The 57671-nt window shown below is 61.2% G+C and carries 41 protein-coding genes and 5 pseudogenes; 19 read left to right on the top strand and 27 right to left on the bottom strand.

Translation table 11 applies throughout. The features are described 5' to 3' along the window. The first annotated feature begins 218 nt into the window (after window positions 1–218). Together ABIB91_RS36160 and ABIB91_RS36155 are read left to right on the top strand one after the other, a co-directional pair. A complete protein-coding gene (locus ABIB91_RS36160; protein ID WP_007601843.1) occupies window positions 219–2978 on the top strand; it encodes a S8 family serine peptidase in 2760 nt (919 codons plus the stop codon). 1647 nt (window positions 2979–4625) lie between these two features. Further along, window positions 4626–6131 (top strand): adenylate/guanylate cyclase domain-containing protein, encoded by a 1506-nt coding sequence (locus ABIB91_RS36155; RefSeq protein WP_354171567.1) that lies wholly within the window; start codon window positions 4626–4628, stop codon window positions 6129–6131. A gap of 233 nt (window positions 6132–6364) precedes the next feature. Here the strand turns inward: ABIB91_RS36155 and ABIB91_RS36150 are convergent, their stop codons facing one another. Both ABIB91_RS36150 and ABIB91_RS36145 read right to left on the bottom strand, forming a co-directional pair. Further along, a complete protein-coding gene (locus tag ABIB91_RS36150; RefSeq protein ID WP_354171565.1) occupies window positions 6365–6955 on the bottom strand; it encodes a VapC50 family PIN domain-containing toxin in 591 nt (196 codons plus the stop codon). A gap of 2 nt (window positions 6956–6957) precedes the next feature. Next, window positions 6958–7416 (bottom strand): helix-turn-helix domain-containing protein, encoded by a 459-nt coding sequence (locus ABIB91_RS36145; protein WP_085402128.1) that lies wholly within the window; start codon window positions 7414–7416, stop codon window positions 6958–6960. 767 nt (window positions 7417–8183) lie between these two features. On the opposite strand from ABIB91_RS36145, the gene ABIB91_RS36140 reads away from it, so the two are divergent. The 3 genes from ABIB91_RS36140 (at window position 8184) to ABIB91_RS36130 (ending at window position 13241) form a co-directional block, all read left to right on the top strand. Next, window positions 8184–9818, top strand: coding sequence for a flavin-containing monooxygenase (locus ABIB91_RS36140; protein ID WP_007601818.1), 1635 nt, complete (start codon window positions 8184–8186; stop codon window positions 9816–9818). A gap of 76 nt (window positions 9819–9894) precedes the next feature. Beyond that, a complete protein-coding gene (acmB, locus tag ABIB91_RS36135) occupies window positions 9895–11088 on the top strand; it encodes a methyl acetate hydrolase AcmB (protein ID WP_007601813.1) in 1194 nt (397 codons plus the stop codon). A 191-nt stretch (window positions 11089–11279) separates the two neighbouring features. Continuing rightward, a complete protein-coding gene (locus tag ABIB91_RS36130; RefSeq protein WP_502917066.1) occupies window positions 11280–13241 on the top strand; it encodes a sigma-54-dependent Fis family transcriptional regulator in 1962 nt (653 codons plus the stop codon). 693 nt (window positions 13242–13934) lie between these two features. On the opposite strand, the gene ABIB91_RS36125 is transcribed toward ABIB91_RS36130, so the two are convergent. Then, window positions 13935–14609, bottom strand: coding sequence for a hypothetical protein (locus ABIB91_RS36125; protein ID WP_035994494.1), 675 nt, complete (start codon window positions 14607–14609; stop codon window positions 13935–13937). 163 nt (window positions 14610–14772) lie between these two features. Here ABIB91_RS36125 and ABIB91_RS36120 point away from each other — a divergent pair. The 3 genes and pseudogenes from ABIB91_RS36120 to ftsZ form a co-directional block, all read left to right on the top strand. Then, window positions 14773–14904, top strand: a pseudogene (locus ABIB91_RS36120) (phospholipase effector Tle1 domain-containing protein); the annotation flags it as partial. Window positions 14905–15041: 137 nt separating this feature from the next. After that, the gene (locus ABIB91_RS36115; protein WP_354171560.1) at window positions 15042–15554 is read left to right on the top strand and encodes a hypothetical protein; all 513 of its coding nucleotides are present in this window, start codon (window positions 15042–15044) and stop codon (window positions 15552–15554) included. Between the two features lie 46 nt (window positions 15555–15600). Then, window positions 15601–16848 carry a cell division protein FtsZ gene (gene ftsZ, locus ABIB91_RS36110; protein WP_354129546.1) on the top strand — a complete coding sequence of 416 codons (1248 nt, stop codon included), beginning with the start codon at window positions 15601–15603 and terminating at the stop codon, window positions 16846–16848. 124 nt (window positions 16849–16972) lie between these two features. On the opposite strand, the gene ABIB91_RS36105 is transcribed toward ftsZ, so the two are convergent. The 6 genes and pseudogenes from ABIB91_RS36105 to ABIB91_RS36080 form a co-directional block, all read right to left on the bottom strand. Further along, a complete protein-coding gene (locus tag ABIB91_RS36105; protein WP_354129547.1) occupies window positions 16973–17272 on the bottom strand; it encodes an NrsF family protein in 300 nt (99 codons plus the stop codon). Between the two features lie 55 nt (window positions 17273–17327). Further along, window positions 17328–17492 (bottom strand): annotated as a pseudogene (locus ABIB91_RS36100) (sigma-70 family RNA polymerase sigma factor); the annotation flags it as partial. Between the two features lie 216 nt (window positions 17493–17708). Continuing rightward, window positions 17709–17828, bottom strand: a pseudogene (locus ABIB91_RS36095) (LabA-like NYN domain-containing protein); the annotation flags it as partial. After that, the gene (locus ABIB91_RS36090) at window positions 17828–18064 is read right to left on the bottom strand and encodes a hypothetical protein (protein WP_007601788.1); all 237 of its coding nucleotides are present in this window, start codon (window positions 18062–18064) and stop codon (window positions 17828–17830) included. The gene ABIB91_RS36090 and the pseudogene ABIB91_RS36095, both read right to left, overlap by 1 nt. 480 nt (window positions 18065–18544) lie before the next feature. After that, window positions 18545–18769: a hypothetical protein gene (locus tag ABIB91_RS36085; RefSeq protein WP_354171557.1), complete on the bottom strand. Its 225-nt coding sequence runs from the start codon at window positions 18767–18769 to the stop codon at window positions 18545–18547. A gap of 478 nt (window positions 18770–19247) precedes the next feature. Continuing rightward, entirely contained in the window at window positions 19248–19382 is a 135-nt protein-coding gene (locus ABIB91_RS36080) for a hypothetical protein (RefSeq protein ID WP_007601784.1), read from the bottom strand. A gap of 261 nt (window positions 19383–19643) precedes the next feature. On the opposite strand from ABIB91_RS36080, the gene ABIB91_RS36075 reads away from it, so the two are divergent. Beyond that, a complete protein-coding gene (locus ABIB91_RS36075; protein ID WP_354171555.1) occupies window positions 19644–19856 on the top strand; it encodes a hypothetical protein in 213 nt (70 codons plus the stop codon). Between the two features lie 666 nt (window positions 19857–20522). Here the strand turns inward: ABIB91_RS36075 and ABIB91_RS36070 are convergent. From ABIB91_RS36070 to ABIB91_RS36050, 5 genes are all read right to left on the bottom strand, one after another. Next, window positions 20523–21887: an HlyD family type I secretion periplasmic adaptor subunit gene (locus ABIB91_RS36070; protein ID WP_354171553.1), complete on the bottom strand. Its 1365-nt coding sequence runs from the start codon at window positions 21885–21887 to the stop codon at window positions 20523–20525. An 18-nt stretch (window positions 21888–21905) separates the two neighbouring features. Beyond that, window positions 21906–23726 carry a type I secretion system permease/ATPase gene (locus ABIB91_RS36065; protein ID WP_007601780.1) on the bottom strand — a complete coding sequence of 607 codons (1821 nt, stop codon included), beginning with the start codon at window positions 23724–23726 and terminating at the stop codon, window positions 21906–21908. A gap of 12 nt (window positions 23727–23738) precedes the next feature. Next, a complete protein-coding gene (locus ABIB91_RS36060) occupies window positions 23739–26945 on the bottom strand; it encodes a hypothetical protein (protein ID WP_354171550.1) in 3207 nt (1068 codons plus the stop codon). 73 nt (window positions 26946–27018) lie between these two features. After that, window positions 27019–27579, bottom strand: coding sequence for a hypothetical protein (locus tag ABIB91_RS36055; protein WP_219681368.1), 561 nt, complete (start codon window positions 27577–27579; stop codon window positions 27019–27021). A 143-nt stretch (window positions 27580–27722) separates the two neighbouring features. Continuing rightward, complete coding sequence (locus ABIB91_RS36050; protein WP_354129575.1) at window positions 27723–28340, bottom strand: sigma-70 family RNA polymerase sigma factor; 618 nt, start codon at window positions 28338–28340, stop codon at window positions 27723–27725. A gap of 752 nt (window positions 28341–29092) precedes the next feature. Between ABIB91_RS36050 and ABIB91_RS36045 the strand changes: the two genes are divergently transcribed. The 4 genes from ABIB91_RS36045 (at window position 29093) to ABIB91_RS36030 (ending at window position 34448) form a co-directional block, all read left to right on the top strand. Continuing rightward, window positions 29093–29293, top strand: a complete 201-nt coding sequence (locus ABIB91_RS36045; protein WP_007601774.1) for a hypothetical protein — start codon at window positions 29093–29095, stop codon at window positions 29291–29293. 118 nt (window positions 29294–29411) lie between these two features. After that, window positions 29412–30662 carry a beta-barrel domain-containing protein gene (locus ABIB91_RS36040; protein ID WP_007601773.1) on the top strand — a complete coding sequence of 417 codons (1251 nt, stop codon included), beginning with the start codon at window positions 29412–29414 and terminating at the stop codon, window positions 30660–30662. Between the two features lie 15 nt (window positions 30663–30677). Then, window positions 30678–33059: a peptidase domain-containing ABC transporter gene (locus ABIB91_RS36035; RefSeq protein WP_354171547.1), complete on the top strand. Its 2382-nt coding sequence runs from the start codon at window positions 30678–30680 to the stop codon at window positions 33057–33059. Window positions 33060–34028: 969 nt separating this feature from the next. Next, a complete protein-coding gene (locus tag ABIB91_RS36030; RefSeq protein ID WP_035994466.1) occupies window positions 34029–34448 on the top strand; it encodes a hypothetical protein in 420 nt (139 codons plus the stop codon). A gap of 59 nt (window positions 34449–34507) precedes the next feature. On the opposite strand, the pseudogene ABIB91_RS41810 reads toward ABIB91_RS36030, so the two are convergent. Next, window positions 34508–34706, bottom strand: a pseudogene (locus ABIB91_RS41810) (transposase); the annotation flags it as partial. Window positions 34707–35076: 370 nt separating this feature from the next. Between ABIB91_RS41810 and ABIB91_RS36025 the strand changes: the two are divergent. The 3 genes from ABIB91_RS36025 (at window position 35077) to ABIB91_RS36015 (ending at window position 37913) form a co-directional block, all read left to right on the top strand. Continuing rightward, window positions 35077–35298, top strand: coding sequence for a GcrA family cell cycle regulator (locus tag ABIB91_RS36025; protein WP_354171544.1), 222 nt, complete (start codon window positions 35077–35079; stop codon window positions 35296–35298). Window positions 35299–35552: 254 nt separating this feature from the next. After that, the gene (locus ABIB91_RS36020; RefSeq protein WP_157158666.1) at window positions 35553–35726 is read left to right on the top strand and encodes a hypothetical protein; all 174 of its coding nucleotides are present in this window, start codon (window positions 35553–35555) and stop codon (window positions 35724–35726) included. A 1977-nt stretch (window positions 35727–37703) separates the two neighbouring features. Further along, complete coding sequence (locus tag ABIB91_RS36015) at window positions 37704–37913, top strand: hypothetical protein (RefSeq protein WP_354167015.1); 210 nt, start codon at window positions 37704–37706, stop codon at window positions 37911–37913. A gap of 975 nt (window positions 37914–38888) precedes the next feature. Here the strand turns inward: ABIB91_RS36015 and ABIB91_RS36005 are convergent. The 10 genes from ABIB91_RS36005 to ABIB91_RS35960 form a co-directional block, all read right to left on the bottom strand. Then, on the bottom strand, window positions 38889–40415 hold the full coding sequence (locus ABIB91_RS36005) for a glycerol-3-phosphate dehydrogenase (RefSeq protein ID WP_007601763.1): 1527 nt from the start codon (window positions 40413–40415) through the stop codon (window positions 38889–38891). After that, a complete protein-coding gene (locus tag ABIB91_RS36000) occupies window positions 40415–41152 on the bottom strand; it encodes a class II aldolase/adducin family protein (RefSeq protein WP_354171576.1) in 738 nt (245 codons plus the stop codon). Before ABIB91_RS36000 ends, ABIB91_RS36005 begins: the two co-directional genes overlap by 1 nt. Before the next feature lie 19 nt (window positions 41153–41171). Then, window positions 41172–42212 carry a 2-hydroxyacid dehydrogenase gene (locus tag ABIB91_RS35995; RefSeq protein WP_007601760.1) on the bottom strand — a complete coding sequence of 347 codons (1041 nt, stop codon included), beginning with the start codon at window positions 42210–42212 and terminating at the stop codon, window positions 41172–41174. Further along, complete coding sequence (locus ABIB91_RS35990; RefSeq protein WP_007601759.1) at window positions 42205–43785, bottom strand: FGGY-family carbohydrate kinase; 1581 nt, start codon at window positions 43783–43785, stop codon at window positions 42205–42207. Before ABIB91_RS35990 ends, ABIB91_RS35995 begins: the two co-directional genes overlap by 8 nt. Before the next feature lie 2 nt (window positions 43786–43787). Beyond that, window positions 43788–44897 (bottom strand): ABC transporter ATP-binding protein, encoded by a 1110-nt coding sequence (locus tag ABIB91_RS35985; protein ID WP_354171541.1) that lies wholly within the window; start codon window positions 44895–44897, stop codon window positions 43788–43790. Between the two features lie 14 nt (window positions 44898–44911). Beyond that, complete coding sequence (locus tag ABIB91_RS35980; RefSeq protein ID WP_007601757.1) at window positions 44912–46012, bottom strand: ABC transporter ATP-binding protein; 1101 nt, start codon at window positions 46010–46012, stop codon at window positions 44912–44914. A gap of 3 nt (window positions 46013–46015) precedes the next feature. Continuing rightward, window positions 46016–46873, bottom strand: coding sequence for a carbohydrate ABC transporter permease (locus tag ABIB91_RS35975; RefSeq protein ID WP_007601756.1), 858 nt, complete (start codon window positions 46871–46873; stop codon window positions 46016–46018). 17 nt (window positions 46874–46890) lie between these two features. Continuing rightward, a complete protein-coding gene (locus tag ABIB91_RS35970) occupies window positions 46891–47817 on the bottom strand; it encodes a carbohydrate ABC transporter permease (RefSeq protein ID WP_354171574.1) in 927 nt (308 codons plus the stop codon). 112 nt (window positions 47818–47929) lie between these two features. Continuing rightward, window positions 47930–49369, bottom strand: coding sequence for an extracellular solute-binding protein (locus ABIB91_RS35965; RefSeq protein WP_354171539.1), 1440 nt, complete (start codon window positions 49367–49369; stop codon window positions 47930–47932). A 15-nt stretch (window positions 49370–49384) separates the two neighbouring features. After that, window positions 49385–50380: a sugar-binding transcriptional regulator gene (locus tag ABIB91_RS35960; protein ID WP_035995620.1), complete on the bottom strand. Its 996-nt coding sequence runs from the start codon at window positions 50378–50380 to the stop codon at window positions 49385–49387. 196 nt (window positions 50381–50576) lie between these two features. Here ABIB91_RS35960 and ABIB91_RS35955 point away from each other — a divergent pair, with 196 nt between their 5' ends. From ABIB91_RS35955 to ABIB91_RS35945, 3 genes are read left to right on the top strand one after another with little or no spacing between them, the layout of a single operon-like run. Further along, on the top strand, window positions 50577–51857 hold the full coding sequence (locus ABIB91_RS35955; protein WP_007601751.1) for an FGGY-family carbohydrate kinase: 1281 nt from the start codon (window positions 50577–50579) through the stop codon (window positions 51855–51857). Then, window positions 51854–52720 carry a TIGR01459 family HAD-type hydrolase gene (locus ABIB91_RS35950; protein ID WP_007601750.1) on the top strand — a complete coding sequence of 289 codons (867 nt, stop codon included), beginning with the start codon at window positions 51854–51856 and terminating at the stop codon, window positions 52718–52720. Before ABIB91_RS35955 ends, ABIB91_RS35950 begins: the two co-directional genes overlap by 4 nt. Window positions 52721–52730: 10 nt before the next feature. Then, the gene (locus ABIB91_RS35945; protein WP_354171536.1) at window positions 52731–53759 is read left to right on the top strand and encodes a class II aldolase/adducin family protein; all 1029 of its coding nucleotides are present in this window, start codon (window positions 52731–52733) and stop codon (window positions 53757–53759) included. Window positions 53760–54710: 951 nt separating this feature from the next. Here the strand turns inward: ABIB91_RS35945 and ABIB91_RS35940 are convergent. Then, window positions 54711–56147, bottom strand: a complete 1437-nt coding sequence (locus tag ABIB91_RS35940; protein ID WP_354171534.1) for an alpha/beta fold hydrolase — start codon at window positions 56145–56147, stop codon at window positions 54711–54713. A gap of 1131 nt (window positions 56148–57278) precedes the next feature. After that, a pseudogene (locus ABIB91_RS35935) lies at window positions 57279–57671 on the bottom strand (integrase core domain-containing protein); the annotation flags it as partial.

Genomic DNA, 57671 nt, shown 5'->3' with positions numbered 1-57671 from the left:
TTAGCAATCTTGTGAACTAAATCACTGCATAATCTTCCGTTGTGCTGTTAGGATTCATTTATTGATTTGCCAGGATGCTCAACGCAAAAGATCGAGCGCGACCGCGTCGTGATGTTCGCGCGAAGCAGATTTGATTCTGCCGGCTTGTGTGTGCCATTCCGACGATTCAGGTGTCGGATCAAAGTCGCCGCGTAAGAATGTTCATTTGGAGGAAGCCAATGAACGAAACCTTCTTACCCAAGCGTTTAACCTATTGCTGTCGTTCAGTGCCGTTGAGAACACTCGTTGCGACCTTACTGGTTGCTGCGCCTGTCGCGCTTGCGTCTGCGCAGACCGTTGCTCCCGCGGAAGGCGCGTCGAGCGGCCAAAATAGCACTATGCGCATCAATCGAGACGACGAGGGCGCCCCCCTTTCGCTCGAGGCCGTCCAGGACGGGGTCAAAAACTTCGGATTGCGCCGGGCGGGCGTTGGGCTACCTAGTGCGACGAGCGCGGATGACACCAAACGCCGCGACTTCGGGCCGACCAAGTCTGACGAATCAGTGGCGGATCGGTTGGTTCCCCCTGTCGATCGCAAGCCGCCGCGCGATGCACTTCCGCATCGGGGCACTGAGGCGACAACAGTCCAAACGGAGGCGCCCAACAGGCCGCTCTCTGCGCCAAAGGATCGCCCGAAGCCTCCGGCCAATTATCCTTCGCGCGGCGCGTCGGATGTCCGATCGTTTGAGGCCTATCGGCTTGGGTTCTCGGGAGGGACGACGACACCGGCCACCGGGATCGACCCGCGCATACGATCGGATTTAGCCGCAGGGGAGCGGACTGAGACCTATGCCTTTCTGCTGATGGATTTCCTGCCGGACGCGGCCACGGAGCGCACGCTGATGAGCGAGTTCGGGGTCGCATCGCTCGGGCTGCATGGGACAGCACTCAAGGTCCGCGTCCCCCTGCAAGCCCAGGCGTTGGAGGGTATTGCCAGATTGCCCGGGTTTAGATCACTGGCTTACCCCTTGCCCGACCAAAAATTAGCGCCGGAGCTGAGATCTGCCATCGAGCGTTTCGGGGCCGAGGTGGTTCGATTTCCAATTGTCATCAGCCTGTTTGAAACTGATCCCAAAACTTCGTTCGCCGAACGGGTCCAAGCTACGGGTGCGGAGGTCGGTCGCTACGACCCGGTGTTGCGGAGCTATGAGGCTCTCGCAACACCCGAACAGATCCGCATTCTTTCCGGTTTGGATTTCATCCTGTTCATCGAAATCGAGCGTCGCAGCGGCGGCGGACACGATCAGAGCATGGCTACGAATGGCGTCGATTACATCCGAGCGTCCGGCTTCCTGGGTGCGGGAACTGTGTTGGGCTTACTCGACACCGGCGCCATGTTGGGAAGCGCGGCGGCAACCATGCACCAAGACCTCAACAAGAACGGTTGCGGGATTAATTTCACGAGCGACGCTGCGGGCGTTTGGAATGATCAGAATGGCCATGGCACTCACGTCCTCGCAACCATCTCCGGAACTGGGGCTGCGAAAGCGCGGTTCCGGGGCGTCGCAACTGCGGTCGGTTCGCGTGAGCGCATCCGGGTTGGAAAGATCTGGAAATCGACCAACACTGGACAAAACTCTTGGTTGCGGGACGCAATCGACTACATGGCGGACCCGACCAGCTGCGACGCGCCACGCCCCTCTGTCATCAATCTGAGCGGTGGGGCGAGCGGATCGGGACAGACTGGAACCGATTCCGAATCGCGCAAGCTCGACGCCCGCGTCTGGGAAACACGCCAGGCCTACATCGTGTGCTCCGGCAATAACGGCCCGGGCGCACAATCGATCTGGTCTCCCGGCGTGGCCAAGAATGCTCTTACGGTCGGAAACGTGCAGGACGCGGGATCGAGCTTGGTTGGCGAACTGTCCGGCAGCAGCAGCCGCGGTCCGACCGGCGATAATCGGATGAAGCCAGACCTCGTTGCAACAGGTGCTGTCGTGACCTCCGCGCAGGCGGGAACGACGGATGGTTATGTGGATAAGAGCGGATGCAGCATGGCAACGCCACATGTCAGTGGCATCGCGACGACGTTGCTGGAGCACTATCCTGATTTCCGAGATCGACCGCACTTGCTGCGTGCCCATCTCATGGCTTCCGCTACGCTGCATTCGGACGAGGTCAGTCCGGCGAACAACACCGGTGGCGGACGCAATGATTTTGGGCTCGGACGCGTCTCCGATTATCAATCGCATTGGGCGCGCCTCGACCCCAACGGCTGGAGCGGCCATTGGGCGTGGATGACAATCACCGACAAGTCTTGGGGCTTCTTCGACATCGACGTGCCTCGGGGTACCAAGCGGGTCGTCGCTGTGCTTACTTGGGACGAGCCCGAAGCGAGCGCAGGAGCATCACAGGCGGTGACATACGATGTTGACCTGTGGGCCGATCCCGGCGCCAGTTGCACGCCGGACGCAGTTGGACAATGTGGTGGCTGGGCCTCGCAGTCTAATATCGACAACGTCGAATATCTCATCATCGACAATCCGCCTCCTGGCGTTCTCCGGCTCAAAGCAATCAACTGGAGAGCTCCCTCATTTGGCTTGCCGGTGGCAATCGCAGCTAAAATCATTCGCGGCGATCCAACGCCTGCGATTTCGATGACGGCTACGCCGAGCACAACGTCTCCCGCGATCGGTTCGACCTTCACAATCAAGACAACCATTTTCAACCCGAGTTACGAGGCATATGGGGTTCAGGTGTCAGCGGCGGCGGGGTCTAGCGGTCTAAGCCTGCTCGGGGTCTCGACCACCCGCGAGGATGGCGTGGCGATGGATTTTTCAAATGCGGCCAGCCTCACACTTGGCACTGTAACGGAGGCCGATACGCGCTCCGCCATCTGGAAATTCAGTGCCACCTCGCGAGGCCCGCAGACCGTCCGCTTCAGCGGCCGGTCCAACAATGGCGGCACCGTCTTCAAGAGCGTGACTGTTACACCTTGAGCACCCAGGACTGAGTTTGACCAAGTCGCCTGAGACATTCACGCTTTGCTCTCAGCTCAGAGTTCACGGTCGGCCGACTCACGAATGAATAGTTGTTGACTCCAGGGGAGAGCACGCGAGGGTTCGAGACGATAGCCCGAATAGCGGACCTCTCCGAGATCAGCAGCTTCGGACCAGAGGCCGACCTTCCGCAGAGATTTTCGGATCCGTCAGTTAACGGATTAGTAACGGCTTCTTGCCAGCCTGAATCATTGCAGATCGTCGCAACTGCGACTTCAGAAGCATATCGTCTCTCTCAGTTCTCGGTTGGCAGTCTCATCAAGGGACAAGTCCGCTATGTGCAAGGGAATTCTGATTTCGCTTAGTGCGCTGTTCTTTTTGCTGGTTTGCGATCAGTTCTGGTCGAACGGCCGCTATACGGACGTTGCTATCGTGATGGCGAAACACATCAGTCGCTCTTTCGGTGTCTGATGCAGCCAGTTTCACGAGCTCGAAATGACTGTCGCAGATGCTCTTGACGCATTGAACCAGAGAGAATGCCCGGATTGCTGGTCAAAAAAGATGTTATCTGGATTGCGGGTTGACATTGCGGAGCACTTGGAATGCCTCGCCTGTGAGGCACGCTTTTACGTTGCTCCGCGACCTCCACATGCCATAGTTTTCATCCGACAATAGGTCCATGCGAGAATCAACAAGCGCTTGCATTGGTCAACAGCGCCTGCCGTCATTGCCGACCACCTACCTGCAGCCGCGGCAGATCGTAAGCTTGCGCTGCAATACCTCATCTACTTGCTCAACCAGGTGCTGTGCCGCGATGTTGTCTGCCCCCGAATTGGGCTAGGAAGGTCTTGCTGCGCGGGACTTCATGGTTCGCGCCGCGTAACCTGACGTTTTACTATCGTCAACCGTGCCGACGCTAAAGCCATCGTAGTCCCCGGCTGGGCTGAGGACCGACGCAGGCGCGCCGATCAATGGTGTAGACAAAACCTTGTCCGACGCTGCCGGCCGGAGAGCGTCGGTCCGCGATGACGGCCCGCCATTGGTCTTCGCCGAAGGCCTTGGATTCTTGGCCGGCGCCGGTGGCGACGATACTTTGGCCGCCGCCGTTGTCGGCCAGGCATTCTTAGGGGTGGCCGGAGTGCCGGCTCCCGTTCGCTCGACGGCGGAGCGAGCGGAAGCGGCGGAGCGACTAAGGTCTGACTTTGGCGGCGCCCTGCTACCAAACGCCAGCAGACACGAAGCCAACGACCAACAGCGTCGCGCTTTTCATCCGCGTCATTCAAACGGCTTTGGTTGACCATTGACGCATGATCCTTCGAAGTATCCAGCTCATATGGCGATCAACGTTGACGGAAATGGGAGGGAGGGGCGTCTGCACGAATCCGGGGCTTATTTCATAACGTGGCGCGCACGGCCCGCTCTCGAGTCAACGCACCGCTCTCATGGACATGATGGACGAGACCAGACACTGCCTATCGATCAAAGTGTCGCATTGCCGACTGATACAGGCCAATAGAGCTGACTTTTCTTATCCGGCTCGGTTCGACTAAAACCAGTTGGACACAAAGGAACCGCGTCGATTGTCGCGTGGCTAGTCGAATGGCCGACCAACCAGTATTGCCGGCATGAGCGAGGTATCATACTGATATGCAAGGGTCATCCCCAGTCAACGAAGGCCTCCTGAATCAGCGCCTCATAGAGCTCGGGTCAATAGCGAGCTGGGCGCCGCAGACCCTTTCGGACCTCGAAGGTTTTATTCGCGCCTCCGGCGACTATGATCTCTTTCGAGTCAATCCTATCCAATATGCGACTGCCAACGGCCTAAGTGACGCCGAAGGAATCGAGCTGTTCGTGCACGCCGCTAAGGTTGGCCTATTCGAGATGCAGTGGCTGCTCATCTGCGCCTATTGCCCGCAGGTCGCCGGCACTTTTCGTGAGCTAGACCAGGTTCATCCACGTTTCCAATGCGAATTCTGCAACGCCCTCAATGAGGCGGCGCTTGACGACTACATCCAAGTCACCTTTACGGTCTCGAGTTCGGTTCGCGACATCCTATATCGTCATCCGGACATGCTGTCCGTCCAGGACTACTATCTCCGTTACAACTTCTCCAAGGACTTCAAGCCCCCGCACGGAATGACACACGAGCAACTCGTTGCGGCACTCTCGCGGGGATTTGCCGATATCGAGGCGGGTCAGCGGTTGAACTTTGAATTCGCCGTAACGGCCGGCCGATTCGAGGTGCTCGATCTTAGCCATAAGCTTCTTCTGGTTTTCTTCGCGAACGGTGAACCGGCGGAACGCCAAGAAACGCTGGTCCAGCTCGAATCGGGCCGGTTCGTAGTTGCTGATCGGCCCACTGGACCGAGAAATATGATCCTTGGCGACGGACGCTTTGCGTTTCGACAGACGGCCGATCTTAGCCCAGGCAAACACATCATCCACATTGAGAACCGCACCAAGGATCGAGGCCGCTTCTGGTTTCTCCAGTATCCTTCCCAGTTCCAGCCCCATCTGGTCGAGTATGAGGCTTTTCTTTCCGGTAAGCGATTATTGCTCACCCCCTGCTTCGCCGAACTCTATAAGACTCAATTGGTGGACGAGCGCGATAGTCTAGCCGTTTCCGACATCACTTATCTGTTCACTGATCTAAAGGATTCGACTCCGCTGTACGAAAGCATCGGCGATGTGAATGCCTACTTTCTCGTCCGTCAGCACTTCGACATTTTGAATAAGATCATTAGGAATCGATCTGGCACGATCGTGAAGACGATCGGCGATGCAGTCATGGCTGGCTTCGAGCGTCCACAGGATGCCGTTGTTGCATCCGTCGAGATGATCGAAGAGCTGTCGCGATTCAACAAAACCGCTTCGCGGCCGCTCGGCCTCAAAATCGGCGTGCACAGAGGCAGGGCCATCGCCGTAAGGCTCAACGATCGGATCGACTACTTCGGACAGGACGTGAATATCGCCGCCCGTGTGCAAGGTCTAGCCGGTGTCAACGAAATATGCCTGACAGAGATGGTGATGGAGGCTCCCGGAGTCAGTGACATCGTCAAAGGATGCCCGGCGTCGCGCGACTACCAAAACTTGAAGGGCATCGGTCAGAAAATGGAAATACATCGGTTCAAAATTTCTCCCACGCAGAGATGAACGACCGCGCCCGTCCTGCGCAGCGGCAGACCGATTCTCGGCTGCGGTTTACCGCCAATTTTCGGCGCTGCTGCGTTGGTCTCCTGTATATTCCTGGCGGACGACGCCAGCAGGCATCAGCGTGTCTGCGTTCCCAAGCCGCGCGATCGTTCGGGTATCCTTCATTATGGAATATCGAAGTCGAGTTTACATCAAGATCGTGTTGCGGAAAGCCCGCCTGGTTAGTTACTGAGCTAGAGGGATTCCACGTGTGGCCTTAGCACGTCAACCGTCTCAATCAGCCCCGCAGCTTCCATCACGAGCAAGAGCTCCGCCGGCGTCATTTCCGGTTTCTTGAAGCGTTCGCGCATACACCGAATGGCTGCAACAGCGCGAGCTTCGTCGAGTGCGATAGTATCCGCAATGAAAGCGTCGGCCGATTTCGCCTCCATGTTCAGGTCGGAAAGAACTGCCGCGGGAAGGTCCTTAAGGTTTTCGGTTACGATCATTGCGGCCTGCGTCTTGGCCGCCGCAGCAACAACGTGATGATCGCCAGGATCGGGGAGCCCAGCCGCAACGGACAAGAAGTTGTCAAAATCCGTAACCATGGCATCTTCAAAGGCAGCTTCCATGCTGGCGCGCGCCCGCTCTGCACGCGCCGCGGCATCGGCAAAGCCTTTGGCGTTCAGGATCTCCTCGATAGCTGTTTCGGTCTCATCCAGAACGCGGCTTGACCAGCGGAGACGAAAAAATTCCGCCTCCGCCAATGAGAGAAGCAGGTTCCTTTTGAGCGCGCTTGCAAGCGAGCACGCATCGACGAATGCGGTGAAGCGGTTTGCAAACAAGCTTACAGGTGCTCCGCGTCCTGCTCAGCGAGATTCGCAAGCGCTTTGCCCCGCTTCTCATCACGCGTGCGCTTATATGCGAATAGGTCCTCTGCCCTAATCCTGCGATGACGCCCCACTGTCACGTGCTGAATTTCGTTCTTTTCGAGCAGCGAGACCAGAAACGGACGCGAGACATTCAGAATGTCGGCAGCTTGCTGCGTGGTCAACATCTCATGCACAGGCACAAGCGTCACCGCATCGCCGCGACCGATATGCCGCAGCAATTCCATCAAAAGACTCGATAGCGCCGGCGACAAGGTTATCTCAGCAGCCTGCTGTGCATCGTCGAGCACTCGCAGTTTGGCATCTCCCGTCGCATGCGAAGCGAGTATCTGACGAAGCTGGTTGGCTGCCGCCTTCTCGCTCGCGGAAGGCAGGCGAGTACCTCCCAGCTCTTCAGCGTAGGCTGGCATCGTCATCGTATCTTCTCCCCTGTACGGCCTTTTGTATAGGCCATACTCGAAATAAACGCAACAAGCGAAATAAACGAAATGGCCCAAAGTTCCTGACCAGCTGGGCCCCCTGCCCTTTGTCCCAAGCCGATCCTAGGGAACTTTTGGCGTTTGCCGTGCCTCATGAGCTGGTCGGCTAGGAATAAATTCCAAAATCTATGTTCTGCGAACAAATAAAATTTAGCTATATCAATGGCTTTAGCCAGCTCGCCCGACATTTGAACAGAGAGATTCTTAGACCGTCATCGATTGCTCCGCATTGGCGAAGTGATCTCGCGCACGAGCGCGCACGCATCGACGCCCGAGTGTCTCCTCGCCATATGGACTGGGCATTGGGGCGAGTCTGAAGCAGCAAAGGGTTTCTTGGTCCCGAATACAGGGCCTTCCTAGGAGGCGTTCGCCCGAGAGCATTCGCGAGCCGCACGGCGGCGCTACCGGCGTTCGTGCCGGCGCAGCCTTGGTAGGCTGGCGCCGAGTTCGAACGGCTGAAGGATCCAAGATATCCTAGCGCCCTCGGCGCCGGAATGCAGAGGAACTTCGATCGAAATTCGGTCGATCAGGCTTGCCGGGTTTGAATTTCGAACAGTTTCGGCATGCCCCCGCAACCAACAATCCAGTCCCAGCAACCGCTTAAGCCCAGAACTCTGCTTTGGCACGCAATCTGCGTAGCTCCCCTTGCGTCCCTCGCCTCGTAGCGGAGGACAGAACAAAGCTTTCACAACGGGAGGGAATGCATGAGTGAGCACAAGACCAACGGCGCGCGTAAACATGAAAGCCTGGACGCCATCGTGATCGGCACTGGGGTTGCCGGCCTTTACCAGCTCTACAAGCTGCGCGACGAGCAAGGCCTCAAGGTCAAGGCCGTCGATACCGCCACGGGCGTAGGCGGCACCTGGTACTGGAATCGCTATCCGGGCGCACGGTTCGACTCCGAGGCCTATATCTACCAGTACCTGTTCTCCGAGGAGCTCTACAAAGGCTGGAGCTGGAGCGAGCGCTTCCCCGGTCAGCCTGAGATCGAAAAATGGCTCAACTACGTCGCCGACAAGCTCGACCTGCGCAAGGACATCCGCTTCAGCACGACGGTCGCTAGCGCCGTCTTCAACGAGGCGACCCAGCGCTGGACCATCACGACCGACGCGGGCGACACCATCGACGCGCAGTTCCTGATCACCTGCTGCGGCATGCTGTCGGCGCCGCTGACGTCGATGTTTCCCGGACAGGACACCTTCAAGGGCACGCTGGTCCACACCGGGCGCTATCCGAAGGAGAAGCTCGATCTCGCCGGCAAGCGCGTTGGTGTCGTCGGCAATGGCGCCACCGGCATCCAGGTGATCCAGACCATCGCCGGCGAAGTCGGCAGCATGAAGGTGTTCGTGCGCACGCCGCAATACATCATCCCGATGAAGAACCCGAAATACGGGCCGAAGGAGGTCGAGGCTTACAAGGCGCGGTTCGACGAATTCCGCAAAACCCTGCCCCACTCGTTCACCGGCTTCGAATACGACTTCACCAACGGCAAGTGGAAGGATCTCAGCCCGGAACAGCGTCATGCCGTTCTGGAGAAGATCTGGGATGAAGGCTCGCTTCGGCTGTGGCTCGCCTCCTTCGTGGAGATGTTCTTCGAGGAGGATGTCAGCGAGGAGATCTCCGAGTTCGTCCGCAAGAAGATGCGCGAGCGCCTCAAAGATCCCAAGCTGTGCGATACGCTGATCCCGACGGACTATGGCTTCGGCACGCATCGCGTCCCGCTCGAGAGCAACTATCTGGAGGCTTACCACCAGGCGAACGTCGAGCTGATCAGCGTCAAGAACAACCCGATCAAGCGGATCACGCCTCAAGGCATCGAGCTCGCGGACGGAACGTCGTATGAGCTGGACGTGATCATCCTGGCCACCGGCTTTGACGCCGGCTCCGGTGCCTTGACGCGCATCGACATTCGTGGCCGCGGCGGTCGCTCGCTGAAGGAGGAGTGGAGCCGCGACATCAGGACCACGATGGGGCTTCAGGTTCACGGCTACCCGAACCTCTTCACGACAGGCGCGCCGCTGGCGCCGTCGACAGCGCTCTGCAACATGACGACATGCCTTCAGCAGCAGGTCGAGTGGATCAGCGATTGCATCGCCTATCTCAAGAAGAACCACCTGAGCGTCATCGAGCCGAGCAAGGATGCGCAGGATGCCTGGGTCGCGCATCACGATGAGGTCGCGAACACGACCCTCGTGACCAAGACGAACTCCTGGTACATGGGCTCCAACGTCGAGGGCAAGCCGCGCCGTCTGCTCTCCTATATCGGCGGCGTCGGAACCTATCGCCAGAAGTGCGATGAGGTCGCCTCCTCGGCCTATCCCGGCTTTGCCAAGCAGTAACGACACAAGGGGCCGCGCAACCATTTTTGGTGGCGCGGCCCTGCACCCGCATCATCACAACAATTCGGAGCAACACATGACCAAGGAATTCAAGTCGGCGGCTGACGCCATTCTCAAAGAGACGGTCACGACGGGCCAAGGCGTCCCGGGCGTGGTGGCGATGGTGACCGATCGTACCGGCAACATCTACGAGGGCGCCGCCGGCAAGCGGCGCATCGACCAACCGGCCCCGATGACGGCCGACAGCAGTTTTGCCATTTTTTCGACCACCAAGGCAATCACCGGCACGGCCGCGCTGCAACTGATCGAGGAAGGCAAGCTCGACCTCGATGCCCCGGCACGAACCTACGCCCCCGACATCGGCAAGCTGCAGGTGATCGAGGGCTTCGATGCCGAGGGCCAGCCCCGGCTTCGTGCCCCGAAGGGTGAGGTGACCACGCGCATGCTGCTGCTGCACACCGGCGGATTCGGCTATGATTTCTTCAACGAGAACTATCTGCGGCTGGCGACCGACCACGGACAGCCGAGCGTGATCACTTCGTCGAAGGCCGCCCTCATGACGCCGCTGCTGTTCGATCCCGGCTCGAAATGGGAGTATGGCACGAACGTCGACTGGGCCGGGCAAGTGGTCGAGGGCATCACCGGCAAGCGGCTTGGCGAAGTTTTCGCCGAGCGCATCTTCAAGCCGCTCGGCATGAGCGACACGACGTTCGAGATCAACGATGCGGTGCGCGGCAAACTTGCCGGCGTGCACGCGCGCAACGCCGACGGCTCGCTGACCCCGATGGACTTCGAATTGCCTGCCAATCCCGAGGTCCATATGGGAGGCCACGGCCTCTACAGCACGGTCGGCGACTACATGCGCTTCATCCGCATGTGGCTGAACGACGGTGCCGGCCCGCACGGCCGGGTGCTGAAGCCGGAGACCGTTACGATGGCCGAGAAGAACCAGCTCGGTGATCTCAAGGTGACGGCGCTGCCCGGCGTCATCAAATCGCTGTCGAACGACGCGGAGTTCTTCCCGGGTCTGTCGAAATCCTGGGCGTTCACCTTCATGGTCAATGACGAGAAGGCGCCGACCGGCCGCCCGGCGGGCGCGCTCGGCTGGGCTGGTCTGGCGAACCTGTTCTACTGGATCGACCGTCAGAATGGCTTCGGAGGCTACTGGGCCACCCAGATCCTGCCCTTTGCCGACGTCGCTTCGTTCACCGGCTATATGCGTTTCGAAACCGCCTTCTACGACAGCCTGAGCCAGCGCAGGGTCGCCTAGCTTCTGCCGGCTCGATGCCTTCATTCCGCCTCCGATCTCACTCTTTTTGCGGTGCGGTCGGAGGCGAGCCAAATGGCACCAAGGTCGGGATACGCGATTGCGCGTTTCCATGGATGGCCTCACAATCAGGAGATAAAAGCTCGGGGTCCGGCAGATCATTTCGGACTACTCAGCGCGTCGAAGGAGGGAACGTGTTGGGTCAGGCGCCAGAGGATGCTTTCGCAAATCCATCTATCGAACGCGACGTCCTGACGAGCTGGGAACGCTTCCTATCCGGAAGCAACAGCACGCGTCAGCAGATCGTGCGGTCGGCTATTACCGATTCGTGGCAGCGCTGCCAGAAATCGGACGTCGACTACCGGCGTGGCCAGGCTCCGATGCCGATCAGGGACGACAAGCTGCAGCGCCTGCTCGACAAGCGCAACCGCCTGGTTCAGGCGGGTGCTTCGACGATGTCCCTGGCGCGCGACTACCTGCTGGAAACCGGCACCGTGATGGTGCTGACCGACGCCGACGGCATTGTTTTGCGCTTGGAGGGCGACACCAAGCTGGCGCTGCGCGATGCCGTTGAAAAAACCCACCTGCTGCCCGGCAGCAACTGGAGCGAGACGACCTGCGGGACAAATGCGATCGGCACTGCATTGCAAACCGGGCAGCCCATCCAAGTGCATGCCACGGAGCATTTCTGTTCCGGCATCCACCGTTGGACTTGCTCGGCCTGCGTGATCCGCGATCCCATCGACGGCGCTGTGATCGGCGTGATCGACATCTCCGGACTATCCTCGTCTTATGGGCGGCCGGCCCTCGCATTGGCGATTTCGGCGGCCGCGCGCATCGAGGCTCAGCTACTGCAGATGGAGCTGGACGCCCGCTACCGGCTGCTCGACCAATGCTTCTGGATGCTGCCGCCTTCGGATCGGCATCATGCCGTACTGTTCGACAGCGCCGGACGTCCATTCAAGGCCAGTGGAGAGATGTCGCAGATCATGCGCGACCTAGGCGCGCCGGGATGTCAGTCCGGCTTTCCCCATCTCGGCAGCCGCGACGATCAGCTCTTTGGCGCCTCGCGTCCGGCATGGATCAAGGAGGAATGGCTGAAGCCGGTGGTGCAAGGGGGTGAACACCTCGGCACCGTGATGGTGGCGCCGAAGCCGGCCCCTTCGGGCAAACTGTTGTCAGCTGCGCGAGGCGAGTCCCAGGCCTTTGCCAATACCGTCTACAGCAGCCCGAAGATGCACAACGTGGTCGAGACGTGCCGTCGCGTCGGCATATCAGCTGCTCCGGTCCTGCTGCTTGGCGAGACCGGCGTCGGCAAGGAGGTGTTCGCGCACGGACTCCATGCCGTGTCGCCGCGCCGGAGCGGCCCGTTCATTGCCGTCAATTGCGGCTGCGCCTCGCGCGAACTGCTTGCCAGCGAGCTTTTCGGCTATGTCGACGGCGCATTCACCGGCGCCCGGCGCGGCGGCGTGGCGGGGAAGATCGAAGCCGCGGCGCGGGGCACCCTGTTCCTTGACGAGATCGGCGAATTGCCGCTCGACCTCCAGCCCATGTTGCTGCGGGCGCTCGAGAACGGCGAGATCAGCAGGATCGGCGAGACCGCAGTGCGCAAGGTGGACTTCCGCCTCGTCGCCGCGACCAATCGCGACCTGCAGGCGGAGGTGGACGCCCAGCGTTTCCGCAAGGACCTATTCTACCGGCTGGCTGTCGTCCCCGTCGGCATACCGCCGCTGCGCGAGCGCTGCGAGGACATTCCGCTGCTGGTCGATCACTTCGTCGCCCAGGCAGCGGCGCGCTACGGTCTTTCCGATCGCCGGTTTGCGCCGGAGGCGCTTGCGCAGCTTCAGCGCCATGATTGGCCCGGCAATGTCCGCGAGCTGCGCAATCTGGTCGAGAGCCTCATGCTGACCAGCAACGGCGAGCTGATCGAACCTTCGGACCTTCCCGATGCCATCCGGGGAACGGAACGAACAAGCGAGCACAATCCGGGCCTGTCTCTCGCCGAAGCGTCCGAACGTGACCTGATCGCGCGCACGCTCCGCTCGTGCAACGGCAACGTGACGGCCACCGCGGCCGCTCTCGGTCTTGCCAAGAGTACGGTCTATGCGAAGTTGCATCGTTATGACATTCGCTTCGAGCTGCGTAGTAAATGGTGACATTGGAAGCGCTGGTTGAGTACATGTTTGAGTATGGAGCTTTCAGTATGGAGCGCAAAGCAAGGTAAGAGCGCTCTATTTCTTTGGTTTGTATCTGGCAGAGGCTCTGCGGCTTTCCGTGCCGAGCACGACGACCAAATAAAACCATATCCCTCAATGCCTTACGCCGTGGCCACCGCATTGCGCTGCTTCAAAAGTCGAGATTGCCTCCCGACCTCCTTACGACGCGCTTGCTTGTCTTCGCCGTATGGTGTCCCGTTGGCGGCCTGCGTCGGCTCTTCGACCGTGCGGATAGAAGCTGGCTCCATTGCTTGGGCGTGGGTTCCTTGGTCACGAGAACCTAGCTTCCCTTCTCGGTAACAGTGCTCGTCGAATGGACAGCTTGATTCCTTCGTATGATGGAGCGAATTATTGAAGCGACCCCAAGCGGACTTGCGCCCCATACTAAAGCAAAAACGCCCCGGATCACGCCGGGGCTTTGACGTTGGATATCGCGGTCAGATCGCCGAAGAACAAATTTCCCCTTCCGTTTCTTGGCCCGACTCGGACCTCCGGCCATATGGCGTTTTGCGCCGCTACTAAGGGCATAGCAGACGTCAAGCGCGCCTCGCACGATGCGACGCGGTCGCGCAGCGGTGAGTTTTGGGGCGGGGCGTCTCGAAGGATGCGCCGCAAGGACGCCACCCGCCAGGTTCACGCTGCCGTGCTGCGCGGACTCTCCGCTGTTTCCTTGTCCGTCTCCTTGTCGCGAGACAGCCATGCTGGAAAGCGAAGCAGGCGTTCGTTGCCGTCTTTCGGCAGCTCGATGGGAGCTTCATTGGACGAACTCGGGAGGTCCAGTGCTACGTGGCCGACTCGCACCGCATCCGCGCGCTGATCCAGTTCGCGCAGCAGGGGATCGAGCACACTGTCGATTTCGGTCGCCACCGACACGAGGAAACTATTAAGCTCGCGAGCCTCGGGCACAACTGCTGCAGCCGACTCGATCGCCTTGGAGAGACCATCGACGACGGGTGCAAACGCGCCGGCGGCTTGCCTGATTCGGGATTTTATCGCTTCGATTTCGCCCAAAACGCGATCACGCTCCCGCCTGGACTTCTCCTCCGAAAGGCGGGCTTCAATTTCGGCGATCTGGGCCGTCAGGGTCGTGGCTTCGGATGCGAGTGCATCGCGTCTTCCGCGCGCGCGATCAAGATCGCGGCTGAGATTGTCCAGTAAATCGTCCTTTCCGAACATGGCTTTGCTCCGTAGGACAGCCGTTTTGGTCTGTAGGACGGCCTTGGCGCGAACCGCCAGCCGGTTGAGCGACCGAAAGGCTGGATCGGCCGAAACAGGCATCAACTTCGGTCGCGTCACATGGGCCGACATGGTGATCCCCCACTCGTCCACATTAGCCGCCGGCATGGTTAACAAGTGGTTAATGTCAACAGATGATACACGGGGCACCATGCCGGCGACGCCGCCTTTGTCTCCTCGCCGCCATCCATTTCCGCTATAATCGCTGCGGTAGCATCACCCGGAGGCGCATCCCGTGGAGCACGCACCGAAACCCGAGCCCAAATACCTCGTCATCTGCTGTGACGGCACCCGCAATGAGAGCTCCGAAAACATCTCCAACGTCCTGAAGCTCTATCGCTGCCAGCGCAAGACGGACAGGACGTCGCTGCGGCTGCCGGAGTCGGCGCGGTGACGGCACTCGTAACGTTAACCGTCCATTAACCAACGCGGCCTAGCCTGCGGTAATCGTCCAGCCATCATTAGCTCGAAATTCCTTCCCGGTTCGCTCCAGGAGAAGCGCCGATGTGCGTTGAGTTGTTGACGTATGCCGATCTGGGCGCCCAACTCAGTATCTCCCGAGAGGCCGCGCGTTCGCTTGCGAGACGCCGCCGGTTGCCGCGCTCGCAGTCGGAGGACGGCAAGGCCCTGGTGAGCGTTGATGTCTCCGAGCTCCGGTACACACCCCGCCCACGACGCGCCCGCCGGGCCCCGATCGATGCCTCCCTGGCACAGATCGAAGCAGTCAAGATCGAGGCATTCAAGGCGGAGGTCGCGCGGCTCGAGGCCGTCGCAACTGCCTACAGAGCAGTGTTCGAGCGCGAGCGCGAGCGCGCCGATCGCCTCGCCGTCGAGTTGACGCAAGCGGCCGCCGAGACGACGGCCGCCAATGCGTGGGCGGCAATACTGGAAAACGAAGTGGCGGTTCTGCGGAACGGTCGCCACGCCGGCGGCGCGATCGCGGGACAAGCCGCGCGTCGTCGATTGGGACATCTGGCCGCTGCGATCGTGGAAGCAGACCGCCCGAGTCGCAGGTAGCACTCGATCTCCATCCCCGGCTTGCCGGAGCAATCACGAGGGAAGAATGACTGGCACCACCGATATCCACGAAATGAAGGCCCGCATCGTCGTGTTTGGTGTCGGCGGCGCCGGCGGCAATGCGGTCAACAACATGATCACGGCCGGGCTGCAAGGGGTCGAGTTCGTGGTCGCCAATACCGACGCGCAGGCGCTGGCCATGTCGAAGGCGAGGCACCTCATCCAGCTCGGCACAAAGGTGACCGCAGGCCTCGGCGCCGGCTCGCAGCCGGAATTAGGACGCGCCGCAGCCGAAGAGGCGATCGATACGATCCGGGATCAATTGACTGGCGCACACATGGTGTTCGTGACGGCTGGCATGGGTGGCGGCACCGGCACCGGCGCTGCCCCCATCGTCGCCAGGATCGCGCGCGAGCTCGGCATTCTCACGATCGGCGTGGTCACCAAGCCATTCTACTTCGAGGGAAAGCGCCGCATGCGCTTTGCCGAAGCCGGCATCGAGGAGTTGCTGAAGACGGTCGACACCCTGCTGATCATCCCGAACCAGAACCTGTTCCGGGTGGCCAGCGAGAAGACCACGTTCGCCGATGCCTTTGCCCTTGCCGACCAGGTGCTTTATTCCGGCGTGGCCTGCATCAGCGACCTGATCGTCAAGGAAGGCCTAATCAATCTCGATTTTGCCGACGTCCTCTCCGTCATGAAGGAGAAGGGCAAGGCCATGATGGGACGGGGCGAGGCCTCCGGCGAGAAGCGCGTGCTTGCCGCTGCTGTGGCCGCGATTTCCAATCCATTGATCGAGAATCCCTCGATCAAGCGCGCCAGCGGCCTCATCATCTCCATCACCGGCGGCAAAGATCTCATGCTGTACGAAGTCGACGAAGCTGCGACCCGCATTCGCGACGAGGCCGACCCGGACGCCAACATCATCGTCGGCGCGTCGTTTGACGATAGCCTCGACGGTATCGTCCGCGTCTCAGTGGTGGCGACCGGAATCGATAATCTCGACCCGGAGTCTCGGGCGCAACCGGTGGAAACCGCCATCGCCCAGCTCGCGGGCAGGCTGCGCAACGACGGCCGCCGCATCGAGCGCAGTGCACCCCTTCCGCAAGCGGAAAGTCCGCCGCTCCGCTCCGAAGCGCAACAGCCCGTAGGGCAACCGGCAAGGGCGGCTCCGGAATATGCGCGCCACGCCGCCGACCGGCTGCTCGATCCTTACGGCCGCACAGCTGCGCCCAATACGCCCGATGAAGCTATTCTCGATATCCCGGCCTTCCTGCGCCGCGCCGCCAACTGAACGGTCGCAGGACGGGAGTTACGGTCGTCATGCCGGGGCGCGACGAAGTCGCGAGCCCGGGATCCATCAAGCCGCGGTCACTGTTGAGCGACAGAAAATATTGCGTCAGCTTCTGCGGCTTGAATCAAATCACTCGCGCGCTGAAAAGTGGCAGACAAAACCGCGCGCCCACTTCCGCCGGGGCCATCGGACAGTCGCTGATCGCCAGGAAGCATATCCTTGCCTCGCCTCCGGGCCGGGCGACCCGCATCAGATAGAATGCCGCGACCACAAAGACGGCGGCAGCGAACACCAGCTTGGCGGCTACGAAACCCACGGCAGCCAACGTCGCGAGGTCGGGGCGCATCCCGAGCAAAGCGAGCGCAATGCAGACGGCGAAAGCTCCGCCGATGAGCAAGGCAGCAGTGAACCCGCGCCCAATCATCGTCCGGTCGACTGGTAGGGCATTGCGTGCGAGAGCGTCATCAGATCTTCGGTCCTCATGTGCGCGTCTCTCTGCCGATGAGCGCCGCCAGCGCCTTCAATCCGCGATGGATGGTGATCTTCACGTTTGATTCCGACAAGCAGTACCGAACTGCCGTTTCGGCGACGCTCCTACCTTCGAGTTTCACAGCCGCGATCGTCAGGCGGGTCACTTCCCGCAAAAGGGAGGAAGACACCAGTTGGTTCCTCTCGGACGTTGGTGGACGCGATGTGAAATTTGGAGGCCGCGCAGAATATCGGGACCTCAGATGGACAGCCGGGCCGGTTCCTTTCGACAAGGCGCTGCGCCGTCGATAAGGGCGGGATGGTCTAACTTCAGACAATCGCCACAAATTTCACCGACAATCAGTCTTCACGAAGGCCGCTATGTCCCAGTATTCACTCGATATTGCGTCAGCGTGGTCAAGATGCTCGGCGAGCTCCATGGCATCCACGGCGAGCTCGATATCCATGTTGCCCTTGACCGCCATTCCAGCCCGCGACCCTGACGCATTAATCAATAGAACGCGACAGCAACTCTTTTCTCTTTACGCCAGACAACCGCGCAGCGGCGGCGGTCACCGTCGGGAATAACAGTCAGAGCAAATTCGTCGGGAATTTTTTCATCTGCAGCAAGATCGAGGGCTGCACCGAACGCAGATATGCTGCGAATGGTGCAATCTGTTTTCGAACGGCCGAAGCTGATCAAGCCTAGTCTGGTAACTTGTTTCGAATGAGGGTTCTTCTCATCCATAGTGTCCTCCAAGGCCCGAGGAGCGCAAATCCATGGGCAATGATTCGGCGGCGATGGTGCGTACCCATCAATCTCACCGAAGAGTTGGCTCACAATTTGATTAGCCAATTCACTTTCAACGCCCTGTCGGCAGCGGCAGGGGCTTGCTTTCCTCAAAGAAAATCTCGCAGCCGAGCGATTTCGGCTATCTGTTCTGCGGACAGCACGGCCGTAACAAGTTGCGTTTGCGGAGCAGTATGTATCTCGTAGAGATGACCTTGGCTGGCAGGCTTCGCTAGGAAAGCTCGGATGCATGCGTCCAAAGTGCCCTCGAATACAAGGTAAGAACTAACCGATGCCGCTGCGCGTTGGTTTCCAAGTGAAGGCCATTTTTTTAGTGCTGCTGCGGCAGTGAAGTCGATGCGCACGCGCTGCTTCGAGCCGACCAGTGCCCCTGACGCGCCTCTCCGGCGATCCGCCGATTCCGTTCTTTTCGAAGCTCTAATCATTCGGCCAATCAAAGCCTGATGGGCCAGGGTCCCGACCGCAATGATTGCGCTCTAACTTTTCCGGCTCGGTCAATAATAATTTTAGGAACTCCACCCTCGGTGCTGCGGAACTTGGACCAAACTGAGCAGCAATATCTGCGCTGGGGGCTTTCATGGCCAAGGTTTCAAGTTTGCCTATGTCGTGTTCGTTCGGAGGGCGGAAGTTGCGTTGGGTCATTGTCCTCTCCTCCCGATCCACATGGTCCCCTGCAGGATTTTCCAAAAGATTAGAGTGCCGGAGCCGACAATCGAAACATTAAATGTCACATTAAATTGAGACTTATTATCACATTATAATTCAATAATAAAGTTAATAATCCTTTGACTGAAGCGACGTCTGTGATGTTCGAAAATTCACAGGCTTCCGAAAAATCTCGCCTTCGCGTCTTGTCCAGCGAGTACAGGGCACGCCCTCCGCTCAAGCACTCGAAGAAACGGCTCCTGCATTCGGGGGGCGAAGCAGGAATGCTGGAGTCGCTCTCTGCGATCTTGTGCGTTCATCCGGCACAATTGCCCAATTATAATCCAAGTAAAATAGATCGCTAGATTTAATACGGCTTGTATCCTTATTTAATTGTTATGGTCGCCGCGCCACCGTGGACCATTTCACGTCAAGATGCCCGACAATCTGTGGTAGGCTCCCAGTCACACCACGCTCACCGCGTACAGAAGACCGTTTCTATGTCCGAACCTGCTGCACTCGCCGGGGCGATCTCGAGCACGCCGCCAAATAGGCCATTGAACCCCGCGGCGGAGATCGTCGGGAGGGTCAAGGCGTTGTTGGTCGCCATGGATTTTCTCGACGCCGCGGCCCACGAGCTGCGTGCGGCGGCCTCGAAAGGATATTCACCTGGGCAGCACCTTGGTTGGTGTGACCGACGAGAGCGACTGATTTAAGGATATGACCGACATAACAGTTCGAGGCCTTTTCGGTTTGCCGCGACCGCGATACGGTCATCGAAGAACTCGAGCGGCAGAGTCCGCGGCAGCGGGATCCGAACGCAGGGAGTGACCGCGATGGCCATCACCTATCCCGTGGCGTTCCGTTCGTCATGGCCGACGACGGCGTCGCGCCCGGCGAAGCTTTGGAGGGCCTAAGCGCCAACGCCGCGGTCATGCGCGCCGAAGCGCTCTCCCGGAAGAGCCAGGCTGCGACGGCGCGGTCGCCTTTTTCGCGGACCGGAGACCCGTCGAGCGGCGATTTTGACGACGCCAAGGTGATCGGGAAGTTCGGCGAGGTGCCGGACGATCTCAGTACGCTGTGATCGACACGAGCCACGATCATTCCTCGCTCAGGGCGGCGGCATCTCCCGGAACGAGCGGGCTCAGCACGGTCTCGATCTGCGCGAGCAGCCTCTCGATTTCCTCGCGGGCCCGATCTGGGCCTTGCTGGTCAGAGGCGGCACTATCAGGCGCCGGCTACAATGCTGAAATCCTAATCTCAAGAGCTCTCCGGCGGAAGAAGAAAGCTGCCGAGGAGGCAAGGTGCAAATCTGGATGACCCCCGAATGACGTCATTCCCGGTAGCAATCAGACCGCCTGACCCGGTGCGCTTCGAGCGCGAGAAATTGATTGGGCGATTGCTTCCGCGATATCATCGTGGCCAGCGGCCAGGCGCCGCGTTCACAGGCCGAACATATGACCGCACCGTCATCCCTTGTTCAACCAGAAAAAGATCTTGCAGCCCGGGCCGTTCCACATATGGGTCAGAGCCAAATTTCAAGCCGAGTGACAGTCTTGCTCTTCATGAAGACACGCTCCAGGAATTGGACCGAGAGCGTACCCGGGGTCTCGTCGACATAAATGGCGCTCTCTGTCCGGAAGCAGGACAGGCGATCTTATGATCGCGCATTTACAAACCTTAGACCGAAGGGCTTGAGATCACCGTACTCGCGAGTGCTCGGCATGGACGTCGAAAATGCTCGCTCCATTCAGGTTTCGCGGAACGCGCGGGAGAAGCTGTCGAGGATAGGCTTCATGATGTACTCGAAAAACGTACGCTCTCCGGTCTTGATGTAAACGTCCGCGGGCATCCCGGGCGTCGGGATGAATTCAGGCATTCGTCTGAGAACATCATCCTGGTCCAGGCGCACCCGAACGACGTAGAATTCGCGACGCGTGTCAGCGTCGGTACGGGTTTCGGTCTTCGCCTGCACTTGCTCCGCCAAGGCGTCCGCTGACACGTAGATGACGCTCGCACCGACCATCGGCGTGATGCGCTGGTTGAGTGCCGACAGCCGCACCAGCGCCTCCTGGCCAACGCACACATGCGAAATGTCCTTGGGATTCAGATGCGCCTCGATGATGCGCTCGTCGCCAATCGGGAGGAGCTCTAGGATCACGGCACCAGGAGAGACGACGCCGCCCGGTGTATGGAAGTTGTTCTTCACCACAATACCTCGGACTGGCGAACGAACATCGATCCGGTCAACCACATCCTGCGCAGCACGTATTTGCTCCTCAACGTCGTCCAGCTCCGCCTCGGTTTCGCGCAGCTCCTTGGTCGCGTCCCGGAGCGCCGTCGCGTGCAGCTGGGCTATTCTTTCGTTCGCCTGAGCGATCCGCTCCTTCGAATCGGCGATGCGGCCGAGATACTCGCCGAGCTCACCCCCGAGACCCGCCTCTGAGCGTCGCAACGCCAGCACATCCGACTTGCGCACCAGCTGCTGGCCAAGAAGCGAATTCTTGTCCTTCAGTTCTTCGGCGAACAAGGCAATACGCTCTTTGGTCGACTGAACTTGCGCCTGATATCCGCGGATGCTTTCCTCCAGCCCAGCGATTTGCTTCAAGAGTACGCTTTCCTCGCTCACCCGACTAGCCCGGCGCGCCTGAAGCTCGGCACGTTGCCGCTCAAGAATCGCTTTGATTTCTGGATCACGAGCGTTCTCGCTGAATTCGGCCGGAGTTTCGATTGCATCCGAAGAGCTCAGTTCAGCTTCAAGACGCGCCTTCATGGCGAGCAGTCGATACTTCTTCAAAACCAGCCGTTTCAGCTTGGCGTTGGCAGGGGTATCGTCCATGCGAACGAGGACCTGGTTGGCCTCGACGAGATCTCCGTCCTTGACCGCAATCTCGCGGATGATGCCGCCCTCGAAGTGCTGGACTAACTTGTTCTGCCCGGTAGCCACGAACGTGCCTGAAGCCACGACCGCACTGTTGAGTGGGGCGACTGCAGCCCAAACGCCGAAACAGCCGAGCCAAACAACCAGGATGGCGAGGCCGGTGAAGATGGGCCATTTGGCGCTCAGCGGAACACCGCGGTACCACTCGCCGATGTCGTCCTTTACCGCTCTCATGCTGTCCTCCCGCGCTGGTCACCCGCCCGAGGATTCGATGCGTTGCGGCTGCACCGGCTCATCAACGCCGGCCCTGCCGGGGGACCGAACCAGGCGATGCAACACCTCGCTCGGAGAGCCGAATGCTTCCGCGCGTCCGGCCCGCAGTATGAGCACTTTGTCAACACTGTTCAGCAGCGCCGGGCGCAGGGTTACGACCACCGCCGTGACCCCCCGCCTTTTGGCGCGCTGCAGGGTCTCGGTCAGAGCCTGCTCCCCCGCCGCGTCGAGATTCGAGTTCGGCTCGTCGAGCACGACAAGGGACGGATTACCGAAGAAAGCCCGGGCGAGCGCGATGCGCTGCTTCTGTCCTCCCGAGAGCGGCCCGCCACTGCGGTCGAGCACGGTCTCGTATCCTTGCTTCAACTGGCAGACCATGTCGTGAATTCCCGACAACATCGCCGCCTCATAGATGCGCTCGTCGGGCAAGTCGTCGCGCATGCGGCAGATGTTCTGCTTGATGGTCCCGGGAAATAGCTCGACCTCCTGGGGCAGGTAACCGCTATATTCCCCGAACTGGCGGCGATCCCAGTTGCGCAGCTCCGTTCCGTCCAGTCTGACCTTGCCGGCTGTCGGCACCAGACAACCCACCAAAATGCGCGCGAGGGTCGACTTGCCCGATCCGGACGGTCCGACAATGGCCAAAGACTCTCCGGGCGCGAGGTCGAGCGACACACCATTGAGCACCGGCTCCTTCGAGCCGGGCGGCAAATACAAGACCCGATCAACGCTCAGGCGCCCTTGCGGTCTGGGCAAGCGCAGCTTAGGCCCCTCGCGCTGGAATGACTCAACCGCCTGCTTGACGTGAGCATAGGCCGATCGCGCCTGAACGCAGCTGCGCCATCCCTCAATCAAGCCCTCGAGCGGCTGCAGGGCGCGGCCGGCAATGATCGAAGCCGCGATCATCATGCCCCCCGTGATCTCGGCGTGGAGGGCCAGATAGGCCCCGGTGCCGAGGATCGTGATCTGGGCCACGAGCCGGACGAATTTCGACGCACCGCTGATCCAGAAATTCCGGTCAAGCGCCTGGCTCTGCACCGTCAGTGCTGGCGCCTGCCGGCGCCCCCAGTGGAGAATGCTTTCGCTCAGCATTCCCATCGCATTGATCACCTGCGAATTTCGCGCCAGCGACTCGGCCGCCGCATCGGCCTCGGCGGCATACAGGCCTGCCTCGCTCAGACGCTCCGAGGTCGCTTTCTGGTTGATCAGCGCAATCAGTGCGAGGACCAAGCCCGATACGACTGCGATCCAGCCAAGATGTCGATGAACGAGGAATATGACTGCGAAGTAGAGGGGCGAGAGTGGCGCGTCCATCAGTAGAAGCATGATAGGGCTCGAGATGAAGCCCCGCACCTGGTGAAGGCTGCGGATCGCCTGGATGGTTCCTCCCTCGCCGGCCCTGGCGTTATTGATGCTGCTCGCCAGCACTGCGCCGCCAAGCACCGCTTCCATCTTGGTCGCAAGACGCCCCAGCACCTGTCGACGTAAAATGTCCACGATGGAGAGGATACCGATGAACGTCAGCGCGAGAGCCGAGAGCATCAGCAGTGTCTCGAGACTACGGCTCGTCAGCACGCGATCGGATATTTGAAAGAGATAGATCGGCAACGTGAGCATCAGCAGATTCACAACGACCGAAAATGCTGCGACCGCTATGAGGTTGATGCGCGCGACCGAACGCCAGGCGGCCAGCGCGTTGACAGGTCCGACGTAGTCGCGGGCCTCGCCGCCGGGTGCGACCCGAAGTTGAGCCCCGGAGTTGGTGCGCGGCGGACAGTCCAGTGTCTCGACAGCTGCCATGTTTGCCTCCCACTAGAGGATGGCATCATGAGTCCCGACATGATCAATCGAAGTATTATCCAAGATGTCGGGAGGCGGCGGCGCGGGTTTTTGGACGTCGGCAGCCACCGGCGCTGAAACGTCTTGAGCCGATGCGGCGTCCCCCTGAGACGCGGCAGTCTGGGAGGGCGCGATGTCGCTGCTGAGCGTGACGCCGTAATCTGTATACTGGGTTCCGTTGAACAGCGAATCTGCCGGAGGCGGTGACGCATCGTTCAACGCGATCACATCGTTCGCGACGGCGGTCGTCGCCGCGGCACTTGATTTGTCCGTCATGACGTTCTCCGGGGCAGTGGTGGCGGATCCCGAACTCTCGATCGGTGCGTCAGCGGTGGTGGCGAGCGCAAGAAGCGTTTCGGCCGATCCAGGAGTTTGAGCGCTGGTGGTGTCCGGCACGGCCGGCTCTCCCGGTTCGGTCGCGGGGTTGCTGAGCGAGTCTCCGGCGCTGGTGAGCACCGGCTCGGCCGTGTTAGCGGCCGGTGCCGCAACCGCCAAAGCATTGCCAGCCACGCTGGCGGTGTCGGCCGGTTGCGACACCTCGCTGGTCGGGTCGGTCAGCGCGGCAGCTGTTGTGGTGAGCACCGGCTCGCTCGTGTCCGCGACCGGCGCCGCACTCGCCAGAGCATCGCCAGCCACACTGCCCGTATCGGCCGGATGCGAGACGTCGCTGGTCGGGTCGGTCAGCGCGGCAGCCGTTGTGGTGAGCACCGGCTCGCTCGTGTCCGCGACCGGCGCCGTACTCGCCAGAGCATCGCCAGCCACACTGCCCGTATCGGCGGGTTTCGACACGTCGCTGGTCGGATCGGTCAGCGCGTCAGCTGTTGTGGTGAGCACCGGCTCGTTCGTGTCCGCGACCGGCGCCACACTTGCCAAAGCATCGCCAGCCACGCTGCCCGTGTCGGCCGGTTGCGACACGTCGCTCGGCGCATCGGTCGGAGCCGCTGCTGTTGTGGTGAGCACCGGCTCAATCATGGCAGCCAGTGGTGCGGGACTCGCCAAAGCCTCGCCAGCCACACTCGCCGTGTCGGCCGGATCCGACAGTTCGCTCGATGGATCGGTCGGAGCCGCAGCTGTCGCAGTGAGCACCGGCTCGGTCATGTCAGCCACCGGCGCCGCACCCGCCAAAGCGTCGCCAGTCACACTCGCCGTATTGGCCGGATGCGACAGCTGGCTCGGCGGATCGGTCGAAGCGGCAGCTGTTGTGGTGAGCACATGCTCGCTCGTCTCAAGGACCGGCGCGCCACTCGCAAGAGCATTGCCAGCCACATCGGTGGGCTGGGATACATCACCAGGCGCACCGTTACCCGTGGTCAGTGCCGACTCCGCGATCTCAAGGGGGGGTGCTGAACTATCAAAGGTGTGAGTTCCCGTGCTGTCCGATGCAACCGTTTGCGACAACGCGCTCGACTGAGCGTCTGGACCCCTCGTCTGGCCAACCACCTCGTTGCTCACCGTGCTCACGGTGTCGATAGCCGTCGCGAGCGCAGGCGGCACCGTCGCCTCGACCGGCGCGATCACGCCAACCATGTCGTCGGGCAGCGTACCCGCAGTGTCGGCCAGCGTCGATAGCGTCGGCTGCGTCGCCGCCTCGAGCGGCGTGATCGCGCCGGCCACGTCGTTGGGCAGCACACTGACGGCGTCGGTCGCCGTCGCGAGTGCTGGCGGCACCGTCGCCGCGACCGGCGCAATGGCGCCGACCACGTCGTTGGGTAGCGTGCCTGCAGTGTCGGCCAGAGTCGATAACGTCGGCTGCGCCGCCGCCTCAACCGGCGCGATCGCGCCGGCCACATCGTTGGGCAGCGCGCTGACGGTGTCGCTCGCCGCGGCGAGTGCCGGCATCACAGCCGCCTCGACCGGCGCAATTGCGCCAACCACGTTGTTCGGCGGCGCGCTGACAGTTTCGGCTGCCGTCGCGAGTGCCGGCGGCACCGCCGCCTCGGCCGGCGCAATTGCGCCAACTACGTCGTTCGGCAGTGCGCTGAGGGGCGCCGAGGCGAGTGCCGGCATTACAGCCGCCTCAACCGGCGCAATGGCGCCGGCGACTTCGTTGGGTAGCGTGCCCGCAGTGTCAGCCAGAGTCGCTAGCATCGGCTGCGCCGCCGCCTCAAGCGGCGCGATCGCGCCGGCCACGTCGTTGGGCAGCGCGCTGACGGTGTCGCTCGCCGTGGCGAGTGCCGGCATCACAGCCGCCTTGACCGGCGCAATTGCGCCAACCACGTCGTTCGGCAGCGCGCTGACAGTTTCGGCTGCCGTCGCGGGTGCCGGCGGCACCGCCGCCTCGGCCGGCGCAATGGCGCCAACCACGTCCTTAGGTAGCGTGCTGACTGTGTCGGTCGCCGTGGCGAGTGCCGGCATCACAGCCGCCTCGACTGAAGTAATCGTACCAACCACATCGTTGGGCAGCGTGCCAGCGGTGTCGGCCAGAGTTGATAGCGTCGGCTGCACCGCCGCCTCAAGCGGCGCGATCGCGCCGGCCTCGTCATCGGATAGCGTGCTGACGGTGTCGCTCGTCCCGAGCGCCGGCGGCACCATCGCCGCAACCGGCGCAATCCCTACCACCACGTCATTGCTCACATCGCCGATCATTCCAAGCAGGGGAAAGGAGCTGATGATCGACGGGCTAAACGAGTCGCTAAGCAAGTTAGACCGAACGGATTCGATGCTTCCGAGGTCGGAATCCGCTGACAGCGAGTTGACGCAACTAAGGTCGGCTGAGATGTGACCATGGTGCTTGCAAGAATCGACATCGTCGCCACCCCCACCCCCAGAGCTCGCAGTAGCAACTGCTTCGCCACGAGCGGTGCTCGGTCTGGGCGCGTCTTCATGCGGCTCCGCCAAGCGCCCGGTCGGATCGAGCTGAGCCACATGCGTGTCCGACGAGGCGGCCGGCCCCTTGGGCCTCTCATCCTCCCAGCCCGGTTGCGCGGGGTCGCTCGCAGGCAGCTCGTCGTTTGTTCCTTGCGGCCCCGCACCTGCCTGAGCGGCTGTCGCGTCTTCTTGCCTGGCCAGCGCAGATTTGAACGGGGCGGCAAGAAACTCCTCGCAGGCAACTAGCTGGGCAATAAAGAATGACCGGGTCAAGAAACTGAAAGAGCCGGATCGCTTGTCGGCACGCTGCACTCCGGCTTCGAAAATCTTCCGCTCTTGTTCGAACAAGTCGCGCTTTTCTATCTGGTGCATGACCGCCGCCTTTCTTGTTCAAAAACCACCCTCGCCCGGCAGCATCCACCGCCAGACGAGCCTCTTCGGCATGTCAGGCGCCCGTGTCGTGCGACGTATCCGTCGCCGTGTCGAAATGCCCTACGTCGAAGTGATCCATTGGGCCCATCAAACCGATGGCGTATTCGAGCGCATCGTCGGAAGACATCGAAGCGAGCGCGCCGTGTATGTCACCCGAATGATCTGGACCGTGCGAGCTGAAATCACCCGCGAACTCACCGTGGGAGAAGTCGAACTTGGCCAGCGCGTCACCAGGACTGCGATCGGTGTCGCCCCTGCTGCCATCGTCAGCCGGCTGGAGATCGCAATGGTCCTTGGGCTGGTATTCACCGTCCTTGGCATCCTTCCAGCCCCCATCGTGCTCTGGGTAGGTGCCGTCTTTCGGGTAAGCGCCCATGCCGCTAAGCTTGGAGTAATTTTCTTTGCCGTCGCCGGTCGAATACTCGTCGTTACCGCTGTGATCGTCATTCCACTTTGACTGCTTGCCGTCGCCACAGTCGTCCGGCTTGGTTGACGTGCATTCCTCGGCTGGGACGCCGGTTCCCGTGAGCTTTATCAGTCCGAGAATGGTCATCACACTGCTCAGGATAGACATGGCTTCGTTCCTCGCTTCAGCTTTGCGACGGTCACAGGCACCTGCGCCACGCGCGCGTGCCCTGCCCGGATCACCACGCCGTCACTCCTACTGTCGCCGAAGCACACCTATGGATGCAGCGGCGAGAAAAATAGTTTCACGCTTCATTCGAGCTGCCGGCGCATGGCCACGAGCTCTCTCCGGATCCACGCTTTGACGGTTCCGACGGGAACCTGGAGGTATTCGGAAATCTCCTCGTGCGTGCGCCCGTCGACGATCGCCAAGAGAAGGCTTGCGCGGCGCTGTGGCTCGAGTTGATCGAGCATGGTTCGCAACGTCATGCTGTCTGGGATACAGCACGCAGGGTTCGGAACCGTCTGTTCCCGCGCACAGATGGCATTCAATGCTTCGTCCTCCAGCGCGAGTTCGCGCCTGGCGTTCTGGCGCATCTTGAGCGCCGTGTTGCGGACGATCGCGTAGATCCAGCCCCGGGCGGATCCGCGTGCAGGATCGAAGTTTTTCGCATATCGGAGAATCTGCGCGAATGCGTCGTGGATGACGTCCTCGGAACGCGATCTGTCGTGCACGATACGGTGCGCCATCGCGCGCAACTGCTCCTTCTCGCGCGCGTAGATCCTGCCGACGGCGGACTGCGATCCGGAGGCGCACTCAAGCAGAGCTGTTTCGTAATTAAGAGCCGTCTCGCCAGTGAGACAGCTGTCATGGCGCGCTGCGCCGGAGCGAGACCTTGCCTTCGTTAAATCGAGGCACTGATGGGGCATGGTCGAAGTCACCCCTCGTAAGGCACTGCGGCATTTTATGCCGCGCATTTACAATTTATTTAAATGACCGATTTTAAATAAAAACGAAATCGGCTGTCGGCGAACTCAAGTCAGCAAGCAGCGACTTCGTTCCCGGAAGTTTTCAATTTTTTTTCCCGATCACCAAAGGGCAAACGTGGTCGTCAGGGGTGCAGGCGGACCATGGCTTGTCGTGCTCCCCGGCCAGGTGAGCCGCTGCGAGCAGCAACGTAAGTCCTCGAGCCAACTTCGAAAATGGGCAACGTCAACATCGTCGCTAGTCGCGTTTAAAACTTCAGAGCACGCAACGGGTCCGAGTCCCGCGTAATGCCACCGAAGGACATTCGACGCACCCTCCCAACACACTATGTCAAAACACGCGTCGACTTGCGCACCTTTCGCGATGAGCCATCGAATCAAGCTAAGGCGCTTCCCGGACCGAGCTCGCCACATGGCGCGTCAACGCGCTTTCCTTCGGAAGGCGCAATGTCGCATCTCGGCCGCGCAGAACATCCAGCAGACCAGAACCTCCAACTCACTCTGACGAAGCCGCCCTGACTTCTACTTAAAGCGCCTTGCATACGACATTGCAAAAATCACGATACAACAAGCGTGAAACACTTGCCGCTCACAAAATTTGCGCGACCGTGCATCCAGATTGGCGTCTTGCACCTAGTGATGACGTGGCAACAGTTACATCAATGTTCCGCCACCTAACCCGAAAGGAGACCAACATGCTAGAGATGACCAATCTTGCTCACCCTATCGAACTGTCTGATGAGGAGCTCGACCTCGTGGCCGCCGGCACCGGCGGTTGTGGCGGTGGCTGCCATGATGGCGGATCACTGATCCGAACTGGCGACATCAATGTGCTCAGCGGAAACCAAGTTCAGGTTGGCCTGCTGTCCAAGCAGTCCCAAGTCTTTATTGGGTAAAGGCGGGATGCATCGGCGCGAACCGCTTCTCCATCAGGGGAAGCGGTTCTCCGGTATCCATCCGCAGTCTTGCTTTGGCGGAAAGATACTCCGCGCAGCGCTTCAGCAAGGTGCGTCCATGGCGAACCGACCAACTCTGTTTCGCAAGGAAGCCGTCGACTTTTTGCATCAGCGCCACACCTGGGGTGAGGTCGTATTGCTGCAGCCGCTGTCGAGCACACTGCTTAGCTGGAGCCTTGCGGCGCTCGTTGTATTCATTTTGTGTTTTCTCTCCATCGCGCAATACGCCCGCAAGGAGACCGTCTCCGGGTATCTGACGCCGACCTCCGGCACAGCTAAGATTTTCGTATCACAACAGGGCTTCATCAAGGCGATACACGTGAAGGAGGGGCAAGAGGTTGCGGAGGGTGACCTGCTCCTGACCATAGTTACTTCCCAAATCACGGCTAATGGCGATGACGTCAATGCGACCGTACTGGCGGTGCTGACGCAGCAACGCAATGTGGTCGAGCGACAGATCGATGCCGAAGATCGCCGAACCGCCTCAGAACGGGATCGCCTCGGTTCGACGATCAAGGGGATTGAAGGAGAGATTCTCCAACTCGAGGACCAGCGGAACATCCAAAACGAGCGACTGAAACTTTCCGAGAGCTTCGTATCAACGGGCGCTAAGCTAACCGCGAGCGGCGCACTGCCAACGATTGAGCTCAAGCGCCGCGAGCAGGCCGCACTTGAGCAAAAGCAGAGTGTGGTGTCGCTCGATCAACAGATCACCGCGCGACACACCCAGTTGACGGACGCTCGGCATACACTCGAGCAACTCCCAACCATCGCCGCAGAGAGGATCCGAGGACTGCGTAATGAACTCTCCTCGATCGAACAGCGCCTGGCCGAGGTGAATGGGCGGCAGGCTTACGTTATCAAGGCGCCAACGAGTGGGCGCGTATCCACGCTGCAGGCGACAATAGGCCAAATCGCTGATCCTCGGCATATGCAGCTCGAAATCATTCCCGTTGATGCGCACTTGCAGGCGGAGCTGTTCTTTCCGACACGCGCGTTTGGTTTTGTGCGCCCCGGCCAGCAGGTTAGGATACTTTACGAAGCATTTCCTTATCAGAAATTCGGCACCTACCGCGGCAGCGTGACCAACGTCTCTCACACCATTCTGACCGGCAACGAAACGACCGGGCCGATCGCCCTCAAGGAACCGGCTTACCGTGTGACTGCGGCTCTCGAGCGGCCCGACATCGACGCCTATGGCCGTAAGATGCCGCTTCAGCCGGACATGCTGCTCAGGGCCGACGTTATCCTTGAGCAGCGGTCCCTGATGAGGTGGCTGCTTGATCCGGTGGTAAGCGCAAGGATGTAGCCAAGGATGTAGCCCATGCAGGGACTATTGAATTTCAGCGGCCGCAGATTCCTCCCGGTCATCCGGCAGACGGAGGCGACGGAGTGCGGGCTCGCTTGCCTTGCCATGGTAGCATCCTATCATGGTCATCGAACTGACTTGAACAGCCTGCGGCGCCGGCATCCGGTGTCCCTAAAAGGGGTCACTCTCCGCGACCTCATGGAAATAGCAGCTCGCCTCGGGCTGGCGTGTCGGCCACTGCGTATCGAGATCGGCCATCTCAGCCAATTGCGTCTGCCGGCTATTCTGCACTGGGACATGGCTCATTTCGTTGTTCTGAAAGCATATAGGAACAGGGGAATCGTGGTGCACGATCCGGCAGCCGGCGAGAAATGGTTTCCCCTCGCTGAAGCATCTAGACATCTCACCGGAGTCGCGCTCGAGCTCTCGCCCACTGAAGAGTTCTGCCGCACAGACGAGAGAGTGAGATTGCCGTTCTCGGTATTCTGGAGCGGAATGAACGGGAACACTTGTGCCCTCGCCCAAATATTAGTTCTGTCAGTGGTCATCGAAATTCTTCTCCTCGCCGCCCCTTTCTATATGCAGCTCACCGTTGACGAAGTCATCGCCAGAGGCGATGTCGATCTCCTGGTCGTCCTCGGGCTCGGATTCGCTCTGCTTCTCCTGATACGGGTCGCGTCGACCGCGACCCGCTCGTTCATTATTCTTGTTCTGCAGAACACGTTGAGTTTTCAGATCGGCGCGCGGCTGTTTCGTCATCTGGTGCGCTTGCCACTCTCATTCTTCGAAAAGCGGCACATCGGCGACATCCTGTCTCGTTTCAACTCGATCGAGCCCATCCGCAACGTGCTCGCGGAGGGATTGATCACGGGGTTGATTGACGGTCTCATGTCGGTGTTGATGCTGGCGTTGATGTTCACCTACAACGTCCAGCTCGGACTTGTTGTCCTGCTGGCGTTCGCGTTGTATGCCACCCTGCGGCTCGCTCTTTTCAGCATGTTCCGGCAACGGAGCGAAGCGGCCATTCACAGCAAGGCAGATGAGAACTCCACTTTCATCGAAACCGTGCGAGCAGTGCAAAGCCTAAAGTTGCTCAACCGAGAAAACGAACGGGAGAGCCAGTGGCTGAACCGCTATGCTGCGTATATAACAGCCAACGTGCGGCTAGGTCGGGCGAGGATCAGCTTCAAAGCGATGAACGACACGATATTCGGCTTGGAGAACGTGATCACAATCTACCTCGCCGCTCGCCTCGCACTGGACAACCTCATCACGGTTGGCATGATATTCGCGTTCGTCAGCTACAAGTTGCAGTTCGCTGAGCGGACAGCGCTGCTGATCGAGAAGCTGGTGGATGTCCGCATTCTCGGGCTGCACCTGGAACGTCTCGCCGACATTGCGCTCACCCCGCTCGAGCGCGGGCAAGACCGAGACCTGTCATATATCCGACAGATTCGCGGCGAGATCGAACTGCGCAACGTGTGCTTCCGGTATGCAGAAGGAGAGTCTCTGATTCTTAACAACGTCAATCTGTGCGTTGCTCCCGGACAATTCGTGACGATCATGGGACCATCGGGCTGCGGCAAGTCAACTCTTGTCAAGATTATGCTTGGGCTGCTCGAGCCAACGAGCGGTGAGGTTCTGATCGACGGCCTTCCGCTGGGCCAGATCGGACCGCGCGCTTATCGCGAGCAAATCGGCGCGGTGATGCAGGAGGATCAATTGCTGTCGGGATCGATTGCCGACAATATCTGCTTTTTTGACACAGCGTTCGATCTACAAGCCATGATCGATTGCGCGCGAATTGCCGGCATCCACGAGGACATCGTGGCAATGCCGATGAGCTACAACAGCCTCATCGGCGACATGGGAAGCTCGTTATCCAGTGGCCAGAAACAGCGAGTACTGCTTGCGCGCGCGCTCTATCGCCGACCAAAGATCCTGTTTCTGGACGAGGGCACGGCGCATCTCGACACACAGAAGGAGAAGGAAATCAATGCGAATCTCCGGCACCTTAGTATGACGCGCGTGAGCGTAGCGCACCGACCCGAAATTACCCAGGGAGCAGATATGATCATCCATCTTGCCGCGACGGCCAGACCGTTTCGGGTCGGAATGACGAGCCTCAGACGAGAAGCTGGGGCTGCGCAAGATGTCGGTGTGACCGGGTTTGCTGCCGAAGGTGCGAAATCGGCCGAGACCGATGACTGCCCCGGCGACGCCACGGGGGATGGCTCGAAGCGCGATGGTGACTGGAAAGACGCCAAGGACGACGACTGCCATTCAAAGGACTGCTGCCAGCTGCGGAAGGACTGCACCCCCAAGCCGTCCGACGACGGCGGCAAAGGCGACAACCCGGGTGAAGCGCTAGCCAGGATCGACTTCTCACGATGCTGATTCGGCTCGCGCAGTCTGATCATTCGCGTGACATGGAAGGCGCATTCGCTTCGAAGACGTCCGATGACGCGCGCGGATACGCCATCGGCGGCCAAACGCCTGCTGCAGTCGCGCGAGCGACGTACTGGCCGGATAGAGACCAAGCCGTTTCCTCGCGCTTTTATTGTTGCGTCGATTCCGACGTACGGCCGGGCTCAACTTTTCCCCAGCCTTGAGCCTGGGTCGCTCCGAACCTCATGGAACTAGTGTCGGTGCTCACGCGCCGGTTGGCTGCTGCCGCCATCAAGGCGTTCGGAGAACGCCTGGACCAAACCAGTCGCGGTCCCGCCTGTTCACGCTGGCGGTGCGCCATCAATATGCGAAACACCGACGTTTTCGCAGATTGAGACGAACGCCCTCTTCGCCTCAGCGTCCTCAAAGCAAAATCGTGTGCCTTGGACTGCGCGCTCAATCCACCAATCGATTTTGTTTGCCCGCGAAATGCGGGATGCCTCGCCGCGCAACTGATCCAATTGCCGTCCATAGGCCCGCACGATCACACAATTTGTCATTCGTTAATCCCCCAGAAACGCGCCGTTCTAACTAGCGCTGAACGCAAGTATCCGTCCGACTGTTCATCGCCCACGCGCGGTGAGCTATCCCCTCGAAACGCCAGAAAGTCACAGAGTCAGTCGCTGCGCAGCGATCGCACGTCAATCGCTCCTCGCCGAGTATGTAGCGCCCGCGGATCGCGGAAGCGGAATTTTTGCCTGATGGATAAATCAACAAACAATTGCGCATACGCCAGCGCATCACCGCCCAACACCTTCGACGCCCCTCCGTGAGCCCGGTACCTCGCTGAGGAGGAGCTTAGCGAAACTTTGCACGCCCGAATGTTCGATCGCTAACACAGGAACCGCGACCACTTGCCCAGGCGTGGTGGGCATCCTTTCCGAATGTTGCTAGGCTACGCTCAACTGCGAGAGAGCGATGAGCAATGACTCGAAAGATCCGGGCCTTATGGCGCTGATCAGCGGCATTTTTGCTCCGCCCGCGCCGCCCACCCCCGCGCCTCCGGCGCCGGAGATGCCGCCAACGCTCGAAGAGGAGCCCGTGACCGCGGCAGCGTCGCCTGCAAAACCGGTCGCACCCTTGTCCGCCGGCGGCCCCGATGGAAAACGAGCGCGACTGCCCGCTGTGGCGATCGCCGACCTCGTTCTTGGTGAGCTTCGCAAAGTTGAAGGCTTTTCGAGATCCGGAGTCTCGATCACCGTCTACGGAAGTCGACCTTGGAATGCGATGGTCACGTTCGCACCGTTCTCGACCACGTCCCAAGACGCTGCACGCCTGCGACACGCTTTGCCGGATATCGTCTTCAGGCTTCGTCAGTGCGTCGAGCTCGAACAGTAGGTTCGGCCGATCACCTTCCACTCGGCGGCCCGACCCCCGCGCTCGGGTAGAGCGTGGACTCATTTAGCGCGCAGCCAAATGCGGATTGATGCGAGCTTGATGAAACGCCAGATAGTTGACTGAGAATTTGTGGTATCGGGTCGCGACCCGCCGACATTGCTTGATCTTGTTGAAGAACCTTTCGACGAGATTTCGCGCACGATAGAGATACGGACTGAAGCAGATCGGGTCTTTGCGATTTCGTTCCGGCGGAATATCGCGGTCCATTCACAATCGCTGAGTTCGTAGCGCGTGATTCGAGGCCGATTTGAGAGCTTGAATCACCCCCAAAGCGATACCAACAAGCCGCAGTTGGCCGCAAAACCGCTAACGCTCCAGATTTACTTCCGCTTTCGGCGAGCAATGGACATGGCCGGGTTGGCCATTGCTTGGCGCAGATCGCGAGTGACCCATGGCGGACTCACGGGTACTATTGTTTGCTTAGCGAGGATCACCCCTTCGGTCCCGCGCGGTATCGCCAATTGTTGCACGGCAGCAAAGTATGAGCCGGTCGAGGTAGATTGGCGGAGTGGCCTTGGTAACATCATGCTTCTTGGATGAAGCCGATTAGCACGGGCCCTTCATCACGATGGCGCCCGGCCCCCCCAGCTACGTCGATATCCGTTCGTGGTCTCCCGAGGAAGAAGCGCAACTTCTTGCGTTATTCGACAGTGGCATGAGTGCAAGCGAGATCGGCCAGCGGTTAGACCGCACTCGCCTCGCGGTCTACGGTCGATTGCAACGCTTCCATAAGCAGCAAGGTCGAGTAAGCCGCACTAGCGGACGCGTCTTCGCGCAGCGGGCCGGGTAATCGGCGGGCTCGTGAAAACGTGGAAAGCGGGGCCAAGAATCGGCTGTTCCGCTGGACACTTACCTCGGCTTTTGGACCATCTTGCATGCACGAAAATGCGGGGGTGGACGGGACGTCGGAGTAGGTTCGTTACGCTTTCGAGGAGAGCGAACGACGTCATAGGGCAGCCGGCGCCGCTCGAGGCATCGCCAATCACCGTTCCTGCCGCAAGGCGAACGCTGATTCCCCCCCGTCGTGAAGGTTGGATTGGCGTATTGCGCCGTATCGAAGCCGCCGTTTCCATCGATAAGCTCACCGATCTGGCCGGCAATACCGCCACCAGCCCATGTCAGTCATCCGTCAACGATTGGATCGCTAAAATCGGTTGGACAGCGGACATCACGGTGACTGAGGCGCTCTTCGGCTTGGGGCCGTACCGCACGTTCTAGATTGTCTCGCGAACACTCTCGAACCCCGCCTCGATGACGGTGGACCCGCGAGCGGGCTACCCGTCTTGGCGTTGGTCAACGTAGCTCGGGTAAAAGACTTCTGCTATTGCGGTGAAGTTTTTAGATTTGCAACGGGGGCAGTGAGACGGCAAGTGAGCCCGCTCGATCCTTAGGACACAGTAACCGCCCCTCGGAAATCCTCTTCCAGTGTTCTCGAAATGAGGCGTGAGCCAAAGCCTTTCACGGTCGGCTCCGACACAGATGGGCCTCCGAATTCTTGGCAGACGAAGACAAACTTTTGATCACCCGCTTGATCTTCGGATGACCACACAACCGACACGCGGCCGCTTGTCACGCTCAGAGCGCCGTACTTCAACGCGTTAGTAGCAAGCTCGTGGACCGCCAAGGACAGGGCGAGCGACTGTCGTGATTTCAGAACAAGTGGAGGACCGGAAATCGTAATCCGGTCTTGGCCTGTTCTGTACGGGCTCAGGGCAGTATTGATCACATCTCGCAGTGGGGCGCAGCCCAATTTGCCGCAGTAAGCAAGTCGTGCGCTCGTCCGGTGATTGTCCGGCGCCCTAACCCGACGGACGATCGCGGCGCTGGGCGTCGATGCACCCCTTTGACTACCCCGCCAGCTTCTGGGCGGCGACGCTCGTCGAATTCTGCGAACGTAGCGATACCGCTGCGCGCGCCGCGGCAGCTCGTCATAGGTCTCTGGGAACGTGGAGGAGCTTGTCGCTTGTCCTGGATACCAAACTGGTTGAGGCTCCTGAAGCATAACTCCGTCGGCTTAATTGATCGCGGGCAGGCGACTTCCAGCCCGGGAGGGGCATTGCAAAGTCCCCGATACCCTATTCACACGGCGTGCCAGGGTTCATGTGCGATGACGGAACAGCCTTTGGAACCATCGGTTCCGGACTGACTTGGTTTGATCCACCGGACCCTTACCGCCGAATACGTCCGGTGCGGAATGGCGGCCCCAGCCCTTGGCCCCCCATCCCCGCTGGGGCCGCTCTGTTTGCGCCCCCTGAGCGATGGCCGCAGGTTGTTGTGCCAAAGGTTCGAACCTGACGCCCTTCCGCATGCGCGCGGATTGACCAAAGGAAAGAGGGCCGAAAAGGAGAGGGCCGACTGAGGCGGCCTTCCGTTACGAGGGCGAGCACCACCGCCCGATGAGTTAGCGAGGGCTTGGCGTAGCCTCGTGGTCGTAATCTGGGCAAATCAAACAGGTGGACCATCATAGGTCCCGACTCCTGCCTGACCAGTTCAGACCTGAATCGCACAATGCGCGCCCCGGAATTCGATCGACTTGGATGCTGATTCATGCCCACTCTCCGAAGAAGAAGAAGAAGACGAAGAAAGAGAGTAGCTTCCCGTTAGTGCGACCGACTATCAAAGATAGAAAGTAGGACACCCAAAAATTCGTAAGACGTGAGGGTCAAAACGGGCCCGTTTTGAGGTCAACGGCGACATCGGCTGACGCCAAGTTGCGTCGAACTCAAGCGAACGTGCAGCCGAGCCGTTGCGAGGTGCGCTGTTGGGCAAAACGCGAAGAGCAGAAGCGCGAGCAGGTCTAGTCGGCTATTCTTCCTTAACAGGCAGTCAGCGAAAGACGTAGCTACATCGCCTACGGGCCAGGTGCATCGCCGCCCACGACGACGTGTCGGCGTTGCCGTGCACGAGCAACCACACGGGGCGAATCCGTGAAGACGGCGGCGGCCGCTTGCCGCTCGATTCCGCCCCCAAATCAACAACATCCGAAACACATCGTGACTGAAGTAATTGCATACGCAGCAATTTGACGGCGGCCGGGGCTTCCTTCAGTTCGTTCCGTATCCAGAACGAACCGAAGGAAAGTCGCTGGCGTTGCAGATTTACAACCCGCACAGCGGACTGAAATACTAAGCTCGGTCATTGAGACAACCGAAACATATTTCATTCTTAGTTCAATATGGTCAGCGGGGACAAACGATGTTTGACGTCTATCGCAATGACAAGCGCGGCTTGCTCGTTCTAAGTACAGGCTCCGCCGTACCTGCGGTTTACTCTGCACATACCTGGCGCAAGAGCAGAAAACGAGTTCTCAAGGTTAGCAACGAAATCAAGTCAGCCGTTCAGGCACAAGGCTATTACATCCGCAGCCTGCGGGCCACTAAGGAACGAATGATCTACGTCAAGTAGGTCGGCGGCTGGTGTTCCCCATTTGCAAATCTCTATGACATCGGCAGAAGCCAATCCGCCACTATCGCGCTTCGTCAACTTTCGACGCCCGCGCTTCGGTGGTAGCCCGAACCTCGGTGAAGCCCTAGGTCAGGATCCGTCGCCTGCACATGCTAGATCCTCGCCGTCGACTCCGTGCTCAGGCTGTAGCTGGGCAGGCGGGCGCGGCCGCTTCGAAGGCCCGTATTGTGTGGAGCGGCTTTAGCAGCACCTCGCTACCGTATATGCCTCGGTCGCTTCACGTCCCAGCTCAATGTTCGTCATGCTTATTCGCTGTAGGACCGTTGTGGACCTGTTTCGGCGGTCTCGTTTGAGGCCAAGCAACGCCGAGCCCGCTCGATCTGGCTGTTGGTGGCTCCCTGATTGCGGGCATACATCTCGGCCACAGCCGCCGAATACCTCGCAACGTAGTATCGGACTTCCGAACAGGAAATCCGCTCTCCCGGTCTGTGCTGGCGCGCGGCATAAGCTTCAGAGCTCACCGCGATCAGGAACAGGGCGGCGGCGCCGATCCAACGCGTAACAGTCATTGTGTCCCCCACAGCTACAAGGTTCGTTGCGGGAGCTGGCCTGAATCGTTCTGACTGTGCAAATTAACATTCACGCACTCGCGCAAGGTGTTGTGGAGTGTTGCTTTCCTGCTGCACATGCCAGAGCCGTAGAATCTAAGCAGACTTGTGCGCGCAATATGTGGGATCACGCCTTGCTCCCGGCGCCCGGTCATATGGATCCCCCCGTACTGACTTTGCGCCAGCCTCGATCTTCGTCGTGCGCCCTTGAGCGACGATCGCACGGACACGCCCAGGCTCCTGCCGAGCCGGCGGCTCTCCTAGCGCCGACGAGCCACCCACAATCCAAGTAGAAACGCGGCGAAGAGCGACTGCAATGAGGAAGTCGGGGTTGCGGCGGGCTATTTGCTTCAACCTCGGGAAGTCATCAGGCGGTTCCGGCATCTGAATTCTGCATGAACTCTTCGAATGCTTTCCGCTCTCCGCAGCTCAAATGCAGGGCGTGCTTCGTGCGTCGCTCCAGGATATCTGCAGGCCTGCTCGCCCATTCTGCCTCCTGCAGATAGTGGACCTCGCGTTCATAGAGCAGCCCGCCGAAGTGCCGCCCGAGCTCCGGGATGCTCCGCACGGTGCCTAGGAGGTCCCACGCACGGGTACCGTAGAGGCGTGCATAGTGCTGGATCAACTTGCGCGGTAAATTGGGATATTCGGCCGCGATCGCCGCCACGAACTCCTGGAACGTACCGCCGATCTGACCGCCTGGCAGTGGCCGGCCGGCGGTCCATGCCGATGACATACTCGGAAACCACGGCTGCAGCCGCTCCAGCGCCTGCTCCGCCAGCCTACGGTAGGTCGTGATCTTGCCGCCGAAGATCGACAACAGAGGCGGCTCTTCGGGCGCGCCGTGCACCTCGAACACATAGTCCCGAGTCACCGCCGACGGATTTTTCGCATTGTCGTCGTAAAGCGGCCGCACGCCGGAAAACGCATAGACGATGTCGCTCTCTGCTGGAGGCGTCTTGAAGTAGCGCGCCAGCACGCGCAGCAGATAAGCGATCTCGTCGCCGTCGATCGCGACATTCTCGGCGCTTCCCTCATAGGGAATGTCCGTGGTGCCGATCAGCGCAAGGTCATCCTCATAGGGATTGACGAAGATGACGCGGCGATCCTCGTTTTGCAGCAGATAGGCTTGCGGCCCGCTCCAAAATTTCGGCACCACGATATGGCTGCCCTTCACCAGACGCACATTGTGTGACGAATTGAGTTTTGCCACTCCCTGGACGACATCCTGCACCCACGGCCCCGCTGCATTGACCAGTGCACGCGCCCGCACGCGTTGTGAGCGTCCGTCCTCGCTTAGCATCTCAAGCAGCCAGGTCTCGCCCTCCCGCCTGGCACTCACGGCGCGCGTGCGCGGCAGGATCATCGCCTCCTTCTCCCTGGCAGCGATCAGATTCAAGACCACCAGCCGCGCATCATCTACCCAGCAGTCGGAATATTCAAAGCCGCGCCGGAACTCCGCCTTGAGCGGCGCGCCTTCGGGCGCCTTGGCGAAATCCAGTCCGCGGCTTGCCGGCAGCTGCTTGCGGCCACCGAGGTGATCGTAGAACAACAGCCCGGCGCGGACCAGCCAGGCGGGCCGCTGCTCAGGCGAGTGCGGGAGCACGAAGCGCATCGGCCAGATAATATGCGGCGCCGAGGCGAGCAGCACCTCGCGCTCGATCAGCGCCTTGCGTACCAGGCGTAACTCGTAGTATTCGAGATAGCGCAGGCCACCATGGACGAGCTTGCCGGAGCGCGACGAGGTGCCCTCGGCGAAATCGCCCTTCTCGCACAGCAGAACCTTCAGGCCGCGCCCTGCCGCATCACGCGCGATCCCGGCGCCGTTGATGCCCCCGCCGATGATGGCGAGATCGACCAGCCCGTGATCCCTCCCCGGCGCCGTCGCTGACATCACGTCCGGCTGCGCTTGATCTCAATCGCCAGGCGCGCGGAGGCCTTCTTTGCCTTGCCAGGTTTGGCCTTGGCAGGTTTTTTGGGCGTCTGCAGGCCGTAGGTCGAGAAGCCTTTGGCGGTGTCGGCAATCTCGGCTTCGCTCAGAATGTGCGACTGACCGAGCGCCAGCGACAGATAATATTGCCGCGCGATGGTCTCGAGCTCGACTGCGAGCCACATCGCCTTGTCGAGGTTGGCGCCAACCGCGATCATGCCGTGATTGGCAAGCAGGCAACCGTTGCGTCCTTCGAGCGCGGCGAGCGCGAGTTCCGACAATTCGGCGGTGCCGTAGCGCGCATAGCCGGCGCAGCGGATGTCGTGGCCGCCAAACGCCGCCATCATGTAGTGGCAGGCGGGGATCGGCTTGCGCGCGATCGCCAGCACCGTGGCGTAGGTCGAATGGGTGTGTACGACGCCGCCGACATCCGGCCGGCCGCGCATGATGTCGAGATGGAAGCGCCATTCGGTGGAGGGCTGGAGCGGTCCCGACCATGAGCCGTGCTTGCCTTCGAGCGGCATCGCCGCGATCATCTCCGGCTTCATCGCATCATAGGGCGTCGCCGATGGCGTGATCAGCATGACATCCTTGTAGCGCGCCGAGATATTGCCCGAGGTGCCCTGGTTGAGGCCGGAGGCGTTCATCCATCGGCACTTGGCAATGATCGCTTCGCGTAACTGGCGCTCCTCACGGGTCATCTCCACATACCTCTCCTCGTCAACATGGATTGAGCGGCGGCTCGCCAGCGAGATAGCGGCGAACCTCCTCGGCCGCTTGGTCGGCGGCGACGGTTACTGTGCGCACTGAGGCGCCGGCGATATGCGGCGTCAACGTGACATTGCGCAATTGCAGTAACGGCCAATCCGGCGGCACCGGCTCGACCGCGAACGTATCAAGCGTGGCGCCGGCCAGCCGCCCTGCGGATAATGCCTCATGTAGCGCCTTGTAATCGACCAGCGGGCCCCGCGCGGTGTTGATCAGGAATGCGTCCTTCTTCATCGCGGCCAGTGCGTCGTGGCCGATGAATCCCGTAGTCTCCGGCGTCACCCGCGCATGCAGCGTCACCACATCGGCCCGCGTCAGGAGGTCGGCAAGCGCGACATGCTCGACACCGTCATTGCGGTCCTGCGCGCTGATTTGCACATAGGGGTCTGCGACAAGGATCTTGCAGCCGAACGCTTTCAACAGCTTCACCACGCGGCTGCCGATCGCGCCATAGCCGACGATGCCGATCGTCATCTCGCCGAGTTCGCGCCCGGTGCGATCGGCACGATAGAGATCGCCGCGCCATTCGCCGCCGCGTAGCGATTCATGCCCGCTGCGGATCAGCCGGGTCTCCGCGAGGATCGCGCCAATGGTGAACTCAGCGACGGCGCTGGCGTTGCGGCCGGGCGTGTTGACGACCAGCACCTTGTGATCGCTCGCCGCCTGCATGTCGATATTGACCGGCCCGCCGCGCGACACCGCGATGAACTTCAGGTTCGGCAGCCGCTCCAGCATCGCCCGCGAGACCGGCGCCAGATGCGTGACCAACAGCGACGCATCGCCGATGAAGGACACGACTTCGTCGGGATCGCCCATGAACTCCTTCAGGCCGTCGAGCTTGGAGCCGGCATAGCCGTGCTCCATCGGCTCGTCGGGCCATGGCTGCTCGAGGGTGCGGATATCGATGCCGTTGCCGCAGGCCGCCGTGATCTTCTCGACGAAGATCGAGGGAAGCATGAATCGATCCCCAATGACGGCAATGGATTTAGACATGACCAGCTCCCGCGCGCAGCGCCGCGAGCTGCTTCCAGACCGGATGTGACGCCAGCCGGGCATCGAGATAGGCCGGGAACATCTTTGCATAGCGCGCGGCCAATGCCGCGTCAGGCGCCTGCGGTTCGTTCAAATAAGGTCTCACCCAATCCTCGGCACAATCAGTCATGTTGGAATAGAGTCCGGTCGCGACGGCTGCGATCATCGCAGCTCCCGCAGCACCGGCTTCGCCGCGGCTACAGACGCGAACGTTGCAATCGAGCGCAGCGCTCAAGATCACCCCCAGCGCGCGGCTCCTCGCCGCGCCACCCGTGATCCGCACGTCGCGCGGCAGACTTCCCATCGCGGCGTAGCAATCGCGGGCGGCAAAGGCGAGCCCTTCTATCACCGCGCGCATCAGGTCCCAATAGCCATGGCGCGAGCGCAGGCCGAGGAACTGCGCGCAGGCCTCATGCGCGACGAACGGACCGCGCTCGCCGGCATCGGAGATGAAGGGGTGAAACAGCAGCTCGCCGGGCTTCGCCTCCAGCACCCGATCGTCCAGCCGCCGGATCATGTCGGCGCGCGTCCGCGCCACGCCCTCGGCCGCGAGCAGATCGCGCGCGAGATCGAGCAGCCAGTCGATGTTCAGCGTCGCTGCCATGTTGGATTGCATCTGGGCGTAGTGGCACGGCACCGGGAACGGCATGGTGTAGCCGGTCGCTTCCGCGTTCAGCGTCACTGCGCCCGCGCTCGACGCCAGCCGCATATGCATGCCGGTCGAGCCGATGATGGTGCAGCCGACATCGGGTGCCGGATCGTAAAGCCCCGCGCCGAGCGCATTGCAGATCACATCGACATAGCCGAGCGTAACAGGCACATCGACGGGCAGACCGGCTTCTTCCGCCGCGGTCGCGCTGAGCGGATGGGTCGTCGTCACGCCGTCGACGACCTCGGGAAACAGCCGCATGCAATCGGAGATGCCGATCAGCCGCGCCGTTTCGGCATCGAAGCGGCGCTTGTGGAATTCGCCGCAGGAGAATGTGGCCTCCGACGGATCAGTGGCGCGCTCGCCGGTGAGGTTGAAGTAGAGCCAGTCCTTGCAATGGAACGCCGTCGCCGCGCGCGACAGGGTTTGCGGCGCATGCGTCTGCAGCCAGGCCAGTTGCGGACCCTGCTGACAGGCATTCAACCCCGAGCCGGTGCGCCGATGGAGCGCGATGTTGCGCTCGCTGGCCCTGATATCGTCAACGATCTCGGCAGAGCGTGAATCCAGCCACAACAACGCTGGCGCCACCGGGCCGCCGCCATCGTCGATCAGCCAAGTGCCGTCGCCCTGCCCCGTCACCGCAATCGCCGTCACGCGCGTGGCAAGCTCGGGCACTAGCGCCGCCAGCCCGCGCAGCGCTGCGACCGTATCTGTCCAGGTCCGCGCCATGTCCTGCTCGACACGCCCGCCGGGCAGCGTGACGTAGGTATTCGGCAGCGAGGACTCAGCCAACTGCTTGCCGTCCCGCGTGAACGCCACGGTCTTGATCAGGGAGGTACCGGCATCGATGCCGACGATCACGTCACGGCGCTGCGGATTGAGCATCGTCAGCGCACCTCCGCATGACGGATGCAGGTGCCCTCAGTGCTAAAAATGTGCAGATGGTGCGGCTCCAGCCCGAAGGAAATGACGTCGCCCGGTCGCGCCGCCACCCTGCCCGCCGTCACGGCGATCAGGAAATTTCCGGCACATTCGCCGGCGACGTGCGACTGGTCGCCGAGCCATTGATTAGAGACGATGCGGACGCGCACGTCTCCGCTGCCGACCGCGACCTTCTGCGGCCGGATGCCGACGCGCACGCGCGGCGTCTGCTGCAGCGCCTGTTGAGCGGTGGAATCTAGCCTGTCGCCCGGAATCAGAAACGCCATGGCGCTGCCGACCGACAGGCGGAAACCACCATCGGCGCGCGCCACCTCGGTCTCCAGAAGATTCATCGGTGGTTCGCCGATGAAGCTGGCGACGAACAGGTTGGCGGGCCGGTTCTTCAGCTCCTTTTCGCTGGCGAATTGCTGCAGAATACCGTCTTCCATCACCGCGATCCGGTCGGCGAGCGCGCTCGCCTCGGTCTGGTCATGGGTGACGAAGATCGCGGTCATGCCGCGCTCGGCCAGTAGGCCCTTGATCCGTCCGCGCAACACCGCGCGCAGCTGCGGCTCGAGCTGGCCCATCGGCTCGTCGAGTAGATAAAGATCTGCATCGCGCACCAGCGCCCGCGCCAGCGACACCCGCTGCTGCTGTCCACCGGAGATCGCCCGCGGATAGGCGTCCAAGATGTCCTCGATTTCGACCAGCCCCGCGATCGCATCGACCCGCCGCGTCACCTCGCCGCGCGACAGCTGCTGGGCCTTCAGGGCGAAGCCGATGTTCTCGCGCACTGTCAGCGGCGGGTAAAGCGAATAGCCCTCGAAAGCCATCGCCACCTTGCGCCGCGCCGGGGGCAGCGCCTCGATCCGCCGCTTGTCGAGCGCGATCGAGCCTGAAGTGACGTCCTCGAAGCCCGCGATCATGCGCAAGGTCGAGGTCTTGCCGCAACCGGACGAGCCGAGTAGCGCGACGATCTCACCCTTGCCCACCTCCATGTCGAGCGCGCGCACGGCGTGCACCGGCGGCTTGCCGCGACTGCGGTAGACCTTGTCGACATTCTCTAGCTCGAGCATGCCCCTCGTCGCTCCTATGCCGCCTGGCGCCGGTGCGGCAGCCCGATCCGAACACCGGTCGCACGATCGAACAGCAATGATGCTTCCGGCGCGAAGCGGACGAAAACGTCATCGTCGGCCACGGTCGCGCTTGGCGGCAACGCCGCCAGCCATTCAGTACCATCCGTGAAGCGCAACAGCAGCACCGCCTTCTCATGCATCGGGGTGACCGCGACGACGCGCGCCGGGATGGCATCGCCGCTGGCTACTTGCGAGATCACGAGATCATCGGGCCGCACCCCGACCCAGCACGCCCCCAGATCCATCGGCTGGTGGTCTGCCGTATCGAGCCGCACGCGCGTTCCTGAGATATCTGCGAACAAGACGCCACGCTCCGCGACGGGCACGACCTCGGCGAGATTGATGCTGGGATCGCCGAACAGCCGCGCCACCGCAACTGTGGCCGGCCGGGCATAGATCTCCTCGGGACGCGCGACCTGCACCAGGCGCCCCTCGATCAGCACCGCGATGCGATCGGCAATCGCCATCGCCTCGCGATAATCCTGAGTCACATAGAGCACGGACGCCGAGCCGCGCCGCAGCAAGGTCGGCAGTTCGAGCCGCATCTCATAGCGCAACTTGGCGTCGACATTGCGCAGGGGATCATCGAGCAGCAGCACCTCGGGATTGCCGATCAGCGCGCGGGCCAGTGCCGTGCGCTGCTTCTGTCCGTTCGACAGTTCGCGCGGACTATGATCAAGGACATGTTCGATCTTCAACAAGTGGCTGATCGACTGGACTTTTGCGGACACGTCGGCGCCCGCGCCCCGCGCCCGCAAGCCGCTCGCGATATTGGCGCGGGCAGTCATGTGCGGAAACAGCGCAAAGTTCTGGAACGCCATGCCGATGCCGCGCCGCTCGGGCGGCGCGCCGACGATCGAGTGGCCGCCAACCAGGATGTCGCCCTCGTCCGGCTCGAACATCCCAGCGATCATCCGCAGCAGCACGGTCTTGCCGCTCCCGGACGGACCGAACACGGCCACGATCTCGCCCGGCTCGACGGCCAGCGAGAGATCGGCGGCGCAGCTCACAGCGCCGAATGCCTTACCCACGGAAGAGAGTTCGAGACGCGCCATGCCCTAGCCTTTCACCGCGCCGAGCGACAGGCCCTCGACCAGATAGCGCTGCGCATAGAGCGCAAGCAGCAAGGTCGGTGTCACCGAGAGCACGATCGCCGCGGCGATCTGGCCGTACTGGATGCCCGAAGCAGTGACGAAGGCCAGTGCACCGACCGTCACCGGCTGCTTGTCCGCCGAGGCCAGGATCAGTGCAAAGACGAAATTGTTCCAGCAGAAGATGAAGGACAACAGCCCCGCCGCAGCAATGCCCGGACCCGCGAGGGGTACCGCGATCCGCGTAAAGGCCTCGCGCCAGGAGTGGCCGGCTAGCCGATAGGCATGCTCGATATCCGGGCTGATATCCTCGAAATAGCCGCGCACGATCCACAGGATCAGCGGCAGCGCGATCAGCTGATAGACCCAGACGATCCCGAAATAGGTGTCGTTGAGCCCGAGCTGCTGGTAGTAGAGCGACAGCGGCAGCAGCACCAGCAGAGGCGGCGCAAAGCGAAACGACAAGAGCGTGAAGGCGATGGTCTCGCCGAGACGAAATTTGAACCGGGCGAAGGCATAGGCGGCGGGCACGCCGAGCAACAGCGCGAGCAGCACCGCCGCGCTCGACAGCACAAAGCTGTTCATCAGGTTGCGCATGAAGGAGATCTCGAGATTGCCGGCTGTGGTACGCAGCTGGCCGGAGATCAGCGCCTGGTAGTTGAAAAGCGTCGGCTCAAACAAGATGCGCGGCGGTATCCGCAGGATCTGCTCGTTGCTCTGGAACGACATCAGGAATATCCAGACGATCGGAAACATGAAGAACACCAGCACCAGCGCCAGCGCCACGCCTCGAAAAACTCGACCTGCCAGACTGCTGTGCTCCATCGCGGTCCCCTGATGGCCTAGGCGTGGCCGTGCGCGCGCTCGCGCAACCGCAGCCAATTCTTGATGAAGATGTTGGAGAGGATGTTGGTGATCAGCCAGAGGATCATCAATAGCGCCGCCGAGCGGCCGACATTGGTGTACTGGAAAAATTCGAGATAGGCCTGCACCTGGAACACCATCAGCCGGTCGCCGGGTCCTCCTTGCGTCATTGCATAGATGATGTCGAACTGCTGGATCGAGTCCAGAAGGCGAAACAGCGAGGCCGTGATGATATAGGGGGTCAGCATTGGCAGCGTGATGCGGAAGAACACGAAGCTCGCTGGCACGCCGTCGAGCGCGGCGGCCTCGAACGGCTGGCGCGGCAGCGAGCGCAGACCTGCCAGCAGAAGGATCATCATGAAGGGCGTGTAGACCCAGACATCGACCAGAACCACGGTGAACAGCGCCGTCGAGGGATCAGAGGCCCATTTGAAATCATGGATGCCGAGCAGGCTCACAGCATAGGACAGGATGCCGAAGCTCGGATTGGTCATCAGCTTCCACATCAGGGCGGCGATCGCCGGTGCCGTCATCAGCGGCAGCAACAGCATGATCGACACTGCGTTGTGGAAGCGGGTCGGCCGCCTCAGCAACAGCGCGATCCCTAGACCAAGCAGCAACTCCGCGACAACGGTCACCGCGGTATAGACCAATGATATCTTGAGCGTATTCCAGAAGGCGGGGTCGGACAGAAAGTCGATGTAATTGTCGACGCCGATGAAGCCGCGCAGATAGGGCAGGTTCAGCCGGTAGCGCTGCAGCGAGTACACCGCCGCGGTGACGAAGGGCACCAGGATGGCGATACAGACCAGCAAGGCCGGCAGGCTCAGCAAGTAAGGCAGCCAGCGGCCGCGCGGCCTCGGCTTGATGCGCGCCGTCGCGCTGGTCTGGAGGAGTTGGGCCATGCTCATGATGATAACGGATCAGCTGTGGGCGTGAACACCGCCGGTTCGGAAAGGGCCTCGATCCCAACCGGCGGGTTGGCGTGGTGCGGAGGAAGCTCCACCACGCGATGCGTCAACCTAAACCCGCCTGCTTGAGCTGGCGGTTGATATTGTCAGCGAGCTTGTCGAGCCCCTCATCGACGCTGACCTCCTTGGCGACCATCTTCTGCAGCGACGCCGCCCACTCCGTGGTCAGGTCGAAGAACAGGGGCTGCGCGGTGAAGTAGATCTTTGCGCCGGGCGCCGAGACATCGTGCTGCTCCAGATAGCCCGGATAGGATTTGCCGATCCGGTCGCGGAATTCGGAGTCTTTCCACACGGACGCGCGCACCGGGTTGACGAAATCCATCTTCCGCGCGCCGAACAGGTCATGCTCGGTCGAGGCCGCCCATTGCATGAACAGCCAGGCCGCGTCCTTCTGCTTGGAGAAGCTCGACATCGCCAGCGACCAGATCCAGACGTTCGGCGTCGGCGCCTTGGCCGCCGGGTTCGCCGCGAACGGCGCATAGCCGAGATGGCCCCGCTCCTTGTTCTCGCCGCCGTTCATGAAGTAGCCGAGGATGTCCGCATCGAAGATCATGCCGGAGGCGCCAGCGCCAAGGTCGGTGCCGACCTGGTACCAGGTGTAGGTCGACCAGTTCTTCGGACCCGAGGTCTGGATCATCTTGACCCACTTCTCGTGGAAGTCCTTCGAGGCCTTGGTGTTCATGGCGGCCTTCAGCTTGCCGCCTTCCATGACGAAATCCTTCTGGCCGAAGTTCGAATAGGCCGACAGGAAGCCCGGATGGATCGTCGCCCAGGAGCGCGAGCCGCGGACGCCGATACCGTAGGGACCGCCGGCATCCTTGGTGATCTTGGCCGCGACCTCGAGCATCTCGTCAAGATTCTTCGGCGGTTTGACGCCAACCTTGTCGAAGATATTGCGGTTGTAGGTGATGTTGTTGAGCTCATAACCCCAGGGGATGCACCACTGCTTCGCCTTGCCGGAGCCGAGTTCGGAGCCGGCGACGCCATCCCATGCGGTCGAGGCGCGCAGGCCCGGCAGGACGTCGTCCCAAGCAAAGGATGGGTTCGTCTTGGCGGGATCGTTGATGTAGGTGGTGAGGTCTTCGATCCAGCCGGCCGGACCATAGGTCCACGTCATGTAGGCGCCGGTCATGAAGGCGTCGTACTGGTCCGACTTCGACGAAAGCGCCGCCGTCACCTTGTCGAAATAGACGTCCTCAGGAAAGATGTCGTAGGCCAGGTTCATGCCCGTCAGGGACTTGAAGGCTTCAATGTCCCCGATCATCGCGTCAACGTAGGGGTGCTTGTTGAGCAGCAGCTTGATCGTCTTGCCGCTCTGGGACTTCCAATTGAAGTCGGCTGCCATCGCCCGCGATACCGAAGATGCGAAGGCGGCATTGGCGGCGGCCCCGGCGATCCCGAGCTTGGCGGCGCCATCCAGCAGGTCACGCCGGCTGATGCGTTTGGCAGCGTAGGACTCGAATAGATTCTTCTCTCGATCGTACACTTAAACCTCCCTGTTCTAGCGTTTACTTCCCTTCCGACCTTCTTTTTTTCCTTTGCCGGATGTGACCTCCGGCTTGTCAGCAGTGAGCGCAGACGCGGTCGCTTCGTCGATAATGAGCCCGTGCAAAAGGCCGCTCTTCAACACCGCGCGCAAAGCCGTCAACTTGGCGAGGCCGCCGGCGACGGCGACGATGCGATGCTTTTTCAGATCCGCCCGGGTCATCGAGGTGGCGCGCGCCGACAGGTCGGTATCGAGCAGTGCCCCGTCGTCGTTGAAGAAATGACCGAGCAGGTCGGCACAGGCCCCTGCGCGCTTCAGTTCCGTGACCTCATCAGGTCTGATCATGCCACTCGACACCAAAAACCCATCGCTGTGGATCTGGCCGATGCCGACGAACAGGAGCGAAGCCTTGCGTGCCAGCGCGAACACATCGGCGATGCCGAATTGCTGCATCAGAACGGCGCGATCGGCCACGGAGTTCGCAAACACCGGCACCGGCAGCAGGTAGGCTTCCGCGCCGGTGCGTTCAGCCAGCCGGTGGATCACGTCAAACGGATTGGCGGCGAATTTCCGCGTCAGGCCGCCGAGCAGCGAGACGAACTGCACCTCGCGCGCCGGCGTCTGCGGCAGCTGCTCGACCACGGCGGCGAGCGTACGGCCGTGGCCGACGCCGATGACTTTGTGCTCGCCGCGTTCAAGCGCCTGGCGCAGGAAGCTTGCGCCTTCCAGCGCCAGAGCCTTCAGCGGAAAAGCGCCTTCGCCGAGGTCGGGCGCCACGCGGCAGTAGGACAGGCCGTAGCGCTCGGCCAGGACGTTTTCCAGCGCCACGCACTCGGCGATGGGTCCCTCGACGAACACGCGGATCATGCCTTCGCGACTGGCCCGCGCGATCAGCCGGTGAGCTTTCGTGCTCTGGATGTTGAGTCGGTCCGCCACTTCCGACTGAGTCAGTCCCCCAGCAAAATGCAGCCAGGCGGCACGCGTCGCGAGCGAGGCCTCGCCATCCATCATCGGCAGTCTGTCGCTGGATGCGGTCACGCGCGGAAAAGCCTCTTGCAATTTTCTTCACGTCTTGCAAAAAATTGCAGAGGTCGGGCGGGGCGTCAATCCCCCAAACGTGCTGCAGCGCAATCGTTAGCCCGCCCGAGCCCCGAAAGATCAGGCGCATCAGCGATAAAGCGGGCCGCAAAAGCTTCGGTAAGGTCGAATGGCAGGCTTGTTCCTTGGCATTGACGTCGGCACCAGCGGGGTCCGCGCCTGCGCGATCGACGCGCAGGCCGCCATCCGGGGCCAGGCGTCGGCCGGACTGCCGCCGCCGCGCGTCAATGGCAACGCCGTCGATCAGCAGCCGGAGCTATGGTGGCAGGCAACGCTTGCCGCGCTCCGTAAGCTCGGCGAGCACGTCGATCTCGGCGCGGTCGAGCAGATCGTCGTTGACGGAACGTCTGGAACTTTGCTGCTCGTCGATGACGCCGGCCGGCCGTTGACGCCGGGCCTGATGTACAACGACGCCCGCGCAAAGGACGAGGCCGCGCGCATTTCCGATGTGGCTCCAACAGACAGCGGCGCGCATGGCGCCAGCAGCGCACTCGCAAAGCTCTTGCATCTCCTCGCTCGTGATGACGTCAGCCGTGCGCGCTACGCGGTGCACCAGGCCGACTGGATCGCCGGCCGCCTCGCCGACCGTCACGGCATCAGCGACGAGAACAATGCGCTGAAGCTCGGCTACGATCCCGTAACGCGGACATGGCCCGGCTGGCTCGATGAGCTCGGCGTGCCCCGCCATCTGCTGCCCGAGACCACGATTCCGGGGACGGCCTTCGCCGACATCGATCGCAATATCGCGCGCATGCTCGGTCTTTCTCCGCGAGCGAAGATCGCAGCAGGCACCACCGACGGCGTGGCCGCGTTCATCGCCACGCGGGCCGACGCAGTCGGCGATGCCGTCACTTCGCTCGGCACCACGCTGGTGGTGAAGCTGCTGGCCTCGCAGCCGATTTTCGCGGCCGGCCAGGGCGTTTATGCACACCGGCTCGGCGATCGCTGGCTGACCGGTGGTGCCTCCAATTCCGGCGGTGCGGCGCTGTTGATGCACTTCTCGCCCGACGACATGGAGCGCTTGACGCCTCAGCTTGAGCCGGAGGCACCGACCGGACTCGATTACTATCCCCTGCCAAAGCCCGGTGAGCGTTTTCCAATCGCAGATCCGACGCTGACGGCGCGGATCACGCCACGGCCGGCGGAAGACCATCGGTTCTTCCAGGGCTTGCTCGAAGGCATCGCGTCGGTAGAGGCGCTCGCCTACCGGCAGCTCGCAAAACTGGGTGCGCCAGCGTTGCGGCGGGTCGTCAGCATCGGCGGCGGCGCGCGGAACAACAACTGGACCGCAATCAGGCAGCGCACGCTGGGCGTGCCCGTGACGGTCGCCGAGCAAACCGAAGCGAGCTTTGGCGCGGCGCTGCTTGCGCTGAACGGTGGTCCGCCATGACCATTGCCAGGACCATCACCGGCCTTCGCACTATCGCCGATCACTTTGATCACGTGCTGCTCGATCAATGGGGCACGCTGCATGAAGGCATGACGGTGTTTCCCGCCGCCCATGACTGCGTGAGGCGCCTGCACGAGGCTGGCAAACGGATCCTGATCCTCTCCAATTCCGGCAAGCGCGCCAGCAGCAATCAGCGGCGCCTCGCCGCCCTGGGCTTATCGCCGGACATTTACGATGGTGTGTTATCATCAGGCGAAGTGACCTGGCAGAGCCTGAAGGCACGCGCGCAGACGCCCTTCACGGACCTCGGCCAAGCCTGCTTCCTGATCTCGCGCGATGGCGACCGCTCCATCGTCGATGAGCTCGACCTGGCCCTGGTTCCAGATATCACATCCGCCGACTTCATCCTGCTCGCGGGCCTCGACGACAGCGTTGCGGAACCGGAGCCATGGCGCGAACGCCTCACGGTGGCGGCCGTCCGCAAACTGCCGATGCTGTGCGCCAATCCCGACCTCGTGATGTTTGGGGTGACCGGGCTAATCCCGGCCCCGGGCGCGCTGGCGGCCTTTTATCAGCGGCTCGGCGGCAGGGTTTCGTTTATCGGCAAACCACACGCGCCGATGTTTGCCGCGGCACTGGAACGATTGGGCCATCCCTCGCCCGACCGCATCCTCGTCATTGGGGATTCCATCGATCACGACATCGCCGGTGGGCGTGCGGCGGGCATGCTGACCTTGCTAGTCGGCGCGGGCGCGCATCGGGAAACACTTGCAGGATCGCACAATGTCGCACACGCGATCCGGCAGGTTGCCGGCGCGGATGCGCGGATGCCGCACTGGACTGTGCAGCATCTCAGTTGGTGAGGATCGCTTCATGAAACAGCCTCGCGCCTTGTCCGAACTTCGCCGTATGTCCGCCCGCGTCGGCAAAAACATCCTGCTGGTGCAGGGCGCCGGGGGCAATTCTTCCGTCAAAGAAGGCGACGTGCTCTGGGTCAAAGCCTCAGGCACTTGGCTCGCCGACGCCGAAGACAAGGACATCTTCGTGCCGGTCGCGCTGTCAGACGCTCGCACCGCTCTGGCGCGCGGCGATGATCGGGTGCCGTTGGCCCCTAATACTATAACTCAACTACGCGGTTCGATTGAGACTGCGCTGCACGCGTTGATGCCGCATCCTGTCGTACTGCACGTCCATTCCGTTAACACCATCGCATGGGCGGTGCGCACCGACGCTCACCAAGAGTTCGAACATCGCTTGCGCGGATTATCTTGGCTTCGGCTCGGCTACTTCCATCCGGGCCTGCCGTTGGCCCAAGCGGTCAGCGAAGCGATCGCGCATGTCCACGTCAACGTGCTGATCCTCGGTAATCACGGCTTGGTCGTGGGGGCCGAAACTTGCGCGGGCGCGGAAGCCCTGGTGATGGAAGTCGAAGCGCGTCTGGCGCTGCCGCCACGCAGTGCCGCGTCAGGCGATCAGAACGCGCTCTGCATTACCTGTGCAGGTACTGATTATCGCTTACCCAAAGATCCGATCTGTCACGGCATCGCGACCGATCGCTATTGCCGCGTTATTGCCGCCAGCGGATCCCTGTATCCCGATCACGTCGTCTTTCTCGGGCCGGGCTTGCCGATCTTGGAGCAAGGCGAAAGCCTGCAAAATATGAGCTTGCGCGCCGAGGCTGCAGGGCAATCACCGCCCGTTGCTCTGCTCGTCCCTGGACTTGGCAGTCTCATCCGCACTGACGCCAGCGCTGGCGCCGAAGCCCTGCTGAGCTGCCTCGCCCTCGTGACCAGCCGCCTCCCCCTCGACGCCGAGATTGTGTATCTCTCCTCCGAGAGCGAGCATGATTTGCTGAACTGGGACGCGGAGCGCTACCGCCAGCAGCTCACAGCAAGCCGCTGACGAAGCCTGAGTAGCCGCCGGTCTTCCCGGCTACATCTGAAAGACCGATAGCCCGGCAATTCCGTGGTTCATAATCTAGGAACCTCAAACGCGCCGGGCTGAATCCATCGCGCCATCAGAAGCGTCTGTAAGGCTAGGTACTAAATTTTTACAGAGACCTCGGGATGACGTTCGTATTCGCGCCGTCGAAACACTCAAGCTGATGGTCCACGCGATGTTGCCGTCAGTGACGATGAGAATTACTGCCGTTGGGGATCAGCAGAGGTGAGCCCGACCTAGTTAGCCTGCTCAGTCCCTTCAACCTGACCAGGAGCCGACTAGTTGGTAAGGTTATTACAGCGAGATGGGAGGCGTAGGGTTCGCGTTTGAACTCTCCCGCGCCGTCATTACTGTGATTGAATTGCCAATTGCCTTTCCCGCCGCGCGGACGGTGTCGATGAACAGCTTCGCGGCCGGGTTGAAACCAATCGGACCACCATGTCCTCTAGCTCCATCGCCAGTATCGCCAAGAAAGCGCCCACGGAGGCTGAGGCGGATTTTGCCACCTGGCTCATGATGGCCAAGCTCGGTGGTTTCGATGACCTGCCGTCCAGCGCCCAAAGCTTTCTGACTAACTATCGAACTCGGCCGCTGTAGACCTCGCGAACGGCTAGGGGCGTGGACTCGGCCCTCGCTCATTGTCTCGAGGGCGCAGCGCCGGAACCAAAGGCTCGGACGCCAGCGACAGAAAATCCCTCCCGGCACTGCTGATTTTCGCAAGCATAGTGGCACTATCGCATTCGGATTGTTAGCGCAATAAGACCGCCCGCGGATTGTGTGCGACGTCCGCTTTTCCCCCGATAGCGACCCAAATAGCGGACATCGTGCACTTCGCTTGGCCAAGAACAGACATCAAGGGGAAACCCGTGGCGTATATTGGTCGGCAAAACGGAGCCGCCGTATCCAGTACCTTTAGTGTTGAGTATCGGAGGCAAGAAATGATCGTAGCTCGTCGAGAAAGCGTGCCAAAGCCGGCTCGCCCTCCAGCATGATGTGATTCCGGCCTTCGAGCGGGACAAAGCGGGCACCGGGAATCCCCGCGGCCAGCCGACGGCCCGACTCGAACGGCACCCTCGCGTCGTTGCGGCAATGCATGACAAGGGTCGGCACCTTGACCTGCGGCAGTAGTGAACTGATTTCCACTTCGCCATTTGCCAGTAAATTGCGCGCTGCGTCTTCGGCCGAGCTCGAGATACGCTGTAGCTCGTTAAACCAGTCGGCCTGCTCCTTGTTAGCGTCCGGAATAAACTGGGACGTGAACATCTGCCTGAAGGCCGGGTTTTCCTGACCCCATCCCAGCCGCATCAGCGTCAGCATCGCATCCCCGGCCGCCTTCTCCGCCTCGGTCCTGGCGCGCTTCTTCCACCCGACGACATAGCCTCCGTAGAGAATCAGATGCGACACTCGCTCCGGATGGCGGACCGCGTAGGCAATCGAGACGGCGCACCCCTGGGATATGCCGAGCAGCGCGAACCGTTCGATGCCCGCGGCGTCGACCACCGCATCGAGGTCGTCGACGAACCGCTCGAATGTTACGTCCGGGACGTCACGATCCGAAAGCCCATTTCCCCTTGCGTCATATCGGATGAAAAGGTGCTCGCGGGAAAATTCCTGGTAGAGATGCCGCCAGATCGGACTTTCGAAGTCGAATTCGATGTGAGTCATCCAGTGCCCTGTCTTCACCAGCGGATGCCCTTGGCCCATCCGGGCGTAGGCCAGCTGCACGCCGTCCCCGGTCTGGCAGAAGTGAATTTCCTGCTTGTGTTGGACGGTTGACGCCGCCACGGTGTCTTCCGCAGACGAGGGAATCGCGGCGTCTGGAATTGCCTCGATGTCCTTGGCAGTGAGCCCGAACACGCCGACCGCGCGCGAGATGTTCTTCACAGCCTGCTCGCCCAGATCAGCAAACGCCATCGACAGCTTGTCCCGGATCTGGTCGTTCGCCGCCCTGGATATGCATACGCCGCCGGGCTCGCAGAGCGTTTCCAAGCGTGCCGCGATGTTGACGCCGTCGCCGAAGATATCGTCGCCGTCGATGATAATATCGCCGACGTTGATCCCGATCCGGAACACGACCTGCCGTTCCGCAGCGATCCCTGCGTTGCGCCCCACCATGCTGCGCTGAATCTTGACAGCACAGGCGACCGCATCCACGACGCTGGCGAATTCCACCAGCATCCCATCGCCGGTGGTTTTGACGATGCGGCCGTGGTGCTCGGAAATGCCGCAGTCGACCAGTTCCCGCCGGTGCGACTTGAGGGAATTGAGGGTCCCCACCTCGTCGGCGCCCATGAGTCGGCTGTAGCCGACCACATCCGCCGCTAGAATGGCCGCAAGCCGACGTTGCATGGCTCTTGCCCTCTCATGCCACTGCTAGTCTGCCCGCAATCAGTGGCCGCGACAAGGCTGAAGCGGGCCGGTGGAATCCGCCTCGGATCAAAAGCGCCGTTTTGGTTTTGCCGCGCACTTCCGGTCTGTCCCGATGATCGGACGTAGTCGGTGTCGGCGGCCACTTCGCAAAAGGGCCGATTGCGTTGAAAACGGCCGGAGGTAGTTCGTTGTAATGGCGCGATCGCAGATGCGGCCGAAGGGCCAGACTCTGGATGCGCTCATTGATCCGTTCCATGCATTTTCTTTGTCGCGAACTCGGATGAGGTTTGGCTCAGATCGCCATCACCTCATGATGCGGCTCCGGACCTGCCTCTGCACAGGCGGAGGATATCATCCGTGGCAAGCGCGGCGGCGGTAAGTGCACCGGGAAGCATTGACCTAGGTCATGGGCCGGGCGGTGCCATGGCCGGTGCTGGGCTATGATGGACACGATCACGTTCGTTGCCCGACAAGCGGCGAGTACGTTCAGCACCAGTTCGACGCTGAGTCGAATGCGGCACGCGCCTCCTTCATCCTCGTGCGTGCAATGCCCAGCCTGCGGCAATAACCATTTCATCAATCGCGTGACGCACAAGCTGTTGGGCCATGAAGACGACCGCTGATAGTGCCTCCACGCAAAAGCCGCCAAGGTTTCCCTCAGCGGCTTGTGTCGTTGCGTTGCGTTTGCGTAGAGGTTTGCCGCGCCGAGCGGTGCTCGAACGTAGCCCAAGCCTGCCACCCACAGGACGCACAACCTTCATGAATGAGGCAGTCGATGCGTTGCCTGTATGTCGGGGCCAACGTATCCCCGATGGGCTACCACGTGTCACTGGCGACGATGCTAATCAAGCCAGTGCTGCTGTCCTATCAGATGAAATAGATAGCCCCGCGGCCCCCGTGTGCCTCAGTATCACGACCCATGGTAGCAGCTCCATCGAGAGAGCCCCCTCCATGAAGCGGCGTAAGTATCATCCCGGCAACTTGATCCCGATGTTCCGGCTGGCTTCGAAGCTGTGCAAGCAAATGCGCGCGGCGGGCTTCACTGATAAGGGAGTCGCTGGAGTTAAAACCTGAACCGCCCCGGGTTTGCCGGAGGCCATTCGGTTTAAGTTATGCCGCCATGGCCGGCTGTTCCAGAATGGCGTAGCAGCGTTGCTCGGCTTCGGCCGGCGGTATGTTGCCAATGGGCCAGGAGCCGCCGCTTGTTGAACCAGTCCACCCATTCCAGCGTCGCGAACTCGACGGGCTCGAAGCTGCGCCATGGTCTGCGCCGATGGATCACCTCGGCCTTGTAGAGACCGTTGATGGTTTCGGCGAGAGCGTTGTCATAGGAATCTCCGACGCTGCCGACAGAAGGCTCGACGCCAGCTTCAGCCAGGCGTTCGGTGTATTTGATAGAGACGTATTGGGCGGATTCAAACGGTCGTCGCAACACCAGGAGTTTGGAGGTTGCGATGAACGTTGTAAGGCGCAGATCGGCGCGGTCAGGACGAGCCCCATTGC

Origin of the sequence: Bradyrhizobium sp. JR4.3 (assembly GCF_040547695.1) — a bacterium.
Classification (GTDB): Bacteria; Pseudomonadota; Alphaproteobacteria; order Rhizobiales; family Xanthobacteraceae; genus Bradyrhizobium; species Bradyrhizobium canariense.
This window is presented reverse-complemented; position numbering and strand designations above follow the sequence as displayed.

Excerpts from the sequence above, each read along its gene's own strand:
- ftsZ (WP_354129546.1), top strand. The coding sequence starts at position 15,601 with ATGACTGGCACCACCGATATCCACGAAATGAAGGCCCGCATCGTCGTG.
- ABIB91_RS36035 (WP_354171547.1), top strand. The coding sequence starts at position 30,678 with ATGCAGGGACTATTGAATTTCAGCGGCCGCAGATTCCTCCCGGTCATC.
- ABIB91_RS36050 (WP_354129575.1), bottom strand. The coding sequence starts at position 28,340 with ATGCCCCATCAGTGCCTCGATTTAACGAAGGCAAGGTCTCGCTCCGGC.
- ABIB91_RS35995 (WP_007601760.1), bottom strand. The coding sequence starts at position 42,212 with ATGTCTAAATCCATTGCCGTCATTGGGGATCGATTCATGCTTCCCTCG.
- ABIB91_RS36030 (WP_035994466.1), top strand. The coding sequence starts at position 34,029 with ATGAGCAATGACTCGAAAGATCCGGGCCTTATGGCGCTGATCAGCGGC.
- acmB (WP_007601813.1), top strand. The coding sequence starts at position 9,895 with ATGACCAAGGAATTCAAGTCGGCGGCTGACGCCATTCTCAAAGAGACG.
- ABIB91_RS36075 (WP_354171555.1), top strand. The coding sequence starts at position 19,644 with ATGGCCGACGACGGCGTCGCGCCCGGCGAAGCTTTGGAGGGCCTAAGC.
- ABIB91_RS36055 (WP_219681368.1), bottom strand. The coding sequence starts at position 27,579 with ATGTCTATCCTGAGCAGTGTGATGACCATTCTCGGACTGATAAAGCTC.
- ABIB91_RS36105 (WP_354129547.1), bottom strand. The coding sequence starts at position 17,272 with ATGATTGGGCGCGGGTTCACTGCTGCCTTGCTCATCGGCGGAGCTTTC.
- ABIB91_RS35950 (WP_007601750.1), top strand. The coding sequence starts at position 51,854 with ATGACCATTGCCAGGACCATCACCGGCCTTCGCACTATCGCCGATCAC.
- ABIB91_RS35985 (WP_354171541.1), bottom strand. The coding sequence starts at position 44,897 with ATGCTCGAGCTAGAGAATGTCGACAAGGTCTACCGCAGTCGCGGCAAG.
- ABIB91_RS36040 (WP_007601773.1), top strand. The coding sequence starts at position 29,412 with ATGGCGAACCGACCAACTCTGTTTCGCAAGGAAGCCGTCGACTTTTTG.
- ABIB91_RS36060 (WP_354171550.1), bottom strand. The coding sequence starts at position 26,945 with ATGCACCAGATAGAAAAGCGCGACTTGTTCGAACAAGAGCGGAAGATT.
- ABIB91_RS36025 (WP_354171544.1), top strand. The coding sequence starts at position 35,077 with ATGGCGCCCGGCCCCCCCAGCTACGTCGATATCCGTTCGTGGTCTCCC.
- ABIB91_RS36125 (WP_035994494.1), bottom strand. The coding sequence starts at position 14,609 with ATGTCGGCCCATGTGACGCGACCGAAGTTGATGCCTGTTTCGGCCGAT.
- ABIB91_RS36155 (WP_354171567.1), top strand. The coding sequence starts at position 4,626 with ATGCAAGGGTCATCCCCAGTCAACGAAGGCCTCCTGAATCAGCGCCTC.
- ABIB91_RS35975 (WP_007601756.1), bottom strand. The coding sequence starts at position 46,873 with ATGGAGCACAGCAGTCTGGCAGGTCGAGTTTTTCGAGGCGTGGCGCTG.
- ABIB91_RS36005 (WP_007601763.1), bottom strand. The coding sequence starts at position 40,415 with ATGTCAGCGACGGCGCCGGGGAGGGATCACGGGCTGGTCGATCTCGCC.
- ABIB91_RS35960 (WP_035995620.1), bottom strand. The coding sequence starts at position 50,380 with ATGATGGATGGCGAGGCCTCGCTCGCGACGCGTGCCGCCTGGCTGCAT.
- ABIB91_RS36140 (WP_007601818.1), top strand. The coding sequence starts at position 8,184 with ATGAGTGAGCACAAGACCAACGGCGCGCGTAAACATGAAAGCCTGGAC.
- ABIB91_RS36045 (WP_007601774.1), top strand. The coding sequence starts at position 29,093 with ATGCTAGAGATGACCAATCTTGCTCACCCTATCGAACTGTCTGATGAG.
- ABIB91_RS36015 (WP_354167015.1), top strand. The coding sequence starts at position 37,704 with ATGTTTGACGTCTATCGCAATGACAAGCGCGGCTTGCTCGTTCTAAGT.
- ABIB91_RS35945 (WP_354171536.1), top strand. The coding sequence starts at position 52,731 with ATGAAACAGCCTCGCGCCTTGTCCGAACTTCGCCGTATGTCCGCCCGC.
- ABIB91_RS35955 (WP_007601751.1), top strand. The coding sequence starts at position 50,577 with ATGGCAGGCTTGTTCCTTGGCATTGACGTCGGCACCAGCGGGGTCCGC.
- ABIB91_RS36160 (WP_007601843.1), top strand. The coding sequence starts at position 219 with ATGAACGAAACCTTCTTACCCAAGCGTTTAACCTATTGCTGTCGTTCA.
- ABIB91_RS35940 (WP_354171534.1), bottom strand. The coding sequence starts at position 56,147 with ATGCAACGTCGGCTTGCGGCCATTCTAGCGGCGGATGTGGTCGGCTAC.
- ABIB91_RS36065 (WP_007601780.1), bottom strand. The coding sequence starts at position 23,726 with ATGGCAGCTGTCGAGACACTGGACTGTCCGCCGCGCACCAACTCCGGG.
- ABIB91_RS36080 (WP_007601784.1), bottom strand. The coding sequence starts at position 19,382 with ATGGCGACCAACAACGCCTTGACCCTCCCGACGATCTCCGCCGCGGGG.
- ABIB91_RS36145 (WP_085402128.1), bottom strand. The coding sequence starts at position 7,416 with ATGACGATGCCAGCCTACGCTGAAGAGCTGGGAGGTACTCGCCTGCCT.
- ABIB91_RS35970 (WP_354171574.1), bottom strand. The coding sequence starts at position 47,817 with ATGGCCCAACTCCTCCAGACCAGCGCGACGGCGCGCATCAAGCCGAGG.
- ABIB91_RS36085 (WP_354171557.1), bottom strand. The coding sequence starts at position 18,769 with ATGACCCAACGCAACTTCCGCCCTCCGAACGAACACGACATAGGCAAA.
- ABIB91_RS36115 (WP_354171560.1), top strand. The coding sequence starts at position 15,042 with ATGTGCGTTGAGTTGTTGACGTATGCCGATCTGGGCGCCCAACTCAGT.
- ABIB91_RS36090 (WP_007601788.1), bottom strand. The coding sequence starts at position 18,064 with ATGGATGAGAAGAACCCTCATTCGAAACAAGTTACCAGACTAGGCTTG.
- ABIB91_RS35980 (WP_007601757.1), bottom strand. The coding sequence starts at position 46,012 with ATGGCGCGTCTCGAACTCTCTTCCGTGGGTAAGGCATTCGGCGCTGTG.
- ABIB91_RS36070 (WP_354171553.1), bottom strand. The coding sequence starts at position 21,887 with ATGAGAGCGGTAAAGGACGACATCGGCGAGTGGTACCGCGGTGTTCCG.
- ABIB91_RS35990 (WP_007601759.1), bottom strand. The coding sequence starts at position 43,785 with ATGCTCAATCCGCAGCGCCGTGACGTGATCGTCGGCATCGATGCCGGT.
- ABIB91_RS36000 (WP_354171576.1), bottom strand. The coding sequence starts at position 41,152 with ATGACCCGTGAGGAGCGCCAGTTACGCGAAGCGATCATTGCCAAGTGC.